Raw genomic sequence first — 57,671 nt, forward strand, 5'->3', positions numbered from 1 at the left:
CATCACTGAAGAAGGTCGGGCTGCGCACGCACGATGTCGGCGTACAACGGCTTGAAGTTGAGTCGGGCGCCGCCGTGGGCGGCGGCACCACGCGGGACGTGAGCGGGGTTTCACCGTGACGAAGATCGACGATGTGGCCCGGCTGGCCGGCGTCTCCACGGCCACCGTCTCCCGGGCACTGCGCGGGCTGCCGACGGTGTCGGCGGCGACCCGCCGCCGGGTGCTCGCCGCCGCCGAGCAGTTGCAGTACGCCGTGTCGCCGAGCGCCTCACGGCTGGCCGGTGGCCGCACCGGCACCGTGGCGGTGGTGGTCCCCCGGATCACCAGGTGGTTCTTCGGCGTGGTCGTCGAGGCGGCCGAGGACTTCTTCCACCGGGCCGGGTACGACCTGCTGCTGCACAACCTGGGTGGGCGCGAGCAGAACCGGCAGCGCGTACTGCACGCCACCCACCTGCACAAGCGGGTGGACGCGATCATGCTGGTCGCCACCCCGCTGCGGGCCACCGACGTGACCGCGCTGGCGGCGCTGGACCTGCCCGGCGTCACCATCAGCTCCGGCACCACCGTGCCGGGCTGGCCCTGCGTACGCATCGACGACGTGGCGGCGGCGCGGACCGCCACCCGGCACCTGCTGGACCTGGGGCACCGCCGGATCGCCCACATCTCCGGTGATCCCGACGACGAACTCGCCTTCAGCGCCCACCTGGACCGGCGCCGGGGCCATCAGGAGGCGATGCGCGCGGCCGGGTTGCGCCCGGACCCGAGCCTCGACGTGGAATCCAGTTTCGACATCGCCGGCGGCACCCGGGCCACCGAGGAACTGCTGCGGCGGGGCGACCCGCCGACGGCCATCTTCGCCGCCTGCGACGAGATGGCGATGGGTGCGTTGACCGCGCTGCGCGACGCCGGCCTACGGGTCCCCCAGGACGTCAGCGTGATCGGCATCGACGACCACGCCCTCTCCGGTGTGCTGGGGCTGAGCACCATCGCCCAGCCGGCCATGGAGCAGGGCCGGCTGGCCGCGCAGTTGCTGCTCGACCCGCTCTGCGGGCGGGCCACCGACGCCGACATGATCAAACCGGATTCCTCGGTGATCCTGGACACTCGGCTGGTCGTGCGTGATTCGACCGCGCCCGCCCGGGCACACTGAACGGCAGCCAGCACGCCGTCCGGGCCCGCCGGCCCGTACGGCTCGACCATGGGAGTACGCCCTGAACCACGACGCGACGCACCAGACCCCACCGACCGGCTGGTGGACGGAGGCGGTGATCTACCAGATCTACCCCCGCTCGTTCGCCGACTCGGGTGGCGACGGCATCGGCGACCTGCCCGGGATCACCGCCCGCCTCGACCACCTGGCGGAGTTGGGCGTCGACGCGGTCTGGCTCTCCCCCTTCTATCCGTCCCCGCAGGCCGACGCCGGTTACGACGTGGCCGACTACCGGGACGTCGAGCCGTTGTTCGGCACGCTCGCCGACGCCGACGACCTGATCGCGAAGGCACACGCCAACGGGCTGCGGGTGATCGTCGACCTGGTGCCCAATCACACCTCGTCGGCGCATGCCTGGTTCCAGGCCGCCCTGGCCGCCGGTCCGGGCAGTGCCGAGCGGGTGCGGTACATCTTCCGCGAGGGACGGGGACCGGGCGGGGCCGAGCCGCCCAACGACTGGCAGAGCGTCTTCGGTGGCCCGGCCTGGACCCGGGTTCCCGACGGCCAGTGGTACCTGCACCTGTTCGACACCGCCCAGCCCGACCTGAACTGGGACAGTCCCGAGGTACGCGCCGAGTTCCTGGACGTGCTGCGGTTCTGGCTGGACCGCGGCGTGGACGGCTTCCGGGTCGACGTGGCGCACGGCCTGATCAAGCAGGCCGACCTGGCCGACTGGCAGGAGCCGCAGGAGATCCTCTCCGGGCAGGAGGCGGACAAGCCCCGCCCGCCGATGTGGGACCAGGACGGCGTGCACGAGGTCTACCGCGAGTGGCGGCGGCTGCTGGACGGCTACCCCGGTGAGCGGATTCTGGTCGCCGAGGCGTGGGTGGAGCCGGCCGAGCGGCTGGCCCGCTACGTACGCCCCGACGAGATGCACCAGGCGTTCAACTTCGAGTACCTGCTCGCCTCCTGGACCGCCCCAGCCCAGTACGCGGTGATCACGCGGTCGCTGGAGGCCACCGACGCGGTCGGCGCGCCCACCACCTGGGTGCTCTCCAACCACGACGTGGTGCGGCACGCCACCCGGCTCGGGCTGCCGGTCGGCGCGCCCCGACCCAACGGCATCGGCATCGGCGACGAGCAGCCGGACGCCGCCACCGGGCTGCGGCGGGCCCGGGCGGCCACCCTGCTGATGCTGGCCCTGCCCGGCTCGGCCTACCTCTACCAGGGTGAGGAACTCGGCCTGCCGGAGCACACCACCCTGCCCGACGAGGCCCGGCAGGACCCGACCTGGGAACGCAGCGGACACACCCAGCGGGGCCGCGACGGGTGCCGGGTGCCGATCCCGTGGGAGGCCGACGCGCCCTCCTACGGCTTCGGACCGACCGACGCGAGCTGGCTGCCGCAGCCGCCGGTCTGGGCCGAGTACGCGCTGGACCGCCAGCGCGGGGTGCCCGGCTCGACGTACGAGCTGTACCGGGAGGCGCTGCGGCTGCGCCGCGCGTACGGACTCGGTCGGGGCAGCCTGGAATGGCTCACCTCCGGCGACGAGGTGCTGGCCTTCCGCAACGGTGACCTGGTGGTGTCCACCAACTTCGGTACGGGCGCCGTACCGGCACCCGACGGCGAGGTGGTGCACAGCAGCGCACCGCTGAACGACGACGGTTCGGTGCCCACCGACGTGACCGTCTGGGTCCGCGCCGCCTGAGCCGTCCCGGTAGGGCCCCTCGGGGCCCTACCGGTGCTCACTTCAGCTTCTCGGCGCGGGTGTTCAGCAGTTGCCGTACGTCGGCGATGTCCTTCGGCGAGGTGCGGGCGGCGAGCCAGTACATGATCCCGGTGGGGATGAAGAAGAGCTGGAAGGCGGCCAGCCCGACGGCGTAGTTCAGCGGCGGCGGGAAGGCCACCCGTAGCCCGTGGAAGGCCACCCCGACGAGGCCGTTGCCGGCCGCCCGTCCCACCCCGTTCACCAGGTTGCCGAGGCTGTAGACGGTGCCCCGGTTCTCCGGTGGGTTGACGTCGGCGATCAGCGCGAACCAGTTCGGTGAGTTCGCCGAGGTCAACGCCAGGGCCAGCAGGGCGGCGAGCAGGCTCAGCCCGACCGTCGGTTCGCTGACCACGCTGGCCAGCACCGCCCGCACGACCGCGCCGCTGCCGGCACCGTCGGGCACGTCGATGCGCATCGGCACGAAGAACAGCACCAGATAGAACGGGAGCGCGGCGAAGATGCCGATGGCCGCGACCATGGCCCGACCCGAGGGTGTACGCCGTTGCAGCGCGTCGCCGATCAGCCCGCCGACGATGGAGAACACCCCGCCGAGTTGGAACAGGGCGGCGAAGACGCTGCCCACCACGATGGCGGTCGCCGCGGTGTATCCCTGGTCCTCGGCCCGCTCTCGGAAGAGCACCGGTAGCCAGACCAGCGAACCGAAGGCGGCCTGCGCGGTGAGGCCCTGGAGGATCAGCCAACGGTTGGTCCGCCGACCCAGAATGACGGGCAGGTCCGCGCGGCTGATCCGGTAGTCGTAGTCGTCGCCGGTGGCGAGCGCGGCGGCCAGGGCCGGCTCGCTCTGGCCGCGTCGGATGTCGTACGTGAACAGGTAGGCCGCCGTGGCGGCCAACCCGACCACGGTGAGCACCAGGAACGGCCGGCGCCAGTCGGCCGCGCCGAGCAGCCCGCCGACGAGGCCGCCGGCCACGGTGCCGACCCCCTGGGAGAGCCCCCAGAAGCTCATCACCAGGCCCCGACGGCGAGGGGTGATGAGGTCGGTGACGACCGAGTAACCGACCGACCCGACCGCACCGAGGCCCACCGCGGCGAGCAGTTGCGCGGCGAGAAAGGTGGGATAGTTCCCGGCGAGTGCGCTGCCCCCGGTGCCGGCCGCCCAGAGCAACGTACCGATCATGAGCAACGGCTTGCGGTTGCCACGGTCGCCGAAGTAGGCCCAGCCCACCGCCGCAACCGCGCTGACCAGAAAGCTGATCGCGGTGACCAGGCCGAGCAGCCGTTGCGGCACCTCGAAGGAATCGGCGATCGCGCCGTACAGCGGGGGCACCAGACCGATCGCCACGTTGTCCAGCGAGGCGAGCAGCACGAAGACCACGACGCTGTAGAGCCGGCGCGGCGCGCTTCTGCCCCACACCCGCGCGGGTCCGCCTGTGGTCGAGGTCATGCGGGCAGCCAACCAGGGCGGGATAACGAGCTGATCACCGGGTCGCCCTGCGGCACGGGCGAGATCGTGCTCGATCCCGGATCGGGTGGCTCCTCGTCACGCGGATGCCACCCGATCCGGGGTCGGTGATGGTCAGCCCTTGGGCAACCGGTCCAGGTGGCGCTCCCGGGCCTGTGCGTAGCGCTCCCGGATGCCGGGCACCGGCTCGGCTGCGTACTCCTCGACGCCGGACGGTGTCCAGGACGGCGGTTCCACCGTGCCCAGAGCCAACCACGCGGCCTGCCGGGCGGCACCGTCGGCGACGTACTCGCCGGGCGGTGGGACCACCACCGGGCAGCCGAAGACCTGCGCCGCGATGCGACGCACCGCCGCCGAGCGCGCGCCGCCGCCGACCAGGATCACCCGGCGTACGGCCGCACCGTGGGCGGCCAGCGCGTCGAGCCCGTCGGCGAGGGCGCAGAGCATCCCCTCCACGGCTGCCCTGGCCAGGTGCGCCGGGGTCGAGGTGCGCAGGGTCAGCCCGTGCACCGCCCCGGTGGCGTCCGGCAGGTTCGGGGTGCGTTCGCCCTCCAGGTACGGCACCATGACCAACCCGTCCGCGCCGGGCGGCGCGGCCAACGCCAGGTCCGCCAGCTCGTCCAGGTTCACCCGCAGCATCGCGGCGGCGGCGTCCAGCACCCGGGCCGCGTTCAGTGTGCAGACCAGCGGCAGGAACCGGCCGGTCACGTCGGCGAAGCCGGCGACGATACCGCTCGGATCGGCCGCCGGTTTGTCCGCGACGCTGAAAACCGTGCCGGAGGTGCCTATCGACACCACCACGTCGCCGGGACGCGCACCGACACCGAAGCCGGCGGCGGCGTTGTCACCCGCACCCGGCCCGAGCAGCGCTGCGCCGGAGCCCGAACCGGCTCTCGCACCGGAGCCGGCCAGGGCCGCCGACGCAAGGTGCCCGGCGGCCTCGGTCGGGCCGAGCACCGTCGGCACCCGCACCATCCGACCGAGCGCCTGCTCCAACAGATCCGGCCGGTACTCGCCGGTGGCCGGGGACCAGTAGCCGGTGCCGCTGGCGTCGCTGCGGTCGGTGCGCAGCGCGTCCAGCCCGGGGGCCCCGGCCAGCCGCCAGGTCAACCAGTCGTGGGGCAGGCAGACCGCCGCCACCCGAGCGGCGTTCGCCGGCTCGTTCCGGGCCAGCCAGCGCAGCTTGGTGACGGTGAAGCTGGCCACCGGCACGCTGCCCACCGCGTCGGCCCAGAACCGGCGGCCGGTCTGCCCCTCGCCCGCCTCCTGGATCAGCTCGGCCGCCGCCGCGGCGGACCGGGTGTCGTTCCACAGCAGCGCCGGCCGGATGACCTCGCCGGCCTCGTCGAGGCAGACCATGCCGTGCTGCTGGCCCCCGACGGAGACCGCTGCGACGTCGGCCAACCCACCGGCGGCGTCGATCGCCGTCTGGAGGGCCGACCACCAGGCCGAGGGGTCGACCTCGGTGCCGTCCGGGTGCGGTGCCCGGCCCTGCCGGACCAGGGCACCGGTCTCCGCGTCCCGGACGACCACCTTGCACGACTGGGTGGAGGAGTCCACCCCGGCGACGAGCGGCATGCCGGCCGCCTCAGCGTGCGCCGAGCACGTGCTCGACGGCGAGCTGGTTCAACCGGATGAAGCCGAAGCCCTTGGCGGCGGCCGCGTCGACGTCGTAGCTCTCGAACGCGCTGGTGTCGGAGAGCAGCTCTGCGTAGCCCTCGCCGTCGCCCAGGGTCGGTACGCCCAGCTCGCCGACCTTGCTCGCGGCCAGTGCCTCGACCACCTCGGGGTCGGCCCGGAACGCCGCCGCCCGCTCCTTGAGCAGCAGGTAGGTCCGCATGTTCGCGGCGGCGGAGACCCACACCCCGTCCATGTCCTCGGTGCGGGAGGGCTTGTAGTCGAAGTGGCGCGGCCCTTCGTACGCCGGGCCGCCGCCCGGTGCGCCGTGCTCCAGCAGGTCGACCAGGGCGAACGCGTTGAGCAGGTCGCCGTGGCCGAAGACCAGGTCCTGGTCGTACTTGATGCCGCGCTGGCCGTTGAGGTCGATGTGGAACAGCTTGCCCTGCCAGAGCGCCTGGGCGATGCCGTGGACGAAGTTCAGCCCGGCCATCTGCTCGTGGCCGACCTCCGGGTTCACCCCGACCCGCTCCGGGTGGGCGAGGGTGGAGATGAACGCCAGGGCGTGCCCGACGGTGGGCAGCAGGATGTCGCCGCGCGGCTCGTTGGGCTTCGGCTCCAGCGCGAAGCGCAGGTCGTAGCCGCGGTCGATGACGTACTGGCAGAGCAGGTCGACCGCCTCGCGGTAACGCTCCAGCGCAGCCTGGACGTCCTTGGCCACGTCGTACTCGCCGCCCTCGCGGCCGCCCCACATGACGAAGGTCTTCGCGCCCAGCTCAGCGGCGAGGTCGACGTTGCGCAGCACCTTGCGCAGCGCGTACCGCCGGACGTCACGGTCGTTGCTGGTGAAGCCGCCGTCCTTGAAGACCGGCTGCTGGAACAGGTCGGTGGTGACCATCGGCACCACCAGGCCGGTCTCGTCGAGCGCCTTGCGGAACCGGGCGATCTGGGCGTCGCGGGTGGCGGCGTCCGCACCGAACGGCACCAGGTCGTCGTCGTGGAAGGTGACGCCGTACGCGCCCAGCTCGGCGAGTCGGTGCACCGACTCCACCGGGTCCAACGCTTCGCGGGTGGCGTGGCCGAACGGGTCGCGGCCCTGCCAGCCGACCGTCCAGAGCCCGAAGGAGAACTTGTCGGCAGGGGTGGGACGGGGTGCCATGGCAGACCTCCGGTGGTGTCATCCGCTATTTGTTCAGTGGTTGAATTAAATGACTGTGGTGTGGCAGTGTCAAGGGGTGAAGCCACCCGTAGCCCCGGCCGGTGCGGTGCGGCAGGGCAGCCTGCGTGAGCTGAATCTCGCCCTCGTGCTCGGCCGTATCGCCGCCGCCCGCCGCCCGCCGTCGCGGGCCGCGCTGGCCGCTGACACCGGCCTCACCCGGGCCACCGTCTCGGCCGTGGTGGAGGATCTCGTCGCCGGTCGACTCGTCACCGAGGCGGACCCGACACCCCGGGCCGGTGCCGGCCGCCCGGCGCGCGGTCTGATGCTGGCCGGCGACGGCCCGGCCGGGCTGGGGTTGGAGATCAACGTTGACTACCTGGCCGCGTGCGTCGTCGACCTCGCCGGTCAGGTTCGGCACCACACGGTGCACCGGGCCGACCTGCGACCCGTCTCCCCGGCGGACGCGCTCGGTCGGCTCGCCGAGCTGGCCGGCCGGGCGCGCGCCGACGCCGACGCCCAGGGCCTGACCCTGGCCGGCGCGGCCCTGGGGGTGCCCGGCCTGGTCGACGACGCCGGGCGGGTCCGCCTCGCACCGAACCTGGGCTGGCGGGACGTGCCGGTGCCGGAACTGCTGGCCGACCGCCCCCCGCTGACCGAGACCGTCGACGGCGTGCCGCCCCTGGTGGTCGACAACGAAGCCAACCTCGCCGCCCTGGGCGAGCTGCACGCCGGTGCCGCGCCGGGCAGCTTCCTGCACATCTCCGGAGAGGTCGGCATCGGTGCCGGCATCGTCCTGGACGGCGCGCTGTTCCGGGGCACCCGCGGTTGGAGCGGCGAGATCGGGCACATCCCGGTCCGCCCGGACGGGCCACCGTGCCGCTGCGGCGGCCGTGGGTGTCTGGAGCTCTACGCCGGCCAGGAGGCGATTCTCTCCGCCGCCGGCCTGGCCGGAGCCGACCTGCCGGCCGACCGGGCGTCGACCCGGCTGACCCAGCTCGCCACCGCCGAGCACCCCGCGGTCCTGCGCGCCCTGGCCGAGGCCGGTACGGCGATCGGAGTCACCGTGGCGAGCGTGGTCAACCTGCTGGACCTCGACACGGTGGTGCTCGGCGGCGGTTACGCCCCGCTCACCGGCTGGCTCCGGCCACCCGTACTCGCCGAGATCGAACGCCGGGTGCTCACCGCGGCCTGGTCCCCGGTCACCGTCCGGCCGGCCACCCTCGGCGCCACAGCCGCCGCGGTGGGAGCGGCCGGTTCGGTGGTACGCCGGATCATCGCCCGCCCCGGTGGCTGGCTGGCCCGGCTCTGACTCGCTCGACAGGCACGCCTCAGGAACAGCTCGGTACGCTTGCCGGCAGGCAACCAACCGTGACCCCGAGGAGTGCACCACCGGCATGCGTACTGGTCGACAGCGCCAAGCGCCCGGTGCCCGCCGGTGACCAGCACCCGAGAGGGCGCCTTCGCGGATGCGACCGGCGAGTGGGCCGACGAGGGACGGTCGGGTCGCCCCGCCACCGGCGTGCCCCTCCCCACGCCACCCGTGGACGCCGAACTCGCCCGTGAGCTGCTCGACGGGCTCGACGAGGCGGTGCTGACCACGAACGGAGCCGGGCTGGTCGGGCTGGCCAACGCGATGGCCGGGGAGTTGCTGCCGGACGTCGTGGTCGGTACGGACCTGGCCCGCTCCCCGCTCGCGGCGGCGGTCGCCACCGGCGCGGACGAATTCGAGGGTGAACACCTCGGCCGGCGGCTGCGCGGCGTCCGCCGCGCGCTGGGCGGCAACCGCTCCGCCTGGTACGTGCGGGACGTCACCGACGAGCACGCTCGCGCCGAGGAACTGCTGGCCGAGCGGCGGCGTACCCGGTTCCTGGCCCGCTCCGGCCGCGAACTCGGCCTGGCGCTGGAGCGGGACCAGGCCCTGCGCGCCGTGGCCACCCTGCCGGTGCCGTACCTGGCCGATCTGGCCCTGGTGGTGCACCTGCCACCGACTCCGACGGAGTACCGGCCGCACTGGGTGCGGCACGCCGCCGACGACACCGCGCCGGCCAGCGGGGCTGTCGAGTGGGACGTGGTCGCCGCCGTGCCCGGACTCGTCGAGGCCCTCGACGGCGAGCCCACCGATCCGCGACGCTGGCCGGGCACCGGGCGGGAGGGATTCGACCCGTTGCTCCCGGCAGGCTTCGGACCGCCCGCGACCCTGCTGGTCAGCCCGATGCCGGGAGCGGGCCGGACGGCCGGCGCCCTGGTGCTGCTACGCCGATCCGAGCGGGCCGGGTTCGACCGCCGCGACGTCGAGTTGGTCCGGGAATTCGCCGCCCGGGCCGGGGCCGCGCTGACCACCGCGCAGCTGCATGACGAACAGAGCCATCTCGCCCGGGTGCTACAGAACAGCCTGCTGCCGCCGAAACTGCCCACCGTGGCCGGGATGAGCCTGGCCGGCGGTTACCGCGCGGCTGGGGACAGTCTGCGCATCGGTGGCGACTTCTACGACGTCCTGCCGACCGATGGCGGTGCGCTGTTCGCCGTCGGCGACGTCTGCGGCAAGGGCGTCGGTGCGGCCGTGCTCACCGGCCGGGTACGCCAGTCGTTGCAGACCCTGCGTCTGGTCGAGCAGCAACCGCGGGAGCTGCTCCGGTTGCTCGACCAGGCGCTGCTCGACATTCCGGACGCGTCCCGGCGCGGCCAGCTCACCACCCTGCTGCTGGGCGCCCTGCGTCCCGGGCCAGAGGGCGAGCTGCGGGTGCGGATCGCCGGGGGTGGGCATCCGGCACCCCTCGTGATCCGCGCCGACGGGACGGTGACAGCGGTTCGGGTGGGCGGCATGCCGGTCGGTGCGCTGCCCGGTGCCCGGTTCACCGCCACCGACCTGCTGCTGAGCCCCGGTGAGCTGCTGTTCACTCGTACCGACGGGGTCGCCGAGGCCCGGGGCGGCCCGCACGGCACGGAGATCTTCGGCGAACGGCGGCTACGCCGCGCGTTGGCTGCCGGTGCCGGGTTGTCCCCGGCAGCGCTTGTCGACCGGGTGCTACGGGAGGTCGACACGTGGTGTGCCGGACATCGCCACGACGACATCGCGATGCTGGCGATCGGACCGACCGGGGACTGACCCGGTGGCAACCGGCCGAACGGCGCCACCGGGGGCGGCCCGCCGCCGGTGGCCGGTGCGGTCAGGCCGTCCGGAAGACGGAAGCGTCCCCCGCCACCCAGCCACGCGACGCCGCCTCGACGGCGTCCCGACCGTCCGGCAACTGCTCCGCGCGTGGCTCCTCGGCCTGCGGCACCAGCGGTGACACCGGCCGCACGACCCGCGCGCGGGCGGCCTCGTCGAAGGCTCGCAGCCCGCGCAGCAGCGCCTCCCGGGCCTCGGGGGTCATGTCGGCCAGGATCGCCGCCAGGTGCTGCCGACGGTCGTCGCGCAGCTCGGCCAGCAACCGGCGGGCCTCGGCGGTCAGGTGCAGGGAGATCTCCCGCCGGTCGGCACGACCCGGCTCCCGCTCCAGCATCCCGGCGGCCACCAACCTGTCGCAGAGCCGGCTGGCCGACGAGAGCAGCATGTCCAGGCCGGTGGCGAGGCGCCGCAGGTTGATGCCGTCGTGTCGTTCGACGAGCATGACGGCGCGAAGCTGGGCGGTGGAGATACGGTTGGCCGTCCGCTCCCGCGCACCGTCCCACACCGTCAGCAGGGCACCTGCCGCGGTATCCAGCTCGGCAGCCATACTCATCTCGGGTCCCGGTGGACCATGCAGTTCCGCCATGGTGCGCCTGAGCGTACTCCGATTCCGTCGGTGGTTGGGCTTGTGATCAAGGAGAGACCATGACCAAGCCGGTCGACAAGGGCAGCGCGGCCATCACCGCCGCTCCCGTGGACCTCCTCGTGAAGCGTGTCGGGGAGCTGTTCGAGCGGGAGTACGGCATCACCGACACGGAACTGTTTCAGGTCGACTACCGGCTGGCAGCGCTGCTGCCACTCAGCGGTGGGGAGGCGATTACGACGCCCGGACACCCGGCGTGGCGCTGCTTCGACCACCAGAATCCGGTTTACGCCGACGGCGTCGGATACCTACCGGTGAGCATGCGAGGGGAACAGCGCGGGGTGCTCCGGGTGACGCCGGTCACCGACGCACGGCTGGCCGAGCTGGCGGAGGTGGCCACCGCGCTGGCCCACGAGCTGGCCGCCGTCAGCGCCAGCACGGACGTGTACCTGGTGGCCCGGCGCAGCCGCCGGCTCACCCTCGCCGCCGAGATGCAGTGGGAACTGCTGCCGGGACGCAGCCGAGTGCGCCCCTCGTTCAGCCTCGCCGGTCAGCTGGAACCGGCGTACGCGGTGCGCGGCGACAGCTTCGACTGGTCCGACGACGGCGAGCGGGTCTGGCTCGCCACGATCAACGGGATGGGTGAGGGGGTCGTCGCGTCGATGCTCACCACCCTGGCCACCTGCGCCTTGCGCAACGCCCGCCGGGCCGGCATCTCCCTGGCCGACCAGGCCGCCCTGGCCGACCAGGCGATCTACGACCTGCACCGGGGCACGCAGTACCTCGCGACCCTGCTGCTCGAACTGGACCTGCGCACCGGGCGGCTCACCGCCGTGGACGCCGGCTCGCCCCGGCTGGTCCTGCTACGCGACGGCGAGGTAAGCATTCAGCCGCTGGAGGAGCAGTTCCCGCTCGGCATGTTCGAGGGGACCGACTACCGCGAGCAGTTCATCCAGCTCCAGCGCGGCGACCGGCTGTTCATGATCAGCGACGGGGTGATCGAGGCGACCGGGGGCGCCGAGCGGTACGGCCTGACGGCACTCGATCGGATGTTGCGCCGGACCACGCCGATGACACCGCTGGGCGCGGTCCGCTCCCTGCTCGGCGACCTGCGCGCGTTCGTCGCCGGTGACCTCACCGACGACGCCGTCGTGGTCTGCCTGGACTGGTTCGGCCCCCAGCCGTGAGGCATGTCGGCCGGGTCAGTACGCGCCCCGACTGTTGACCACCGCGCCGACGGTCTTCCACAGGATCGTCAGATCGGCGGCCAGCGACCAGTTCTCCACGTAGTAGAGATCGAGCCGGATGCCGTCCTCCCAGCTCAGGTCGGACCGTCCGCTGACCTGCCAGAGCCCGGTCATCCCCGGTTTGACGAGCAGTCGCCGGGCCACGTCTCCGTCGTAGCGGGCGACCTCGGAGGGCAGCGGCGGCCGGGGACCGACCAGGCTCATCTGCCCCAGCAGGACGTTCACCAGTTGCGGCAGCTCGTCCAGCGACCACTTGCGCATCAGCCGGCCGACCCGGGTCACCCGGGGGTCGTCCCGCATCTTGAACATCAGACCGTCGGTCTCGTTGCGGGCGGCCAACTCCGCCAGCAGCACGTCCGCGTTGACCACCATGGTGCGGAACTTGAAGACCCCGAACTCCTGGCCGCCCTGCCCGACCCGGGTCTGCCGGAACAACACCGGGCCCCGGCTGTCCAGCTTCACGGCCAGCGCGATGACCGCCAGCAGGGGTAGCAGCAACGCCAACGCGACAAGCGACATCGACCGGTCCACGAACCCCTTCACCAGTTTGCGGGCGCCGCGGAACTCGGGCGCCTCCACGTGGATCAGCGGCAGGCCGGCGACGGGTCGGGTGTGGATGCGCGGGCCCGCGACGTCGGTGAGCGCCGGGGCCAGCACCAGGTCGATGCCGGTGCCCTCCAGTTGCCAGCCGAGCCGACGCAACCGGGTGGCGGTGAGCTCCCCGCAGGCGGTGACGGCCACCGTGTCCGCGCCGATCGAGGCGGCGGCCTCCGGGATCGCCCGGAAAGAGCCGACCACCGGCACGTCGCCCAGCCGCTGCGCTACCGGGGCGAGCAGGGCGTCCGGGATGCAGGCACCGACCACCTGGTAGCCGGCGTACGGCTCACGGCGCAGGGTGTGCACCAACTCCAGCACGTGGGCGGTGTCACCGACCACGAGCACCCGCCGCGACCAGCCCGCCCCCTGCGACCGGGCGCGGTGCAGGCGCTTACGGGCGGCGAACCGGGCCACCTCCAGCCCGATGGTGCCCACCGCGAAGGTGATGGCCAGGAAGCCTCGGGAGACGCCGACGTCGGCGACGTAGCCGGCGATGGCGGTGGCGCCGGCCAGCCGCAGACTCGCCATGCTCACCCGCCGGTACTCGTCCGCGCCGTAGCCCACGACCCGGTCGTCGTAGCAGCGCAGGGCCTTCAGCGAGACCAGCCAGGCCAGCACGAGCGCCGGGGCGACCAGGACGTACGGCACCGGGCCACGGGGCGCGGCCTCACCGAACCGGACGGCGTAGCCGACCAGCACCGCCACCGCCAGCACTGCGGCGTCCAGCACCACCAGGGTCCGGACGTACGTCCGCTGGTCGGTGCGCACCGGTCGCCCCGGTGGCGGGGGGTTGTGCGGTAGCGATGACGTTCTGACCGGGGTCAACAGCGTCGCCGAGGTCACCGGCCCTCCCACTTCGCTCGCCGACGGCACGGGCCCGGCCGGGTGCGGCCGGGTCTGCCGATGCACGACGACATCCTGCCCCGACAACCATGACTACCAATTGCTTCCGACGTATTGCCGTCAGTTTCCAAAGCGTAGGACAGCGAGAAAGGGGCCTGTGGTATCGGCGAAAACCGGTACCACAGGCCCCTTTTCCGGGTGTCTCAGGTCAGGCGGGTGCCTTCCGCAGCGCGATCGCCCGGAGGAAGATGTCACCGATCTTGGTGGGGTCGGTGGCGACGAACGCACCGCCACCGGCGCTCTGCGCGATGGTGTCCAGCTCCGACTTGCTGACCTCGGTGCCGATACCGATGATGATCACCTGGATCGGCTGGTCCGGGTCCTTGATCCGCTTCAGCTCGGCGAGCAGGGCCTTCTGGGAGATGCCGTCGGCGTCCTCGTTCTTGCCGTCGGTGAAGAGCACGATCGAGTTGACCTTGCCCGGCTCCCAGTTCGCCTGGACGTCCTTGTACGCGGCCAGCAGCGTGTCGTACAGCCCGGTGTCCCCGCTCGACGAGGTGACCTGGTCCAGACCCCGCTCCAGCTCGCTGCGTTGCCGCGACAGCGGCGCGACCGGCACCACCTCCCGGTAGTCCCGCGAGCCCACCAGGTTCGTCGAGAAGACCCAGAGGCCGATCGACCAGGAGTCGTCGAACAGGTTCAGCCCGCGCCGGGCAGCCTCGGTGGTGACCTGCTGGCGGGTGGCCCCGTTGGCGGTCGGGACCTCCTTCTTCATCGAACCGGAGACGTCGATGATGCAGAGCATCCGGCCGGACAGCGTGGCGATGGACCAGCTGGAGACGGCCCGCTCCACCGCGTCCGGTGCCAGCCCACCGGCGGCGACACCGCCCTGCGCCGGCGGCGTGGCGGAGGCGTCCCCGCCGGCCGGGCTCGGTGCGCCCTGCGGCGCGTTGAAGCCGGCACCCCAGTTGCCGTCCGGCCCCCGCAGCGACTGTGCGGCCAGCTTGTCCTTGAACGCCCCCGTGGTGAGCGCCTCGAACAGCACCCCGGCGGCGGACGCCTTGGCCGGCTCGATCCCGGGCAGCACCGCGTACGGGTAGTCCAGCTGCAGCGGTGCCGGCTTCAGGTAGAGCGCCGCCAACGGCACCGGAGGCTTCCGGGCGTTGAACTGGATGACATCCTCTTCGGAGAGCGCCGCCGCACCGAGGGCGCTGGCCAGGGTGGTGGAGTCGGCGGCCGTCGGGAACTTGGCGAGCAGGTCCTGGCGCAGCGCCGAGGCGCCCGAGGCCAGCGCCCGGAGCGCGCCGATGCGCTCCTGCTCGGCCGTCGCACCGCCGGTCGACGCGGCGGCGGTCATCATCGACAACAGCCCGGACAGGCCGGCGGCGTCGCGGGTCGGCTCCACGATGCCGGTCTTCAGCGGGCGGTCACTGTTGAGGCGCGTCAGCAGGTCGGTCCAGCCGAGTTCCTGCTGCGGCCAGCCCAGCCGGGTGGCGATCGGCTCCGGCATGGCGACCACCACCGGGCTGCTCGCGATGGAGGAGCCGTTGCCGGGCTCGAAGGCCGCCGCACCGCCGGTCTTGAGTCGCAGCAGCCAGGTCGAGGAGTCCGGAATCCAGACGTCCGGGCTCACCGCGGTGCCACTGGCCTGGCCCACCCCGGCCAGGATCGCGCCGTGCTTCGCCGCCACCACCGCGGCCACCTCGACCGGGTCGGAGGCGGCGACCGTCACATCGATGCATGTTCCATCGACGGCGGCACCCTTCTCCTCCCACTCGGTGGCCGCCTCGTCGACCGCCGGGGCGAGCTCGCTCGCCACCGCGACGGACAGCTCGATCTTGCCCGAGCAGTCCTGGCCGGCGAGTTGGCGATAGCCCACCCACCCACCAGCGGTGACGACGAGTACGCCGACCGCTGCTGCGGCGGCGGCACCGTGAATACTTGAACGCATGCGATGGCGGCCTGCTGACACGCAGACCATCTTGCGTATCCGACCGTTGGACTGCCATGGCCGTTCGGACGAAAGTTACAGAGGAGAAACAGTTTACCGTGATTTAGTAACTTTGAGTGACGAGTCAGCGGCGCAATGTGGATGTATCTATGTCCCACGCCCACGATCAGGGCAGAACGCAAGTAGGGCTCGCAATCGGCAACGGCTCCCCGATCGCGACCGGCACGCCCGTCGCCGATTCGACGCGGAAGGTGCGCACCATGTCCGCCCGTTCGTCGGCGACGTAGAGGTGTTCCCCGATGAGCGCGAAGTGACGGGGCCACTCGCCGCCGGTCTCCACCTCCGCCACGAGCTCGGGCAGGCCCGCGCCGATGGCGAAGACGGTTACCGTGCCGACGCCCCGGTTGGCGACGTAGAGGAAGCGGCCGTCCGGACCGATTCCGATCTCGGACGGTTGGACGTGTCCGCCCCGGTCGCTGGCCTCGACCCGGCCCCGCTGGTGCAGCGTCCCGTCGGTCAGCTCGTAGGCCAGCACCGAACCGTCCAGTTCCCCTGAGACGTAGCAGCGTCGCCCGTCGGGGTGTCGGGCCAGGTGCCGCGGCCCCACCCCGGCCGCGGTACGCACCCGGGGCGCTCGTGGTACCAGTCGCCCGGTGGCGGCGTCGAGGTCGTACCGGTAGATCGAGTCGGTGCCCAGATCGACCGCCAGCAACGGCGACGCGCCGGTACCCGGCGAGACCATGTGAGCGTGCGCCCGCTCCTGGCGTTCGGGGTCGGCCCCGTGCCCCTGGTGCTCCACCACGTCGGTGCGCTCGCCGGGCACCCCCTCTGCGTCGAGCGGGAACACCGTCACGCTGCCGCCACCGTAGTTGGCCACGAACAGGTGGCCGCCGCCCGGCGCGACCGCCAGGTGACAGGGCTCCGCGCCACCGGTCGGCCACGAACCGATGGACGCCAGGTCACCGTCGGTCTCGACCCGCCAGGCGCTGATCCGACCGTCGGGCAGTTCGTTCACCGCGTACAGCACCGGGCGGGTCGGGTGGCGGGCGAGGAAGGACGGTGACTCGGTGACCGCGACGGTGCCAAGCGACGTCAGCTCACCCGTACCCGGCTCCCGCCGGGCGGCGACGATGCCGGTGCCCCGCCCTCCGCTGGGCGCGGTGTAGCCACCGATGTGAACGATCTCGCCTCGACCTGCCACCGGTTTCCGCCTCCGCTCGCTCGTCCGCCGATTTCCATCAGAAGCCTTCCCCCGACACGGGCGAATTAGACCTCCGGAGCGCGAACCGGTCGATCCGGTCCGCCCCCGCTGCTGCCCCGCGGTCGGCTCAGGCCGTCGGCACCGGCTCGCCCCGCTGCCGCGCGACGTGCTCGACCAGGGAGATCAGCACGGTCTTGCCGGACTGCCGGTCGCGGGCGTCGCAGAGCACCATCGGCACGTCCGGGTCCAGATCCAGGGCCCTGCGTACCGCCTCCAGGCTGAACCGCCGGGAATCGTCGAAGCAGTTCACCCCCACCACGAAGGGGATGCCCCGCTGCTCGAAGTAGTCGATCGAGGGGAAGCAGTCGGCCAACCGCCTGGTGTCGGCGAGCACCACCGCGCCGAGCGCCCCGAAGGCCAGTTCGTCCCAGAGGAACCAGAACCGGTCCTGTCCGGGCGTACCGAAGAGGTACAGCTGGAGGTCGTCGTTGATGGTGATCCGCCCGAAGTCCATCGCCACAGTGGTCGTCGACTTCGTCTCCACGCCGGAGAGGTCGTCGGTGTCGATGCCGGCACCCGTCAGGATCTCCTCGGTCTGCAACGGCCGGACCTCACTCAACGCGCTCACCAGCGTCGTCTTGCCGGCACCGAAGCCGCCGGCGACGAGGATCTTCAGCGCGATGGGCACCCGATGGCCCCGCCGCTCGCCGTCATAACGCACGGAGTCCATCGACCACCGCCTTGAGGATGTCGTTGTCGGGAAGGTACGTGGCGCGCGGCGGCTGGTGCACGGCGACCAGTCCCCGGGACAGCAGATCACCAAGTAGCACCCGGACCACGCCGACGGCCAGGTCCAGGTCCGCGGCAAGCTCCACGACCGGGGTACCGCGGCCGGCCAGCTCCACCAGCAACCGGTGCTCCGGATGCAGCTCCGGGTAGGCCGCGAGGTCCGGGTCCGGCTTCGCCAGCACGTAGGCGACCAGGTCGAATCCGTCCGCGCTCGGACGGACGCGTCCCCCGGTGAGGGTGTAGGGCCGCACCACCGGCCCGGCGTCGTCGTCGAGCCACTCGTGTCGGTGCCCGGGTAAGTCAGTCCGCATCGGTGGCACCCACCGACGCCCGAGCCGGCACACCCAGGTTCTCGCCCACCCGGGTCACCAGCATCGCCATCTCGTACGCCACCAGGCCGATGTCCGCGTCGGCGTCGCTGGCGACCGCCAGGCACGCGCCCTGCCCCGCCGCGGTGACGAAGAGGTACGCGGACTCCATCTCCACCACTGTCTGCCGGACGGGTCCCCCGGTCAGCTGCCGGCTGGCGCCCCGGGCGAGGCTGGACAGGCCGGAGGCCAGCGCGCAGAGGTGCTCGGCGTCGGCGGTGTCCATGTCGGCGGAGGAGCCCAGCAGAAGTCCGTCCGCAGACAGCACCACCGCGTGCCGCGCGGTCGGCACCCGTTCCAGCAGATCGTCGAGCAACCAGTCGAGATCTGCGTTCTGCCTCGTCGATTGCATCAGGCGTCCCTCTCAGTCACGGTCGGGGATTCCACCGGCGCGGTGCCCGGCGGGGAGCCGGGCGGCGCGGTGGTCCGGTCCTGGCCCTCGGGGCCCGGCTCGGTCCGGTCGGGCAGGTCCACTGAGGCCCCGGCCGGGCGGGTCGGACGTACCGCAGGTGGGCCGCCCTGCTGGTTCGGCGCCACCGGGGGCGCTCCGGCCTGGCCGGTCGGATGCTCGGGCGTCAGCCCGTCCTGGTCGGGGTCGCGGGTGGCGGCGCGCCGACCCCGCGCAGTTCCCGCCTGCAACGCCGACATGACCCGACGAGCCTCCTCGGGGCTTCGCGGTGCCGGATCGCGGTGCGGCCGGACCTGGGCCCGCGACGCCACCACCGGTTGTCGCACGGTCGGCCCGTCGATCGCGGTCGTCCGTGCGGTCACCGGCGGCAGTTGGACGGTCGGCTCCTCCAGCGCACGGTCGCCACGAGCCACGCCCGGCTGCGCGGCGGTCGGTCCGGCGCCCGCTGCCCCTGGAGTGGACGAGTCGGTCCCGGATGGCCGCGCCCCGGTGGCGGAGGCTGACTCCGCCCCGGTCGCGGTGCCCGGCGGGCCGACCGGAGCAGCCTCGGTGCCGGACGGGACACCGTTGACGGCCCCCGGGCCCGGCGCGGTCGGCGAGTCCGCTGTGGCTGGCGCGGCGGCTCGTCGGCGGATCCGACGGGGCAGGCCGTCAGCCTCGGCCGGCCCGACCGTCGAGCTGCCCGGAGCCGCGACCGTCGCGTCGGACACCGCTCCACCCGCCGGGCCGCCGGACGACGCGGACGTGCCACGTGAGCCGGTTCGGGTTCGCGGCCGGGGCACTGTGGTCAGCCGGGTCGCCCGGGCCAGCCTCCGCTGCTCCGGCGTGGCACCCCGGTCGTCGCCCGCCAGAGCCTCCGGGCCGGGCAACGGCGACGGTTCCTCCGTGATCAGCTCGGTCGGGATGAGCACCACAGCGGTGAGGCCGGTTCCCTCCGACCGACGCAACCGCACCCGGACGTCGTGCCGAGCGGCCAGTCGCGCCACCACGAACAGGCCGAGCCGGGCGGTCTCGCTGGGATCGAACTCCGGCGACCGGGCCAGCTTGAGGTTCGCCTCGTCGATGGCCGCCTCGCTCATGCCGAGACCCTCGTCGGTGACGGAGAGGGCGTAGCCGTGGGCCACGTGCTCACCGGAGATCTCGACCCGTGAACCGGGCGGTGAGAACGCCGTCGCGTTCTCGATCAGCTCGGCGAGCAGGTGGATGATGTCGCCCACCACCCGGCCGACCGTGCCGGCGGGCTGCACGGTGGTGATGTCGACCCGGTCGTACGACTCGACCTCGGAGATCGCTCCTCGGATCAGGTCCACCATCGCGACCGGGTTACGCCAGCCCCGTCCCGGTGCCGCACCGGCGAGGATGACCAGGTCCTCCGCATGCCGACGCAGCCGGGTCGCGAGGTGGTCGACGCGGAACAGCTCGGCCAGGTGATCGGGGTCCTCCGCGTCGCGTTCCAACCGGTCGAGCAGGGCGAGCTGCCGGTGCACGAGCCCCTGGCTGCGTCGCGCGATGTTCAGGAAGACGTCGTTGAGGCCACGCCGCAGGCTCACCTCGACCATGGCCGAGCGGATGGCGACCTTGTGCACCTCGGTGAACGCCTGCGCTACCTGGCCGATCTCGTCGGCGCCCCGGTCGGCCACCGATGCTTCCCGCGCCAGGTCGACCTGTTCCCCCTTGCGCAGCCGGTCCACCACCTCCGGCAGGCGCCGTTCGGCATCCGCGAGCGTGCCGCGTACCAGGGTCAACCGCCGCGCGAGGGTGCGGCCGACCCGGACCGCCACCACCAGCGAGAGCACGACGGCGACCAGGCCGAGCAGTCCGGCTGCGGCCAGCCGCACCAGGGTGCGTACCGCCATCGGCACGGACCGGTCGGCCAGTCCGTCCGCCTGGGTCAGTTCGAAGTCCCGCAGCGACTGCTGCACCGTGTCGTAGCTCGTCTGCCACTGCTGCGGATCTAGCCTGGGCCGGGCCGACGGGTCGGCGGCGACGAGGTCGTCCTGCATCGCCCGCAGCCGGCCGAACGCCTCCTGCTCGGTCAGCCGCTGGTACGCGGTCCGGTCCGCCTCGGGCAGGTCGGCCACCGCGGCCTCGGCCAGGAACCGCTGGTTGCCGATGCCCTGTACGAGCAGGGTGTGCTCGCCCTCGGCGAACCTCCCGGCAGTCAGCACACCGGCCAGCAGCGCGTCGGTCTGGCCCAGCAGTTCCCGGGAGCGACCGAGGCTGGTCAGCGCCAGCGCCTCCCGGTTGAGGTCGTGGTCCGGCAGGTTGGCCAGGGCGGTGAAGGTGTGGAAGGCGGAGGAGATCATTCCGCTGTAGAGGCCGACGGCGCCAGCGCGGTCGAGGTCCCGACGATCGATGAAGGCGCGGCCGGCCGGCAGCGCGTCCAACTCGCCGAGGAGCCGATCAAGCCGGGCTTCGAGCAGCTCACCGGCCGCGTCCCGCAGCTTCTCCCCACCGGCCCGCCGATGCAGCTCCGCGATCGCCGCGTCGGTGCGGGTCCGTTGTTCCACAAGCGCCGGCAGCACGCAGTTGGCCGCCGGCTGGCCGCACTCGGTACGGGGCGAGGCGAGGTGCACCACGGAGAGCCGGCGCTCCCGTTGCAGCTCGGCCACCACCGTCTCACCAGGCCGGCCGAGGTCATAGAGGAGGGTACGGGCGGAGAGCAGGTCGAGCGCCGGTCCGAAGGTGAGCGTGGTGGCGAAGATCCACAGCGCCAGCAGGGCGGTAACCGGCACGACGACCAACGCGGTCAGCTTCGAGCGGATCGGCCAGTCGCGGGTGTTCAATCGGACCTCGCCCGGAAGGGTGGCTGGAAGGGCTCCGGCACAGCCGGGCAGCGCCGTCACCGGGGCGCACCCCGGTCGTCCCGCCGGGACGCCGGCTCAGGCGCCTTGGGCAGGATACGTAATCCGCGCCTGTCGCACTACCGTCCGTCGAGACTACCGGTACGTTGCCGAACGTTCCGAGGACGAACCGCTTGTCGGGTTTCGCCCTGCCGGCAACGCGATCGGGGCAGGAAAGTGCTCCGGAACGGGATTGGCGATCAGTGCGTGGCGGGAATACCTGCAGGCGAAGGAGGAGCCATGTCGCCCACGCAGATAGTCGTCACCGTCCTCGTCATCCTGGTGGTCGCCGCCATCGCCGCCGCCGTCGTCGTGGCCGGCCGCCGCCGGGCGCTCCGGCAGCGCTTCGGTCCCGAGTACGACCACGTCGTCGCCGAGCAGGACAGCCGCAGCGCCGCCGAGCGCGAGCTGCGGGACCGGGAACGCCGGCACGCCGAGCTCGAACTGGTCCCGCTCACCCCCGAATCCCGTGCCCGGTACGCCGAGGCATGGGAGGAGCTTCAGGTACGTTTCGTCGACTCCCCCGCCGAGACCGTCGGTCAGGCCGACGAACTGGTCAGCCGGCTGATCGCCGAACGCGGTTACCCGACCGGTGAGTTCGACGACCAGATCGCCCATCTCTCCGTCGAGCACGCGCGCACGCTGGGTCACTACCGCGACGCGCACGAGATCCATCTCCGCAACTCCCGGGGCGAGGCCAGCACCGAGGATCTCCGCCAGGCCGTCGTCCACTACCGCGCCCTCTTCAGCGACCTGCTCGGCGAGGAGCCGCCGGTCGCCACCGGGACGCCGGAACAGCGCCAGCCCGACGCCGCCCATGACGCCACCAACCGCTGAGGAGACCACCATGCGGCAGGAAGAGCAGCAGCTCAACAACGACCACCCGGAGACCGTACGCTCCGCCCCGGTGGCGGTGCCGGACACTGACGACGACCGGGAGACCGGCGAGGACGTCGACACCTTCGACGAGCCGACGGACCGTGACCGGGCGGAGGCCGACCGGGGCCGTCCCTGGGACGGCCGACCGGGCTCCGACAGCGAGCGGGCCGAGTTCAACGAGCCGGGTCCGGTGCCGACCGCCTTCGGTGCGACCACCGTCGGTGGCGCGGTCGCCGCGTCCGCGCTGGCCAGTCCGCGCCCCGAGGACGAGCGCGACCCGCGCGAGGAGGACACCGCCCGACCCGGCGACGGCGCGGTCGACGGCGAACGGGAGGGGCTGCGGGCGGACCCGACGGCCGAGTTCGACCGGACCGGCGACGAGTTCGCCGATGACGTCGACGACCGCGACGTCGAGGCGTCGGCCGACACCGATACGACGGCGGGCGACCGGGTGGCCGACGACCGGGTGGCCGACGACCGCGTCGACGTGGACCCGGCAACGGACGACACCGTGATGGCGACTGCGACGACGGACGACGACACCCGGACGACGACGAAGGACGACACGGCGGCAGCGGGTGGGGCCGGCTACGGCAGCGCCACCCCCGCGATGGTCGACCCCGACACCCAGACCTCGCCTGCGGACACGGCCACCTCCGGGTCGGCGGTGCCGGCCGGAGCGGCGACCCTGTTCGACGACGCGACGGCGCAGGGCTTCCGGGACCGCTGGCGCGACGTCCAGCTGCGTTTCGTGGACGACCCCCGGGCCGCGGCCGGCGAGGCGCAGTCGCTGGTGGAGGAGGCCATGCAGGCGCTGTCCGCCGCACTGGCCGAGCACCGCAACAAGCTCGGCGGCTGGCAGGAGGCCGGCTCGGCCGACACCGAGCAGCTGCGGGTGGCCGTGCGCGAGTACCGGGACTTCCTCGACCGCGTGCTCGGACGCTGACTCGCGGCAGCTCAGCACAGCGACACCAGCCGAAGGCGGGTGCCCCGGGTCCGGGGCACCCGCCTTCGGTGTACCTCCCGCGAGGCATGGCCGCCGCCGGGGCGGGTACGCCCAACAGGGCCGGAGAGCGCCGCGGACAGGAGGGCAGCAGCGATGACGGATCGTGATCGGGAACGACCGCTGGAGGAGCGCCCCGAGGCGGCCGCGGCGGTCGACGACGACAGCACGGTTCCTCAACTGATCACTGGAGGCGGCGCTGACCGGGACAATCCGGCGTTCGCCGAACCGGGTGACCAGACCGGAAACGCGCCGACCGAGAACATCATCGCCGACCCGTACGCCGCAGGGACCGGCGCGACGGGAACCGGGACCGGCGCCGCCGGGGACAACATCCGTACGGGCGCCGAGCAGCCCTGGGAGCCGGAGGATCTGGTGATGGCCCGGGGGCAGGACCTCACCGCCGAGAACATCGAGCGGGCCCGACGCGAACTTGACGAGATCGGTCGCGCCGCGATCGAGAAGACGGTGCCCTGATCCGCCCGCGCCACGGTGCGCCCCCGCTGACGCGGCGGTAGCCGGTTGCGGCGTACCGCGCCGACGCGGGTGACGGCAACCGTGGCGCAGGCGGCACGAGGGGCCCCTGGTCCGACCGGTGCGGTCGGACCAGGGGCCCGGGTGACCTGCCGCCGCAGCGCCTCACCTACTGTCGGCGGCGGGTATGCCTGTGTCCGTCAGGACAGCGGCGGGTAGGCGTTGCGCATCAGCTCGGCGAACTGCGCCGAGAACCAGGCACCCGAGATCGGGGCGTCCGGCAGGGCACCGCTCATGCTGTTGCCGTTGCGGTCGTTACCGGTGTACGTCGGGTCGCACATCCGGTCGAAGCCCTTGCCGTCGTTGTTCGGGATCTCGCGGCTGGAGCCGTCCGACTCGCCCGGGGGCTTGGCCCAGACGTACGCGTCGATGCCGGTCGCCGGCGCGGCCTTCGGCCGCTCGCCCATACCAGCACCGGACTGGTTGCACCAGTTGCCCTTGTGGATACGCCGGTCGACCCGGCCACCGTCCACGTAGGCGTTCACACTGGTCGTCGGTCCCGCAGCGGTGGGCCGGTTGGGGCCGCCCCAGCCGTTACGGGAGGTGTCGATCAGCATGCCGATGCCGCTCGGGAAGCCCTGCCGAACCAGTTCCTGGCGGAACGCCTGAGCGAAGCTCTGCTCGTCGTTGTACTGGTTCCAGTCGATCCAGTCGGACTGCCGCACCGTCTGCCCGTTCACCGAGTCGGTGACCTTCGCGTACGGCTCGATCAGCGCCGAGTAGTTCGCCGTGTTGGTGATGAAGCCGTGCACGTGGTTGACGGTGCTGCCGGAGGCCGTGGCGGCCTCCTTCAGGATCTGGGCGGTCGGGGTGAAGTTGCTGTCCCAACCGAGCCAGCCGTGGTGCCCGGCGTCGACGTAGTTGTAGACGTTCGAGAACGCGCCCAGCTTGGCCAGGGCGTAGCCGACACCCTGCACGTACGCACCGTTGGCCTTGACCGTGTCGCACATGACGGTGCCACCCGGGTTGCCGGAGGTGTTGGTCACCAGGTTCGGCAGCGAGTCGACCTCGATGATGTTGATGATCCTGATGTTGCGGTACTTCGCGTCACCCTGGATCGCCGCGATCGGGTCGATGTACTCGGCCTTGTACTTCGGCAGTTCGTCCGCCTTCAGCTCACCGTTGGAGGCGAGCGCCGCGCAGTCGCGGCCGGGCAGGTTGTAGATGACGAACTGGATGTACTGCGCGTTCTGCCGCACCGCCTCGTCCAGGTGGTCCCGGATCCCCATCGGACCGTTGGACTGGCTGTTGTCGGTGCCCTCGATCGCCGCGATCCGGTCGATCCAGACCGCGGTCGAGATGTTCGACACCCGGTTGCCACCGCTTACCGACTCGGCCTTGGCCTTCCACTCCGGGTTCACGTAGCCCCGGGCGTTCAGGTACGGGTTGTCCACCTTGGTGCCGGGCGGCGGCGTGGTGGGCGGCGGGGTCGTCGGCGGCGGCGTGGTCGGCGGGGGCGTGGTGGGGGGCGGGGTCGTCGGCGGCGGGGTCGTCGGCGGCGGCGTGGTCGGCGTGGTGCCGCCGTTGCAGGTCACCCCGTTGACGGTGAACGAGGTGGGCTTGGGGTTGCTGCCGCTCCACGAGCCGTTGAAGCCGATGCTCGTGCTGGCGCCGGTGGCCAGGCTTCCGTTCCACGACTCGTTCTGCGCGGTCACGTTGCGGCCCGACTGGCTCCACCGGGCCGACCAGCCCTGCACGAGGCGCTGGTTGGCGTCGGGGAACGTGAAGCCGAGCGTCCAGTTGCTGAGCGCGTCGCCGACGTTCCTGATTGTGACGTTGGCGGTGAAGCCGCCCTGCCAGTCGTTCGTCGTGTACGCCACGTCGCACTGCGTCGCCGCGTGCGCGGCGGTCACCGGCAGCGTCACCAAACCGCCCGCGACCAGCGCGCTCGCGCCGGCCAGCGCGACGGCCCGGCGTCGGCCGGACAGCCTTCTCCACACATTCATGCCACTGATCTCCTTGGGCGAGACCGGATCCGCGTACGGCCCGGCACGTGGCCCGAGGGGCGTCCTGCGCGGACGACCGCCGGTACCAACGGGATTCTTCGGGAGCGCCCGACCCGGACGGGCGTTGGTGGTGGTGCGACGACCGGGCTCACCGGTCGGCGGCCAGGTGGTCGTCCGGCGAACCGGATGCCCTCGACACCTGCCTACGCGGTGTGGCTCTGCTCACCGCGTGCAGCGATTCTTGCATGGGAGCGCTTCCATGGCAATGGTTCGATATTTTCGAAACCCTACCGGGACAAATGCCCCATCGGTACCGCAACCACGAAGCCAGCGGCCGGATCAGCCCGTCCAGCTCCCGCTCAGGCACGCGGACAGGTCGGCACTCCCCGGGCAAGTAGCCCGTCAGAACCCGGCAGACCGAACTAATGGCAGAACACGAATTTTTCCCTGCATAAGTCATGAAACGGTCTAACGTCGGTTCTGGCTCGGTTGTTGCCGGCCGCAGGACAACAGGGATGGAGTGACACAGGTCATGGCTAAGAAGATGCTGGGGAAGGTCGTTGCGGGTGCTGCCCTCGGCAGCGCCTCCCTGCTGGTGTTCGCGCCGGGGGTCGCGTACGCCGACGGCCAACCGCACACGGACGAAGGCAAGGTCTTCGCCAAGCCGCACGCGGTCAAGGCCGGCGAAGAGGTCAAGCTCGTGCAGATCTGCAACGAGCCGCAGGAGCACCCCTTCGTCTGGTCCAAGGTCACCGGCAAGGTCAAGCTCAAGCCGGCCCAGGACCGCGGCTCGCGTGGGGACCACAAGGGTTGGGGCGAGGAGAACGGCGCCAGCGAACGCGGCACGGACAGCGAGGGCTGGTCCGGCCACGAACGTTCGCAGCCGGCCGAGGCCGAGTCCGGCAGCGGTTGGGGCGGCGGCGCGGCCGACGTCCGCGACGACTGGAAGGGCGAGGAGCACGGCCAGGACGCCGAGGGTGGCCGCGACTCGAAGGACCACCACAAGAAGGACTGGAAGCGCGAGGACGAGAAGGACAAGAAGGACTGGAAGGGCCAGGCCGAGAGCGACTGGGCCGACGAGGAGTCCACGGGCGGCTGGTCGGGTCGGCACGAGAACGGCTCCGACTCCGCCGAGCACGAGTGGTCCGGCGAAAGTGACTGGTCGGACGAGTCGGGCAAGCGCGACTGGTCGAGCGAGAGCGAAGACCGGTCCGGCAAGCGCGACTGGGCGGCCGACGAGGCCGGCGAGCGCGGCAAGGACGGCGGCTGGGAGCACAAGAAGGACTTCGTCTACTACGGCGAAGCCCGCGTCGCCCGGGACGCCAAGCCCGGCAAGTACAAGCTGGAGGGCTCCTGCGGCACGGGCGAGCTGGTCGTCCTGCCGCACGGTGGGGTCGACGGCGGTGACGGTGGCATCGCCACCGGTGCCGACCGTGGCCTGGCCACCGCCGGGGCGAGCCTGGTCGGCGCGGCCGCCCTCGGTGGCCTCGTGCTGATGCGCCGTCGTCGGGCCGATGAGTTCGCGGCCTGACGCGACGACGACACGGGCCGACGGCCGTCGCGGGGGACCGTGGCGCGCCGTCGGCGCCGCCGTCGTCGTCCTGCTCGCCATGATGGGCTCCGGGCTCATCGGCGCCTCGCTGAAGACCACCGACTCCCCGCGCCCACCGCAGCCCGTGGCCGGTACGACCGATCCGACCCCGAACGGTCCGTTCGCCGAGGCCGACCTCAACGGCGGGGATCAGGTACCGACGGGACTCCCCCGGGCCACTCCCACCACCATCACCATCCCCCGCATCGGAGTCCGCGCCAGCATCATGACGCTCGGCACCAACCCCGACGGCACCGTCCAGGTGCCCCCGCTCGACCAGGCGCTGCTCGCCGGCTGGTACGAGCCGGGACCGAGCCCGGGTGAGCCGGGAAACTCGGTGATCGTCGGGCACGTCGACTCGGCCGCGATCGGTCCCGCCGTCTTCTTCTCCCTCGGCGCCCTGCAACCCGGCGACACCGTCACCGTCGACCGGGCCGACGGCCGCGCGGCGACCTTCCGGGTGGACTCGGTGGCCTCGTACCCGAAGGACGCCTTTCCCACCGAGCAGGTGTACGGCCCCAGCAACCGACCAGGGCTGCGGGTGATCACCTGCGGCGGCCAGTTCGACGAGGCGACCGGCGACTACCCCGACAACGTGATCGTCTTCGCCTCCCTCGTGGCCTGACCCCACCAGGCCACGACCCACCATCCCGCCCGCGCCTCGCCGCCCCCACTTCGCCGATCATGCAGTTGTGGCACCGAACGAAAGCCGCGTATCCGCGCGTTCGGACCGCCACAACTGCATGATCGCGACGGGTTGGAGCGGTCAGGTTGCGGCGGAGGTGCGGACCAGGGTGCGGATCTGGCGGAGGAGGACCGAGAGGGCTGCCAGGTCCGCCCGGGACTCGTCGAACTCGCCCATCGCCCGTTCGGCGCGGTGGATCGAGGTCGCGTTCGACTGCTCCCACTGCTGTACCCGCTCCTGCGGCGGCAGGTCGCCCGGCGTGGAGTCGAGCACCTCCGCGGTGAGGGCGGCGAGCGCGGCGTACAGGTCGTAGCGCAGCGCCATCCGGGCGAGCGTCTGCCACCGGTCCTCGCGCGGCAGCAGGGAGATCTTCGACAGCAGCGAATCCACCCGGAACCGGTCGGAGAGCACGAAGTAGACCGAGGCGACCTCGCCGACGTCCCGCCCGGTGGCGGCGCCGGTCTCCACCACGTCCAGCAGGCCGAAGCTGTACATCAGCCGGGTACTGCGCTCAGCCAGCTCGCGCGGCACACCACGCTCCGTCAGGGAGTCGATGTGCGCCACGATCGACTCGCGCTCACTGCCGTAGAAGAGCGTCTCCATCTTGGGCAGCAGCCGGGTGATCCCGTCCCGCAGCCGGCTGATCTCCGCCGGCACGTCGATCGGCGAGCGGCGGTTGGTCACCAGCCACCGGACCGCCCGGTCGAGCAACCGACGGGTGTCGAGATAGACGCTTGTCTGCAACTCCGGGTCGATCCGGTTGTCCAGCGCCTCGACCTCGTCCCACAGCTGACGCAGTCCGAAGACCTCACGGACCACCACGTACGCCCGGATCACGTCCGCCGCCGTCGCGGCGGTCTCCTCGACCACCCGGAAGACGAACGAGATCCCGCCCCGGTTGATCGCCTCGTTGACCAGCACCGTGGTCACGATGTCGCGGCGCAACCGGTGCCGGTTCATCCGATCGGCGAACCGCTCCCGCATCGGCGTCGGGAAGTAGTTGACGAGCACCTCGCCGGTCCACTCCTCGTCCGGCAGGCCGTCGGTGAGGATCTCCTTCTCCAGGGCGATCTTCACGTACGCCAGCACCACCGCGAACTCCGGCGCGGTCAGCCCGGACTCGGTACGGACCGCCAGTTCCTCGTCCGGCGGCAGCGCCTCAAGCGACCGGTTCAGGACGCCCGCACGCTCCAGCTCGGTGATCATCCGGCGGTGCACCGGAAGCAGCGAGGTCGCCTGGGCCTGCGAGTTGTTGATCGCCCGGGCCTGGTCGTAGTTGTCCCGCAGCACCAGCTCCGCGACCTCGTCGGTCATCCGGGCGAGCAACTCGTCCCGCTCGGGCAGACTCAGCTCCCCGTCGGCGACCGCGGTGTTCAGCAGGATCTTGATGTTCACCTCGTGGTCGGAGCAGTCCACCCCGGCCGCGTTGTCGATGAAGTCGGTGTACATCCGGCCGCCCGCCTGGGCGTACTCGATCCGGCCGTGCTGGGTGAAGCCCAGGTTGCCGCCTTCGCCGACCACCCGGCAGCGCAGGTTGCGACCATCCACCCGGATCGCGTCGTTCGACTTGTCGCCCACCTGGGCGTTGGTCTCGCTGGACGCCTTGACGTAGGTGCCGATGCCGCCGTTCCAGAACAGGTCGACAGGCGCGGTGAGGATCGCCTTCATCAGCTCCTGCGGGCTCAGCTGCTCGACGTCGTCGTCGAGCCCCAGCACGGCACGAACCTGCGGTGAGACCGGCACCGACTTCGCCGTACGCGGATAGACGCCGCCACCGGCGGAGATCAACTCTGGGTTGTAATCCTCCCAGGTGGAGCGGGACAGCTCGAACAGCCGTTTCCGTTCGGCGTACGAGGTGGCGGGGTCCGGGTCCGGGTCCAGGAAGATGTGCCGATGGTCGAAGGCGGCCACCAGTCTGATGTGCTCCGAGAGCAGCATGCCGTTACCGAACACGTCGCCGGACATGTCGCCGACCCCGGCCACTGTGAAGTCCTGGCTCTGGGTGTCGTGCCCCATCTCGCGGAAGTGCCGCTTGACCGACTCCCACGCACCCCGGGCGGTGATGCCCATCTTCTTGTGGTCGTAGCCGGCCGAGCCGCCGGAGGCGAAGGCGTCGCCCAGCCAGAAGTCGTGCGCCGTCGAGATCTCGTTCGCGGTGTCGGAGAAGGTCGCCGTGCCCTTGTCCGCCGCCACCACCATGTACGGGTCGTCGCCGTCGTGCCGGACCACGTCCTCCGGTGGCACGATCTCACCGGCCACGATGTTGTCGGTGACGTCCAGCAGCGCCGAAACGAACTCCTTGTAGCAGGTCACCGCCTCGTCGCGGTCGCCCGGCTTCTGCTTGAGCACGAAGCCGCCCTTCGCGCCCACCGGCACGATCACGGCGTTCTTCACCATCTGCGCCTTGACCAGGCCGAGCACCTCGGTCCGGAAGTCCTCCCGCCGGTCGGACCAGCGCAGCCCGCCCCGGGCCACCGGCCCGAACCGCAGGTGCACACCCTCGAAGCGGGGCGAGTACACGAAGATCTCGAACTTGGGCCGGGGTGCGGGCAGCTCGGGTATCGCCTGCGGGTCGAGCTTGAACGCGACGTACGGCTTGGGCCGCCCACCCACCGGCTTCTGGTAGAAGCTGGTCCGCAGAGTGGCCTGGATCAGGTTCAGGTACGAACGCAGGATCCGATCCTGATCGAGGCTGGCCACGTCGTCGAGCGCGGCGCGGATCTCGGCCACCAGCTCGGCGCCGCGCCGTTCGCGCTGCTCGGCATCGACCGGGCCCGACTCGAACCGCGCCTCGAAGAGCTGCACCAGCAGCGTGGCCAGGTGCGGGTACGCGATGAAGGTGGACTCCATGTAGTCCTGCGAGAACACCGTGCCGGTCTGGCGCAGGTACTTCGCGTACGCGCGCAGCACCACCACCTGACGCCAGGTCAGCCCGGCGCGCAGCACCAGCTCGTTGAAGCGGTCCACCTCGGCTTCGCCCCGCCACGCCGCCGCGAAGGCGTTCTCCACGTGCGGGCGTACCTCGGCCAGCTCCTGGTGACCCTCCGGTAGTCGCAGCCCGAAGTCGTACAGCCAGATCCGGCCGTCGACCCGTTCCACCTCGTACGGGTGCTCGTCGACGACCTTCACGCCGAGCGAGTGCAGCACCGGCAGCACCGCCGAGAGCATCATCGGTTCGCCGTAGCGGTACACCTTGAACCGCACGTCCATCGACTCGTCGACGTCCGGACCCCGGCTGCCGGCCCGCGGTGCCAACTGCTTACGGAACAGGTGCATCTCCAGCTGGCCGGGCTCCTCCAGCAGCTCCAGCTTGGCCAGGTCCTTCATCGCCTCGTACGGCGTGTGCCCGTCCTTGTAGCCCTCCGGGAACGCGTCGGCGTACCTGCCGAACAGGTGCTTGGCCTGCTCGTCGCCGAGCTTGCGTTCCAGCACCAGCCGGTAGTCGTCGTCCCACAACCGGGTGGCGTCGGCCAGCTCCTCGGCCAACAGATCGGCGTCGATGTCGCCGGGCGGGCTCGTCGGGTCGGTACGCACGATGAAGTGCACCCGGGCCAGCATCGACTCGGTCACCCGGGTGGTGTAGTCCACCCCGACGCCGTTCAGCTCACGCAGCAGGATGTCCTGCATGCGCAGCCGGTTCTGGGTGGTGAACCGGTCCCGGGGCAGGTAGATCAGGCAGGAGATGAACCGCCCGTACGCGTCCCGGCGCAGGAAGACCCGCAACTGCCGACGACCGGCCATCCGCAGCACCCCGATGACCGCGTGGTACAGGTCGTCGGTCTTGATCTGGAACAGCTCGTCGCGCGGGTACGTCTCCAGGATCTGCATCAGATCCTTGCCGGAGTGGCTGCGCAGGCTCAGCCCGGAGCGGTCCAGCACCTCGGCGACCTTGCGCCGGACCACCGGCAGCTCCTGGACGCTGGTCCGGTACGCGGCGGTGGAGAACAGGCCCAGGAAGCGCCGCTCGCCCACCACCTCGCCGTTCTCGTCGAAGATCTTGAAGCCGATGTAGTCGAGGTACGCCGAGCGGTGCACGGTGGCCCGCGAGTTCGCCTTGGTGATGATCAGCAGGCGTTTCTCGGTGACCTTCTCGTGCGCCTCCGGCGTCATCGAGGACAACGCGCGCGCCTCCGGCGAGTCCTGGCGCAGGATGCCCAGCCCGGTGCCGAGCACCGCTTCCAACGCCGGCCCGCCCTCGGCCGAGTTCGGCACCAGCCGGTACTCCCGGTACCCGAGGAAGGTGAAGTGGTCGTGCGCCAGCCAGCGCAGCAGCTCGACCGAGTCGGTGATGTCCTTCTCCGGCACCGGTGGCCGGTTGTCGCTGGTCCGTGCGGCGGCCAACTCGTCGGCGAAAGCGAGGGCGCGCTGGCGCATCTTCGGCCAGTCCTCGACGGCCTCCCGCACGTCGGTCAGCACCCGCTGGAGTTCCCGGCGCAGCTTGTCCCGTTCCTCCGGGTCGCGAACCGGGTCGATCTCGATCCGCATCCAGCTCTCGACCAGGTCGCCGGAGATCGCGTCGTCCGGTTCCACGTCGGCGGCGACCTCGACCAGCCGTCCCAGCGGCTCCCGGCGTACCACGACCAGCGGGTGCACCAGCAGGTGAACGTCCAGATGGTGGGTGTTGAGCAGGGCGGTCACCGAGTCGACCAGGAACGGCATGTCGTCGGTGACGATCTCGATGACGCTGTGGTGCTGCTCCGCGTCGGGTGAGTGGATCCGCAGCTTCAACTCACCCGGCACCCGCTGCCGGGCCAGTTCCCGGTGCGCGCGGGCGGCGTCGAGCATCTCCTCGGCGGTGAACCCGATCAGCTCCTCGTCCGGCGCGAACCGCCAGAACCGGCTCACCAGGGTCGCCGCGTCATGGTCATCGCCGGCGAGCGAGACAGCCTGGGCGACCAGGCGCTCGGCGTTGGGCACCGGCTCGTCGAGTTCAGCGTCCTCCGCGTCGTCGGCCAGCGCCTCCGGCGGCAGTCCCAGATCGTAGAGGGTGTCGATGCTCGAACCGGTCATCCCGGTCGCGCCTGTGTCGAGCCGGCCGAAACCGTCCCCGTCGGTCGCCGTGTCGAAACTGTCGTCCCGGCCGGTGTCAGCCTGCCGGAGGTCGGGTTCCGGTTTGATCGCCGGACGCCGGTCCATCGGTGCCACTCCCCTCGACCCACAGCGCTGTGGGTCACTCTGCCGCCAAGCCTAGGCGGGCCGACCGATTTCACCGTCGGCGGACCACCGGCCAGACGTCCGGATCTCCGACGTCGTCCTTTCACCCGTTGCGGTACGAGGTTCGACCGGGTTCGGAGTACCCCAACTGATGTTGTTCATCACACCGTCACGAGACCGTCTTTTCCCCTGACCAGGCCCGACCGGGACAGTGGCCGGTGCGTCGGCGTACTAGCGTGCGGAGCAGCCGACCAGGAGGAAGCACCAGATGTACGTTCCGCGCCGACACCGACGTAGCCGGTCGTCACTGACCGTCGCCGCCACCTGCCTGGTCGCAGCGGCCAGCCTGGTCGCCTGTTCCGGTGAGGACGGCCCGCAGCGCACCGTCGACGCCTTCCTGGACGGCTGGCGCAAGGGCGACCTGAACGCGGTCGGTTTCGTCGACCCGACCGGTGCGAAGATTCCCGCCGGCAACGTCGTCCAGGAGATCCGGGAGCTTTCCGGCGAACTTGTCGACGCTCCGCTCACGCTTACCCGCCAGGGCGATCCCGAGGTCGTCCGGGACACCGCCACCGCCACCGTCCGCACGGAGTGGACGCTGCCGGGCGGGACGACCTGGGCGTACGACCGGCCGGTGCGACTCACCCAGGGCCGCGACGACCAGTGGCAGGTGATCTGGGAGCCGCAGATCGTCCAGGAACAGCTCACCCGGGGCGACCGACTGGGGGTGCGGCGGGAACGGGCGCCCCGGGCCACCGTGCTCGACGGCGCCGGCGAGCCGATCGTGGCGCCGCGCGACGTGGTCCGGGTCGGGTTGCAACCCAACGAGGTGACAGACGTCAAGGCCATGATCCGCGAGTTGGATGCCGCATTCCGCGCCGTCCGGCCGGCGATCAACCCGCCGGTCGACCTGTCAGATCTGCCCAAACGACTCAAGGAGGCCAAACCAGACGCATTTGTCGAGGTGGTCACCCTACGCGACGAGGCGTACCGGCAGATCAAGCCACGCATCTACCCCTTGTCGGGGACGAAGTTCCCGACCGACAAGCTTGACCTCGCACCCACCCGCGAGTTCGCCCGGGCGGTGCTCGGCAGCGTCGATCCCGCGTACGCCGAGGACCTCGCCAAGCACCCCGACCGCTACTCTCCCGGCGACCTCGTCGGCCACGGTGGGTTGCAGGGCCGCTGGGACGAGCGGCTGCGCGGCGTACCTGGGCTGACAGTCGTCATCAACCGTCCCGGGCCGGACGGCACCGTCGAGCCGACCGGCACCGAGGTGTTCCGCAGCGAGCCCCAGCCCGGTCAGCCGGTTCGTACCACCCTCGACGTGGCCACCCAGAACGCCGCCGACCGGGCGCTGCGCGGGGAACGCCGACGGTCCGCGCTGGTGGCCGTACGGATCAGCGACGGTGCCGTGCTCGCCGCCGCCAACGGCCCCGGTGCGGCCGGGGAGAACCTGGCCTTCACCGCGCAGGTGCCACCCGGCTCGACCTTCAAGATGGTGAGCGCGTTCGGGCTGATCGAACGGGGTGCGGTGACTCCCGACACCACCGTCGCCTGCCCGAAGACGTTCACAGTGGACGGGCGCTCCTTCAAGAACTCCAACGACTTCGCCCTCGGCGAGGTGCCGTTCCGCACCGACTTCGCCAAGTCGTGCAACACCGCCTTCGCCGCGCTCGCTCCTCAGTTGGGCGCGGACGGGCTCGCTGCCGCCGGACGCACCCTGGGCCTGGAGGGCGAGTGGGGTGACCTGGGCCTCGACGCCTTCACCGGCAAGGTGTCGACGGGCGGCGGCGCCACCGAACAGGCCGCCGCGGCGATCGGTCAGGGTACGACAGTGGTCAGCCCGCTGGCCATGACGGCCGCGACCGCTGCGGTGGCTCGGGGCACGTTCCTGCCACCGCAGTTGCTCGTGGATCCCGCGCCGGAACGGGCCGCCGAGCCGGGGCCACAGTTGAAGCCCGAGGCGGTCAAGGCCGTCCAGGACATGATGCGCGAAGTGGTTACCAGCGGCTCCGGCACGGCGTTGCGGGATGTGCCAGGTGAGCCGGTGCACGGCAAGACCGGCACCGCCGAGTACGACGACAACCCCGAGAACACCCACGCCTGGTTCGTCGGTTGGCAGGGCGATGTCGCCTTCGCCGTCTTCGTCGAGAAGGGCGGCTCAGGCAGCGGCACCGCGGTACCGATCGCGGAGCGCTTCCTGCGCGCCCTGCCCCGGTGAACCAGAGTTCCCGCACGCCGAATTTCAGTTCTGTCGGATGTACGCCAATTGCTTGTCCACCGAGTTTCGGCTATCCGAAGGTTGCGTCCACAATCGATCGACCAGCGCAACACGTCACCGCCCATGGGCGGGCATCCACCTCACAGGCAACCAAACGACTTTGACGCCCTTCGCCTTCTTCGCCGCAGGGTAGTCAGCACTCGGACCACCCGGTACGGTGCCTGAACGGGCATGAGCAGAACGCCGTGCGTGAGCTGGCCACCGACCAATCGGTGCGTGACATATCCGGCGACGACGGCACGTGCTCCTCCGGCCCGCAGTCGACGATACCGTGTGACCCTCGGCATGGAGATCAATTGACACAATCAGCGGGCAGCCTCTCCGGCTCGGAGATCACAGGTGCTATTGACCGAGCACTCGACTGCCTCCGAGTCAACTTCCGGTCATCCAACAAGGCAGCAGGGTGGTACCACTTCCTGGACGATCCTGCGCCGGGCATCACGGCCTCCGCAGTGGGGCTGTTTACCTTCCGGCTTGCCGGCCAGGAATTCGAGCGAGTCGATGAGATCATCAAGTATCTGATCGACCATCAGGTCGTCGAACCGCCCGAACGGGCTGGTGGTTGGGCGGTTCGGACCACCAACGGCTTTCCGATCATCGAGGCAACGGCCTGGGTCGTACGCGCCCTGAGCCCTCCCGGCACCGGCCGGCTCGCAGCCTCAGAGTCCCTACGGGCGGGCGTGAGCTTCCTCGAACGAAGCCAGAACACCGACTTCGGCTGGGCGTCCTACGCTGGTCAGCCCTCCCGCGTCTTCCACACCACACTGTGCATGCTGGCGCTACAGGAGTGCGGCGGGCCCCCCTCGGTCATCGACAATGCCAAGAAGTGGCTGATCGGAGCCCAGAGCCCGGACGCTCCGGCATGGGGTCCTCTGCCGGGCACCGCACCGACCCTACTGCACACGAGTTTCGCACTGCTCGCCCTCGCCAGACTCGAAGGCGCGCTCAGCGTGAATACCATCAGCAAGACCGCCGACTGGATTCTCGACCGCCTGGTACCCGGCGAACATGCGGAACGGTCATCGACAGTGGAGGAGTTCGACGTCCCGTACCCCGACGGGAGCCGTCAACTCGTGTTCCAGAACGCCCTTCCGCACTTCGCCGGTCCCATCGCCGTGACCGCGCTACTGGCGGCAGGTGTCGATCCTCTACAACCCAAATTGTTCAGCACGGTTTCGGCCATCGTGCAAGACCAGGGAAAGACCGGGGCGTGGGAGCTACCCCGAAGTCCTCTGAGGGAATCCATCTGGGCGATCTGGCCGTTCGTTTCGGCGTTGTCCAAGATGCGCGAGGCGCTGTTCGCCGGCCACACAGGGGAAGCACAGTTGCTGTATCCCGGTTGTGCCCTCATACAAACCCAGACCAGCGCCAAGAAGCTGACCAGTGCCCTGCTCATGCGCAACGTCGTCGTGGGCTGGATGCGCCGCCACCGGCTGGCGTTGGTTCTGTGGCTCATAGGAGTCGGCTACTCGATCGGCGCGGTCATCCTCTATTCCGTCCGCGCCGTGGACCGCACGGAACTCCTGGTGGGTCTGATCCTTCCCGCGCTGCTGCTCATCTTTCAACTGGTGTGGGGCGCTCGGGGTCGGCTACGTGGAGGACAGGGACCGTGACCACAAATGATCCTGAGCCGCCCGACAACTGGAACCCCGCGGAGGGCCGGGACCGACCGAGTGATGAGGCAGGCAGGGGGTCGGTGACAAGGGTGGCAAGATCGCACACCTGCGAGCTGTGCCAGGAGGTAGAGCACAACGCTGCCGCCTCCTCCGCACCGGGCACCCGGCAGCACCGGCTGATCATGCGCGACTCAGGCATGGACGTCATGGCGGGACTCGGTTCGCTGGTTCCGGGCTACGCCCTTGTCGTACCGCACCGCCATGTGCCCAGCAGCGGCGACCTCCTACCGGAGGAGCGATCCCTGTTGCACGGGACGGCACGCTCGGTCGCGGCACTCATCCAACGGGTCTTCGACTGCCGCGTGGTAATGGTCGAGCACGGCTCGTCCGGCAAGGAGGTCGCCCAGCGAGGCGGCGGGTGTATCACACACTGCCACCTCCACCTTTTTCCGTTACCCGTGACGGCCGACCCGCAGAGCCTGGTGCCACCAGGTTCCCGGGTCATTCACGACTTGGAGCCGCTGGCTGCGGCTGCCTCGCGGCAGGAGAACTACTACTTCTGCTCCTGGCTACCCTCGACGCGCTATCTGACCTCGAAGCCCCCGCCGGTCTCGCAGTACGCACGTCGCGCCTGGGCACGTCTGGTGAATTTGTCGGATATGTGGGATTGGGCAGCTTTTCCCTATATTGAAAACTGCCACATCACTATCAGTGAGCTCCGACGGAACGAGGCCCGGGTGAGTCACACTACGGAGATCGATGTCATAAAGGAGACGATCGCCGCGTACGAGGCCAACGCCGTGGGGTACGCGGCCGCCACCGACTCGTTCGCCGCCAACTCCACACTCCCGAGCCAAATCGACGAGTTGCTCGAAGTGACCGAGGGTCCCGTGCTCGATGCTGGCGCGGGAGCCGGACGGGACGCCCATCACATGGCCCGGACCGGCCGCCCGGTGATCGCCCTGGACGCCTCCGCCTCCCTACTCGGGCAAGTGAGGTGGAGCGACGAGTTCCACCGGGTCGTGGCAGACATACGAGCCCTCCCCCTCGCCGACTCCTCCGTCGGCGCCATCTGGTGCTCGGCGGTGCTACTGCATCTCGGTCAACAGGACATACCGAGGGCCCTCGACGAACTCCACCGGGTGTTGCGGCGGGGCGGGCTCATGCAGGTATCGGTCAAGGAGGGCCGGGGGGTGGTTAGCGAGCCACTGGGGCGATCGGGAGCGATACGACACTTCTTCTTGTACGAATTATCTGATCTATGTACGTTCGCGAACAACGCCGGCTTCGACGTCACCCGGGCGTGGACTGAGGAGGAGGACAGTTCGGGCCGGACGCTACAGAGGTGGGCGAAGACGCTACTGAAGAAGACCGACTGAACGTGCTGCCGCATCTTCATCTTCATCTGGAACCCGAGCGACGCAAGCGGGCACAACTTGGCCTGCGCAACGCAGCGCGGCACCGGAACTCAGCAGCGGCCTTCTTCGCTTCCCACGACGTGCGCAACCGAACCCGACTACCCGTTACGCGGGACGACCTCGGTGCGTTTATTCGGGCGATTCACGCCGAGCAGCGACGCGAACAGGTCGACTACGCCGAACTGCGGCTCTCACCCCGCAGGTTCCTGCTGGATGGGCTGCCCCTTGAGGAGTTCCTGCACACCGCGCACGCTGCGATGCAGCCGCTCGAAGGCCCCACCATCAGAGGAATTCTCCTGGTCAACCGCGACAGCGACGAGGAATTCCTGGAGCAGTGCACCGCCCGTCTGGGCGATCTTCCCACCACTTTCGTCGGTGTCGATCTTGCCGGTGACGAAAGTCGACACTCCGACATCACCGCCTTTCGCGGCCTGTTCACCGCCGCCAGGGCACTGGGGCTCGGTGTCACCGTGCACGCTGGCGAGTTCGGCGATCTCGACGGCATCTGGCGCGCACTTGACGAGTTGGGCGCGCAGCGGCTGGGCCACGCACTGGCCGCCGCCCGCAGCCCGGCCCTGCTTGAACGGCTTCGGGACGACGAAGTCCTGATCGAGGTGTCCCTCTCATCCAACCTGGCGCTCGGCGCCGTCACGTCGGTTGCTCTGCACCCCGTGCGCGTCTTCCTTGACGCGGGCATACCCGTCAGCTTCAACACCGACATCCCGATGGAAAGCCGTTCGACACTGCCGGGAGAACTCGCTCTGGCGGCAGAACTGCTCGGCCTGACGACGGAGGAAGTGGTCGCGGTTCAGCGGGAGGCGGCACGCTTCGTCTTCCGAACATCCGCATGCTGAGGTCCCAGCTTCCTTGTCGCGCAGTGGGTCGGCCGCCGGCCCCGTCAGGCGACATCAGTGGGAGAGGACGTCTTCGTCGTCCTCGATCGTGCGAGCTGGCGTCGGCGACTCCGCGAGTTCACCGGGGCTCGGACCAGCTGACCCGACGTGTTCCGGCGCCGTGTCCGTCCGTGAGCGGGCAGTATCCGGTCCGCCATCGATCGGTGCGGCGGATGCCGTCACGGCGTCGCCGTCCGGGCCGGGACCGACGAGATCAGGTGTATCGGATTGGACCGGCGACCTGGAGGACGGCAGCCGCTCAGGCCGGAGCCGGGGTGCCGCCGAGCCGGGGGTCGTCACCGGGCGCAGGCCGGACACCACGGTGTTGACGATCTCCGCGGCGTACGCGCCGTCCGAATCGTAGTCGGGATCGAACACGGTCAGCTCGACACCGAGACAGTGCGGGGTGTCGACCAGACCGGCGAGCAGGATCTCCAGCTCGGCGAAGGCGATGCCACCCGGGTCAGGAGCGTCGACGGCCGGCATCACTGCGGGGTCGAGCACGTCCACGTCGACGTGCACCCAGTAGCCGGCGCAGTCGGCGAGTTGCTCGTGCGCCCACTGGGCGGTACGCGCCGCGCCCTCGGCGCGCAACGCCGGCACCGGTCGGGTGATGATTCCGGCGGCCTGGAGGTCGAGCCGGTACTCGTCCTGCGCACGGATGCCGAGCACCACCACGTCGACGTCCCGGAAGTAGGGCCGTCGTCCCTCGATGGCCGCCAGGTCGGCCTGACCCCGGCCGGTGACGAGGGCGAGATCCTCGCCCGCCGCCGCGCCCACGTACGAGGCGTTGCCGGGGTGCCGGAAGTCGGAATGGCCGTCGACGAAGACCAACCCGATCCGGCCACCGACCGCCTCGCCCAGCCGGTGCATGGCCAGGGCCGAGCCGAGCAGGATCGAGCAGTCACCGCCGAGGACCACGGGGAACTCTCCCCGGTCGATGATCGCACCGATCCGGTCGGCCAGTGCCGCGGAGTAGTCGGCGATCTCCCGCGCGTGGCAGACGCCGTCGCCGGGTCGCCAGTCACCCGCGTCGTAGCGGGGCGGGGTCAGGCAACCCGCGTCCCGGGCCCGCAACCGGGGCAGCAGACCCTGGTCGCGTAGCGCACCGGGTGCCTTCCCGCAGCCCGGCACGGAGGTGGGCGTGGGCGGGCGCAGACCGAGGTTGCTCGGCGCATCGAGGACGGCGATCCGGCGCATCATGGGCTCCCGTCCTCCGGTGTGGGGGGCGGGCCGGCGACACGCCGGCCCGCGCTGGCGTGGCAGGTGCTCAGAACAGGGCGCTGGCCAGGGCTCGGCGAGCCGAGGCGACTGCGGGATCCTCCGGCCCGGCGATGGCGAACAGACCGACCAGGTGCTGACGGACCTTCTCCCGGTCGTCTCCGCCGGTGCGGCGGACCAGCCCGACCAGACGCTGGTACGCCTTGTCGGCCAGGCCGCTGAGCACCTCGATGTCGGCGGCGAGCAGTTGGGCGTCGACGTCGTCGGGGTCGGCCGCCGCGGCGGTGAGCGCGGCCTGCGGGTCGGCGCCGGCCACCCGGCGGGCAAGTCCCACCTGGGCCAGCCCGGCCTCGGCCGCGGCGTCCGTCGGGGTCTCGGCGAGGATCTTCCGGTACGCCTGCTCGGCGGCGTCCAGGTCGCCACTCATCAACGCGTCGTCCGCCTCGTCGAGTCGTGGGTCCTCCGGCTCGGCCACGCTCACCCCGCCGGCCTTGAGCACAGCCTGGATCCACTGGCGCAGCTGCGCCTCGGGCACCACGCCGGAGAAGGCGTCGACGGGCTGCCCGCCGACCACCGCGTACACCATCGGGATGCCCTGGACCCGGAACATCTGCGCGAGCCGCGGGTTGGCGTCCACGTCGACCTTGGCGAGCACCCACGCGCCGCCGCCCTCCACCGCCAGCCGTTCCAGCACCGGGGAGAGCTGCTTGCAGGGCTCACACCACTCGGCCCAGAAGTCGACCACGACGGGCGTGGTCAACGAGCGCTCCAGGACCTCCGACTGGAAGGTCGCCTCGGTCACGTCGACGACTGTGACTCCGCCGACGGAACCGCCGGGTGCCCCGGCGGGCGGGCCGGCCTGTACCGGAGCCGGTGCGGAACTGGGGGCAGGGGTGCGCAGCGCGCTGAGGTCGACCGCGCCGCGGGTAAAGATCGACGAGGTGATCCGTGGGTCGCTCATGGTTATCTAGTCTCGCACGCAGTTCGCCGAACTCGGATCAGCCTCGGCCCGCACAGTTGCCACTGTCACCCCTGCCCAGCCGCCCTGGTGGGGCGAAGGTCAGAAGCGTGCGGGCTCGCGGTAAACGCCCCATTCCGCGCGCAGCGCGTCGCAGATCTCGCCGAGGGTCGCCTCCGCCCGGACGGCGTCGAGCATCGCCGGGATCATGTTCTCTCCGGTGCGGCTCGCCGCCACCATCGTCTCGATCGCGGCGTGCACCCGGGCGTCGTCCCGACCGCGCTTGCGTTCGGCGAGCATCCGGCGCTGCTCCAGCTCCACCTCGTGCGAGATGCGCAGGATCTCCAGTTCCTTGGCGACCGTGCCGGTGTGGCAGTTGACGCCGACGATCTTCTTCTCGCCCTTCTCCAGCGCCTGCTGGTACGTGAAGGCGGCCTCGGCGATCTGTCCGGTGAACCAGCCGTCCTCGATGCCACGCAGGATGCCGGAGGTCATCGGCCCGATCGCGTGCGGGCCCTCGCCGCCGAGCGCCTGGATCCGGGCGAAGATCTCCTCTGCCTCGGCCTCGATCCGGTCGGTGAGCGCCTCGACGTACCACGAGCCGCCCAGCGGGTCGGCCACGTTCGTCACCCCGATCTCCTCCATCAGGACCTGCTGCGTCCGCAGGGCGATCTCGGCGGACTCGTCGGTGGGCAGGGCGAGGGTCTCGTCCAGAGCGTTCGTGTGCAGCGAGTTGGTGCCACCGAGCACCGCGGCGAGCGCCTCGACGGCGGTGCGTACCACGTTGTTGACCGGCTGCTGGGCGGTCAGCGACACGCCTGCGGTCTGCGTGTGGAACCGCAGCCAGAGCGCCTTCTCACTGGTGGCGCCGTAGACGTCACGCAGCCAGCGCGCCCAGATCCGGCGGGCGGCACGGAACTTGGCGATCTCCTCGAAGAAGTCGACGTGCGAGTCGAAGAAGAAGCTCAGCCCGGGTGCGAAGACATTGACGTCGAGTCCCCGCGACAGGCCCAGCTCGACGTAGCCGAAGCCGTCGGCCAGGGTGTACGCCAGTTCCTGCGCGGCAGTGGAGCCGGCCTCGCGGATGTGGTACCCGGAGACCGACAGCGGCTTGTAGCGCGGGATCTCAGCCGCGCAGTACTCCATCAGGTCGCCGATCAGGCGCAGGTGCGGCTCCGGGTCGAACAGCCACTCCTTCTGCGCGATGTACTCCTTGAAGATGTCGGTCTGCAAGGTCCCGTCGAGGCTCGACAGGTCGGCGCCCTGCCGCTCGGCGGCGACCAGGTACATGCAGAACACCGGCACCGCCGGGCCGGAGATGGTCATGCTCGTGGTGACCCCGGCCAGGTCGATGCCGTCGAAGAGCACCTCCATGTCGGCGGCGCTGTCCACGGCCACCCCGCAGTGACCCACCTCGCCGAGCGACTGCGGGTCGTCGGAGTCGCGCCCCATCAGGGTGGGCATGTCGAAGGCGACCGAGAGCCCGCCACCACCGGCACCCAGGATCATCTTGTAGCGCTCGTTGGTCTGCCGGGCGTTGCCGAACCCGGCGAACTGGCGGATGGTCCAGGTCCGCCCCCGGTAGCCGGTCGGGTAGAGGCCCCGCGTGTAGGGGAACTCCCCGGGCCAGCCGATCCGCTCGAAGCCGGGGTACGCGGCACCGTCCGGCGGACCGTAGACGGGCTCGACGGGCATCCCGGAGAGCGTGGTGAAGTCGGCGTCCCGCTTGCGCGCGGAGTCGTAGCGGGCCTGCCAGCGGGCCCGCCCGGCCGCGATGTCGTCGGCGTTCATCCCCGGGCTCCTCCTCGAGTCCTCGACTGCACGTCGAGTGTAGAGCCCTTACCTGAACGATCGATAAGGCAGTTCGTACCGACCGGTAACCTGAGCTGCGCGAACTCAGCCGACGGGACCGTCGATGGCCACGTCGTCCACCCGGATGTTGATCTCGTCGACCCGCAGTCCGTACGCCTCGACCGCCCGGGTCACCTCGACCCGTACCGCCGTGGTCACCTCGGGTACCGGATGCCCCGCGTCGGTCACGATGACCAGGTTGATCACGGCCCCGCCGTTCGTCACGTGCGCCGAGCACCCCCGCCGCGCGTCGCCGACCTGGTCGAGCCCCACCCGGTCCAGCACGGCGTTGAAGAACCGGGCGATGTCGCCACCCAGCTCGACCACGCCGGGCACGGCCTTCGCCGCGGCCACCGCGATCTTCTCCACCACCTCGTCCGAGATGTGCGTACGCCCGCCCGCGACAGCGTCCGGCGTCATCGCCAACTCCTGCGTCATCTCGTGGTCCATGTATCCCCCAGCGGCCGTCGCAGCGCCCGCGCAACCGCGCGGCGGTGCGAGCCTAACCGTCCCCGGCGGTCCGCAGTGGACGCGGTCAGCCGGAGAGCTGAGCGAGCAGAGCCTCGGCGGCGGCGTACGGATCGGTCGCACCGGCCGCCACCTCGGCGGCGAGCGCCGGCAGCTGCGTACCGTCGCGCAGCGAGCCGATCCGGGCGCGGAGCACGCCGAGCGCGATCGCCTCGACCTCGGCGGCGGCCCGCGCCTCACGCCGACGCCGCAGCTCGTCGTGCTCGATCAGCCAGGCGCGGTGCTTGTCGATCGCGGCGGCGATGTCGTCGATGCCCTCGCCACGGGAGGCGGTCGCCCGCACCACCTGCGGACGCCACTGACCCGGCCCACGCTCGCCGAGGGCGATCATGCCCTGGATGTCCCGGACGGTGGCGTCGGCACCGTCCCGGTCGGCCTTGTTGACCACGAAGACGTCGGCGATCTCCAGGATGCCGGCCTTCACCGCCTGGATCGCGTCACCCATGCCCGGCGCGAGCAGCACCAGCGTGGTGTCGGCCAACGAGGCCACCTCGACCTCCGCCTGCCCGACCCCGACGGTCTCCACGAGCACCACGTCGCAGCCGGCGCCCTCCAGCACCCGCACCGCCTGCGGGGTGGCCGCCGACAGCCCACCGAGATGCCCCCGGCTGGACATCGAGCGGATGTAGACGCCCGGGTCGGTGGCATGGTCCTGCATCCGCACCCGGTCACCGAGGATCGCACCGCCGGTGAACGGGCTGGACGGGTCGATGGCCAGTACGCCGACCCGGTGGCCATGGCTGCGCAGGGCACGGACCAGCTCGTTGGTGGTGGTGGACTTGCCCACCCCCGGCGAGCCGGTCAGGCCGACCACCTGGGCCCGCCCGGCGTACGGGGCGAGTGCCGCGGCGATGGCCGGGAGGGTCTCGTCGCCCGACTCGACAAGAGTGATCAGCCGGGCGACGGCGCGCGGGTCACCGTCGCGGGCCCGTTCGACAAGCATCGGAACGTCCCGGCTGCGGCGCACCGAACCGGTGGCCGCCGCCGGGACGCGGGTGTTCGACTCGCTCACAGATCAGTTTCGGTGGGGTCGGGAACGTGGATGATCAGCGCGTCGCCCTGGCCACCGCCGCCGCAGAGCGCCGCCGCACCGGTGCCCCCGCCACGCCGCTTGAGCTCCATCGCGAGGGTGAGCACCAGCCGGGCGCCGGACATGCCGATCGGGTGGCCGAGCGCGATCGCACCGCCGTTGACGTTGACCTTGTCAGGGCTGATCCCGAGGTCACGGGTCGACTGGATCCCGACCTGGGCGAACGCCTCGTTGATCTCGATCAGGTCGAGGTCGGAGACGGTCAGCCCGCCCTTGCGCAGGGCGTGCTGGATGGCGTTGGAGGGCTGCGAGTGCAGGGAGTTGTCCGGCCCGGCCACGTTGCCGTGCGCGCCGATCTCGGCCAGCCAGGTCAGGCCGAGTTCCTTGGCCTTCGCCTTGCTCATCACGACCACGGCCGCCGCGCCGTCGGAGATCGGCGAGGAACTGCCGGCGGTGATGGTGCCTTCGGAGGTGAACGCCGGGCGGAGCTTGGCCAGGGACTCCGCGGTGGTGTCCGGTCGGATGCCCTCGTCCTCGCTGATCACCAGCGGGTCGCCCTTGCGCTGCGGGATGACCACCGGGGTGATCTCCTCGGCGAAGTGGCCGTTCTTCTGCGCGGCGGCGGCGCGCTGGTGGCTGTTGGCCGCGAACTCGTCCTGCTCCTGCCGGGTGATGCTCCGGGTGCTGCCGTGCCGCTCGGTGGACTCCCCCATCGAGCAGCAGTCCCAGGCGTCGGTCAGCCCGTCGAGCGCCATGTGGTCCTTGATCACCACATCGCCGTACTTGTAGCCGCCGCGCTGGCCGAGCAGCAGATGCGGGGCGTTCGTCATCGACTCCATCCCGCCGGCCACCACGATGTCGAACTCACCGGCCCGGATCAGCTGGTCGGCCAGGGCGATCGCGTCGAGCCCGGAGAGGCAGACCTTGTTGATGGTCAGGGCCGGTACGGACATCGGGATGCCCGCCTCGACGGCCGCCTGCCGGGCGGGGATCTGCCCGGTGCCGGCCTGGAGCACCTGACCCATGATCACGTACTGCACCTGGTCGGCTGCGACTCCCGCCCGTTCGAGCGCGGCGGCGATCGCGATGCCGCCGAGTTTCGTCGCCGGTAGGTCCTTGAGGTTGCCCAGCAGGCGCCCCATCGGGGTCCGCGCGCCGCTGACGATCACCGAAGCCATACCTGCCTCCGAGGGGGTGCCGACCTGTACGCCTTAACGATTGTTCGGCCAGACTAACGTCATGCCTGAGAACTCCCCCGTCGAGCCCGCTGCCGACTATGTCACAGACATCGGGCTGCGCCGCATCGACCATGTCGGGATCGCGGTGGCCGACCTCGACGCCGCCATCGACTTCTACCAGCGCACGTTCGGGATGCGCTGCGTACACACGGAGACCAACGCCGAGCAGGGCGTACGTGAGGCGATGCTGGCGGTCGGACCCGACACCGAGGGCGGTTGCGTGCAACTGCTCGCGCCACTGACCCCGGAGTCGACGATCGCGAAGTTCCTGGACCGCAACGGCCCGGGCGTTCAGCAGGTGGCGTACACGGTGGCCGACATCGACGCGGCCTGTGCGGCGCTGCGCGAGCGTGGCGTGCGGCTGCTCTACGCGACCCCGAAGCGCGGCACCGCCGACTCACGGATCAACTTCGTGCACCCCAAGGACGCCGGCGGCGTGCTGATCGAGCTGGTGCAACCGGCCGCGTCCCACTGACCCGGCCGCCGAGCACGGCGGACCGACCCGATGGCCGAGCACGGAGGTGCGCGCTTGCCGGAGCGAGCATGCACCTCCGCGCAGCGGCCGATGCACTTTTTCACAGGAGGCTTCCGACCCTAGCTACCGTTCAGTAACCTCCGGCCTCACAGGTAGCCCGAAGGCGCGGGATGTGTTGGCGGCCGACATGGTGATCGCCGCCGACCAGCGTCGACGATGGCACCCCCAGGCCCGCCGCTGGCGCGGCGAGAACCGGAGGTCACCGTGCAGAACATCCTCGAAGCCATCATGGCGGCGGACGGGTCGGCCGACCCGGCGCGTGAGTTGGCCGGCGTCGCCGGACTGCCGGTACCGGAGAGCTACCGGGGTGTGGTGGTCCGGGCCGAAGAGACCCGCATGTTCGACGGCATGGCCACCCGGGACAAGGACCCCCGCAAGGCGCTGCACCTGCAGGAGGTGCCGACGCCCGAACTCGGCCCGGGCGAGGCACTGGTCGCGGTGATGGCCAGCGCCATCAACTACAACACCGTCTGGACCAGCATCTTCGAGCCGCTTTCCACCTTCAGATTTCTGGAGCGGTACGGCCGCACCTCCGAGCTGGCTCGCCGGCACGACCTGCCGTACCACGTGGTCGGCTCGGACGCGGCGGGAGTGGTGCTCCGGGTCGGTGCCGGGGTGAGCCGCTGGCGCCCGGGCGACGAGGTGGTGGCCCACTGCCTGTCGGTCGAGCTGGAGGACGCGGCCGGTCACGACGACACGATGCTCGACCCGCAGCAGCGGATCTGGGGGTTCGAGACCAACTTCGGCGGCCTGGCCGAGCTGGCCGTGGTCAAGGCCAACCAGCTGATGCCCAAGCCGGCGCACCTGAGCTGGGAGGAGGCGGCCAGTCCCGGGCTTGTCAACTCGACCGCGTACCGGCAGTTGGTGTCGCACCACGGCGCGAACATGAAGCAGGGTGACGTGGTGCTGATCTGGGGCGCCTCGGGCGGCCTGGGCGGCTACGCCACCCAGATGGCCCTCAACGGTGGCGCCATCCCGGTCTGCGTCGTCTCCTCGCCGGAGAAGGCGGAGTTGTGTCGGCGGATGGGTGCCGAGCTGGTCATCGACCGCTCCGCCGAGGGCTTCCGGTTCTGGTCGGACGAGCAGACCCAGGATCCGGACGAGTGGCGCCGCTTCGGCGAGCGGATCCGCGAACTCACCGGCGGCGAGGACCCCGACATCGTCTTCGAGCACCCGGGCCGGGAGACCTTCGGCGCCAGCGTCTACGTCGCCAAGCGCGGTGGCACCATCGTCACCTGCGCCTCCACCAGCGGCTTCCTGCACCAGTACGACAACCGCTACCTCTGGATGCACCTCAAGCGCATCGTGGGCAGCCATTTCGCCAACTACCGCGAGGCGTGGGAGGCCAACCGGCTGGTGGCGCTGGGCAAGATCCACCCCACGGTGTCCCGGACGTACGCCCTGGAGCAGACCGGCCAGGCCGCGTACGAGGTGCACCGCAACGCCCACCAGGGCAAGGTCGGCGTCCGCTGTCTGGCCCCTGAGGACGGACTCGGCGTACGCGACCCCGAGCTGCGCGCCCGCCACGCCGAGGCGATCAACCGGTTCCGCGGGCGCTGACCTGACGGCCGAGGTGTCGATGGCCATTCGGTGATCGCCGATTGGCTTTCCACACAGGCGACCCGACGCCCATTCGTGCGATCGGGCGACGCGGGAAACAAAGGGCCGTGCGCCACCCCGCCACGGCCCTTTTCCACGTCACGCTCCGTGCCATCCAGCTCGCCCCGGAGCTGGCAAGATCGCATGTTGCCCCGGCGGTCGGCCCCGGCCCTGAGTTGACCATGTAATACGGGCGGCAAAGGGTGCCACGCTCTTGCGAAGCACCCCGGGGAGTCTGCCAGTATGTCCCAATGCCCCAGCAGCAGTCCTCCCCTCTCGCGTTCTTCGATAACGCGAACTCGCAGCCAGATTTCACGGTTGGCCTGCGCGGATACAACACCGGTCAGGTCGACGACTTCATCGGCCGGCTGAACGCCGCACTCAGCCAGGCCAACAAGGACCGCGCCGACGCCGAGCAGGCGCTCAACGACGCGCAGCGCCGGCTCCGGCAGTCCGAGCAGCGACTCACTGCCCTTGAGCAGAAGCTCACCGACACCAGCAAGCAGCTGGAGGAGAACAGCCGGCCCACGCTGTCCGGCCTCGGCACCCGGGTCGAGCAGATCCTCCGGCTCGCCGAGGAGCAGGCCAACGACCACCGCAACGAGGCCAAGCGCGAGTCGGAGGGGATTCTCTCCGCCGCCCGCCTCGAGGCGCGGGAGATCACCGACAAGGCGCGCGCCGAGGCGGCGGCCATGAAGGCGACCGCCGAGCGGGAGGCGGGCAACGTCCGCACCGCCGCCGAGCGCGAGGCCGCCGAGGTACGGGTCCAGGCCCGGCGCGAGGCCGACACGCTGCGCGCCGACGCGGATCGGGAGACCAAGCAGCTGCGTACGGTGACCGCGCACGAGGTCGCCGAGCTGAAGTCCACAGTGGAGCGCGAGGTGGCCACCCTGCGGGCCACCGCCGAGCGCGAGATCACCCAGCAGCGGGCCAAGGCCGCCCGCGAGGCCGAGGAGAAGCGCGCCGAGGCGACGAAGCTGCTCACCGACGCCCGCGACAAGCGCGACAAGGACCTCCAGGCCCTGGAGCTGCAGCTCGCGGAGCGGCGCGAGAAGGCCGAGCGCGAGGAGTCGGAGCGGCACGCCGCCCAGGTCGCACAGACCCAGAAGCTGGTGAACGAGGCCGAGCAGCGGGCCCGCGCCGCGCAGGACCGGGCCAAGGAGATCGAGCAGCGCGCCGAGGCCCGCCGGGTCGAGTCGGAGCGCACCGCCACCGAGACGGTGGAGAAGGCCAAGGCGCTGTCCGAGCGGACGCTGAGCGAGGCCCGCGCCGAGTCGCAGCGCCTGCTCAACGAGGCCCGTACCGAGGCCGAGCTGACCACCCAGGCGGCGCGCCGCGAGGTCGAGGACCTCACCCGTCAGAAGGACGCCGTCACCTCGCAGCTCGGGCAGATGCTCTCCGGCCTGGCCGGCATCGTTCCGGGCGTGCCCAACAACAACGCCGCCGCCGCCGCGGCCGACAAGCCGGCCGCCAAGAAGGCGGACGGGGCCGACGACAAGGTGGCCGCGGAAACCTCCAGCTGACCAGGTCCACCGGGGCATGATCCACGGCGCGGGGTGACATCGGGTGACCGGTGACACCCCGCGCCGCCCTGCGTCAGCGAAACCCTCCCCCGGGCCGTGAAGTAGCTCCCAACAGGGGCGTCCGTATCGCCCCAGGAGGGCCCGATGCGTGTGAGGATGGGAGCATGTCGCACGGCGAGGAACTGTTCGCGCTCGGCGGGGACGTGACCACGGAGCCCAGCTTCGAGTCCGCCCTGCGGGGGTACGAGAAACGACAGGTCGACCGATACGTCGCTCGTGCGGAGCACGAGATCGCCGCGCTCGCGGCCGAACGGGAACAGGCGTACACCCAGATCCACAAGCTGGCCGGTCAGGTCGAGGTGCTGCAACGCGACCTCGCCCAGGTACGCAAGCAGGTAGGGGTCGTCGACCGGGCCGCCTTCCGGCACCTCGGGCCGCGGGTGGAGCAAATCCTCACGCTGGCGGAGGAGCAGGCCGAGGACATCCTCTCCGCCGCCAACGAGGAGATCGAGGCCCGTCGAGCCGCCGCCGAGCACATCATCGAGGAGGCCCGCGTCGCGGCGGCCACCGCGCTCAAGGACTTCGAGATCGCTCTGGCCGCCCGCCGGGCGGAGGAGGAGCGGCAGGCCGCCGCCCGCCGGGCGGAGTCGGAAGCCGCCGCGAAGTCCGCGAAGGAGGAGGCCGCCCGGCTGCGCAAGTCCGCCCAGGAAGCGCTGGCCAAGGCCGAGCAGGAGGCGACCCAGCTACGGGACGCGGCCAGGGAGATCCACAGCCGGGCCCAGCAGGAGGCGACAAAGCTGCGCGACGCGGCCCGGGAGGCGCTCGCCACCGCCCAGCAGGAGGCGACCCAGCTTCGCGACGCCGCCAAAGAGGTGCACGCAAAGGCCCAGCAGGAGGCGCGTCGGCTGGTCGACCAGGCCACCGAGGCCGGCCGGGCCACCCATGCCAAGGCCCAGCAGGAGGCCAAGCAGATCATCGACGACGCCGCCGAGGCCGGCCGGGCCGCCCGCAACAAGGCCCGCCAGGAGGCCGAGCGGCTGAGCACCCAGGCGACCGAGGCGGCGAAGCGCACCCGCGCCGAAACCGAGGCGTACGCGCAGCGGATGCGCGGCGAGACCGAGGCGTACGTGCAGCACGCCCGGGCGCAGGCACAGCAGGAGCTGGGTGCCTGGCGGGCCGGGGTGGAGCAGGAGGTCAACAGCCGACGCGAGGCGGCCGACCGGGAACTGACCGAGCGCAAGGCGACCGCCGAACGCGAGTTCACCGCCCGCCGCGATCAGCTGGAGAAGCAGTACAAGACCCGAAGCGCCGAGCTGGACGAGCGGATCCGCGCCCGCACCGCCGAGCTGGAGTCCGGTTTCGAGAACCGCCGGTCCCAGTTGGAGTCGGAGTACACCGCGCGGAAGAACGAGATCGAGCAGGGCGCCGACCAGATCCGCCAGGCCGCCGAGCAGGAGGCCGCCACGGTGCGTGGGCGGGCCGAGGAGCAGGCCGGTGAGCTGCTGCGCCAGGCCGAGATCGAGTCGGCCGCGAAGCGGCGCGAAGCCGACGAGTACGTCACCGCCGTCCGGCGCGAGGCCGACGAGTACGCGGCCAGCACCCACCGCGACGCCGACCAGTACGCCGACACGACCCGACGCGAGGCGGACGAGCACGTCACCGCCGTGCGGCGTGAGGCGGACGAGCACGTCGCCGCGTCCCGCCGCCAGTTCGAGGAGTACGCGGCCACCACCCAGCAGCACCTGGCCACCACCCAGCAGCATCTCGCCGCCACGCAGCAGGAGGCCGCGGCCGGCCGGCAGCAGCTCGCCCAGGTGATGCTGGAGATCGCCAAGGCCCAACAGCAGCTCGCCGACCTGCGCCAGGAGACGTGGAAGTCCCGGCAGGAGTCCGACGAGCTGGAGCGCAAGCTGCTCGGCCTGCGGCTACAGGCCGCAACGGCTCCCGACGGCGCAGCCGCACCCGCAGCTGCGGTCGCCGGCCCGTCCACGAACGGGACACGCCCCACCGGCGTCTCAGCGAACGGCGCTCAACCCGCCGGAGACAAACTGGCAGTCGCCCCGTCCAGCAGCGGCGACAGCGACGGCCCGGCCGGAGACAAGTTGACGGTCGCCCCGTCCGGCAGCGGTGCCAGCGACGGCCCGGCCGGTGACCGTCCGAGCGGTGACGATGCCGGGCCGGCGACGAAGCCGGTGGCGGAACCGGTCACCACTGTCGAGGACCCCTCGCCGACCCGGCCGGCGGCCGAACCGACGAGCGTCGACGGCGGCACCGCGAGCGAGGGCCTGGACGGCGAGCCGACGGTGGCGGCGGTTCCCGGCGAGGGCGGCCGAGGCGCCACCCCCACGAAGATCACCAGTACCGGCGAGAACGGCAAGCGCCCGACCAAACCGACAACGGACGAGCGCAGCGCCAAGCCCAGCAAGGTCACCTCCGACTGACGCCCCAACCCCAGCGGCGAGCCGCCACGGGGCGGGTCCGAGATGACGTTGGCGAGGACGCTGGTTGGGGATCGGCTGGTCCCCGACCTGTCGAGCTGAGAGCGTCGGCGCATCGAAACCGCCCACCGACGGCATTGAGCACGCTGGCCCTTGCCCACCAAGAGCCGCCAGCGCCGAGCCGCCAGCGCCAGCGCCAGCGCCAGCGCCAGCGCCAGCGCCAGCGCCAGCGCCAGCGCCGATCATGCAGTTGTGGTCGTTGATTTGTCCGCTACAGCCCAGTTTTTCGCGACCACAACTGCATGATCGGCGGGCCGGAGGGGGCGGTGGCGGGTCTGGTCCAGGCGAGGAAGCGGGAGAAGAGGGCCGGTGGCGTGGGGGCGTCGTGGGGGTTCAGGTGGTACAGGTCGCGCATGGCCTCGCACATCAGGCCCGCGAGGTAGATCGGCAGACCGGTCCGGTTGTGTTCGTACTCCACCCGAAGCAGCAGCCGCGCCTCCCCGCAGGGCCAGGGTTGCCCGTCGGTACGGCAGCACCAGGTTGGCCGCAACGGGGTGTGTGACGGCCGAGCTGGTCCGGCCGCGCGCTCTTTGAACACATCAAGCTCCGGCGAGGAAGGCTCTGGGTACATCTGTTGTCGCCAGAGCAGCAACAGATGTACCCAGAGCGGGCTGGGTGGGGCCGCCCGCGGGGGATGCGGGCGGCCCCGCCTGAACTCGCCCGCGCCCTCCGGGCCACGAACGAATCCGGCATGGCTGACAGTTTGGTGACGGGACCACTACTGTCGGAAGGCATCGAGGCTGGTGGTGGCCCTGGTGCGGGGGCGGGATGCCGCCGAGGTATGCCGAGCGATTCTCGGCGGGTGATTGTGGAGGCAGTGTGGAGCAGACGACGGCGGATCTGATCCGGTCACAGCTACGCCGGCTGCGGGTCGCCGCCGGGCACAGCCAGGAGGAGTTCGGCAAACTTGTGCACTACTCGGCGTCCATGGTCTCCGCCGTCGAGACCGGCTCCCGGCCGTACGATCGTCAGCTCCTGGCCCGGGCCGACGAGGTGCTGACCTCCGGCGGGTTGCTGGCGTCGCTGCTGCGGATCGCCGAGCGGGAGGGGCAGCCGTCCTGGTTCCTGCCCTGGCTGGACGCCGAACGCCAGGCACGGCAGCTCCGGGTCTTCCAGCCCACGCTGGTGCCAGCGCTGCTCCAGACCGAGGGCTACGCCCGCGCGGTGATCCGCTGCGACGACCTGCTCAGCGACGAGGAGGTGGAGCAGCGGGTGGCCGCCCGGCTGGACCGGCAGGCCATCCTCGACCGGCCCGACCCGCCGCAGCTCATCGCGGTTGTCGACGAGGCGATCCTGCACCGACGGGACCAGCGTTTTCAGGCGCTCATGGCACACCAGATCGAGCACCTGATCGCCTGCGCCGAGCGACCGACAGTCAGTGTCCACGTCGTACCGCTGAGTGTCGGGCTGCACGTCGGCCTCTACGGGTCGTTCTCGTTGGCCCGGAACGTGGACGGTGGCTGGGTGGCGAGCCAGGAGACCCAACTGACCGCCTCACCGACCGACAACGAGGCGAATCTGGCTACCCTGTTGGCGCGCTGGGAGACGGTGCGCAACGAGGCACTGTCCCGCCAGCAGTCGATCGAACTCCTCAACGAAATGGTGAAGTCATGGCCCTGACCGGCGCGACCTGGCGCACCTCCACCCGCAGCGGAAGCACCGACTGCGTGGAGGTGGCCGACAACCTGCCCGGCGTGGTGGCCGTCCGGGACAGCAAGGACCGGCGGGGCCCGGTGCTCGCGTTCACCCCGTCGACCTGGCGGTCCTTCGTCGACAAGCTCAAGCGGGCATGATCAGCTGCACCGGCCCGCACTGAACCACCCACGCGCTCAGCTCGACAGCGTGCCCGCACCACCACTCGGGTCGGCGCAGGCGGCTCGCCGCCAGCACACCCGCACCACGAACTCGGGTCGGCGCAGGCGGCTCGCCGGCTGGGGCAGCACGATCCGGCGGCACCGCCGGAACACCGACGGGGAGACCGGATGGCACAGCACGAGCCCGACGAGGCCGAGCCGAGGCCGGCCGCGCCCGACCAGCATGAGCCGGAACAGCCCAGAACAGGTCGAGGTGATACGGCTCAGGCCCGGGAGGCGACGCCGCCTGGCGCGGGGGCGGCAGGCTCCGACGGGGGTACGAAGAACACGGTGCCCGCCGGGGAGACCGCAACGGCCGGTGGGACGCAGCGTCCGGAGGGGACGGAGGGCAGTCGCTTCGGCACCCCCGGGCGTCCGCTGAGGCGCAACAGCTTCCTTGTCGGATTCACCGGGGCACTCGGCGTGCTGCTCGCGTACGCGGTCTATCTGGGGATACGCAACGCCGCAGGGATCCTGGTCCTGGTGGTGATCGCGCTCTTCCTCGCAGTGGGCCTGCACCCGGTGGTGGTCCGCCTGCGGTCCTGGGGTTTTCCGCGCGGGTTGGCCGTGGCGGCCGTCGTGCTGATCGTGGTGGCGCTGCTCGCCGCCGGGGTGCTGGCGCTGGTACCGCCGATCGTGACCCAGTCCGGGCAGTTCATCGAGCAGTTGCCGAGCTACCTGGAGTCGCTACGCCGCAACGAGACGGTGAACGACCTGGTCGAGCAGTTCGACCTGATGCGCCGCGCCCAGGAGGCGGCCAGCGCGGACGTGGTGGGCCGGGCGTTGGGCGGGGTGCTCGGCGGCGCCCAGCTGGTCTTCGGCACCGTCTTCCGGGTGCTGACCGTGCTGGTGCTGACCATCTACTTCCTGGTCTACTTCGATCGGCTCCGCGACCTCACCTACGCGTTGGTGCCGCGCTCCCGTCGCCAGCGGGTGCAACTCATCGGTGACGAGATCCTGACGAAGGTCGGGGCGTACATGGTCGGCGCACTCGCCATCGCGGTGCTGGCCGGCGCGAGCACCTTCGTGTTCGCGTTGATCGTCGGCCTGCCGTACCCGTTCGCGCTGGCGGTGGTCGTCGCGGTGACCGACCTCATCCCGCAGATCGGCGCCACCCTGGGTGCCGTGATCGTCAGCCTGGTCGGCTTCGCCACCGACCCTTCGGTCGGCATCGCCTGCGTGGTCTTCTTCGTGATCTACCAGCAGATCGAGAACTACCTCATCTACCCCAAGATCATGCGGCGTTCGGTGCAGGTCAACGAGGTCGCCGCGCTTGTCGCCGCGCTGCTCGGGGTGTCGCTGGTGGGGGTGATCGGCGCACTGATCGCCATCCCGACGGTGGCCGCCATCCAGCTCATCCTCCGCGAGGTGGTTCTCCCCCGCCAGGATGCCCGCTGACCTGCCGACCCGAGGCAGGCCAGCGACCGGCGGACCCCGGTCGGCCCGGCGCTGAGACGGATCTCAGTCGGCCTGGCGCTGCGGTGGGCCCGAAACCGGGGTGTCGGCGAACGCGGCGACCGTCCGGTCGGCGTACGCGCTGGCGTCGCCGGTCTCCATCGGGCCGTCCCAGGTGGTCGGCAGCGGCACCGGCACCGCGGGGTTGACTCGCCGGACCACCTCGTCCAGCACGGTCTCGGCGTCGCCGACCCAGAGGTGCTTGGCACCGGGTACGCCGACGACCTCGGCCTGGGGCACCGCCGCGAACTGTTCCCGGGCCTGCTCCGGGCGCAGGTAGTCGTCGAACTCCGGCACCAGCGCGGTGAGCGGCTTGCCCGACTCGGCCCACTGGGCGAGGTCTGACCGCCCGGAGTAGCGCAGCGGCGGGGAGAGCAGGATCGCGCCGGTCACCGCCGGGTCGCAGCCGTACCGCAGCGCCAGGTCGGTGCCGAACGACCAGCCCAGCAGCCAGACGTTCGGCAGCTCGTGGAACTCGGCGTACTCGATGGCGGCGGCGACGTCGAAGCGCTCGCCGACGGCGGAGTCGAAGCTGCCCTCGCTGGTGCCGCGCACGCTGCTGGTACCCCGGGTGTTGAACCTGAGCACGGCCAGGTCAGCCAGGGCGGGCAGTCGCCAGGCGGCCTTGCGGAACACGTGGCTGTCCATCATCCCGCCGTGGGTGGGCAGCGGGTGCAGGCAGACCAGGGTCGCGGCCGGTTCCCGGTCGACGGGGCGGGCCAGCTCGCCGACCAACCGCAGGTCATCCGCGGTGTGCAGCTCGATGTCCTCCCGGTGCCCCGGCAGAATCGAGGAGGCACGGATCGGTGTGCTCATGCTTCCAGTCTCCCGTTCCGACGGCCGCGCTGGATCACCGGGGTCCGTCGGTCGCGGGCACGCCAGCAGCCGGTGTGCCAGTGCCGCCGGTCGGTCAGGTCGCCCCGGCCGTCCGCCGGCCAGGCCACCACGTGCGCCACGCCGGGCCGGATCTCCTGGTCGCAGCCGGGGCAGCGGTACGTCTTGGTGGACGCGCCGCCGCTGATGCCGCGTACCTGCCACTCGCCGTCCCGCCACTGTTGGACCGCGGCGACGCCGTGCCGGGCGCGCTCGGCGTCGAGGCGCACCGCGTCGTCACGGCGGGGACGGTTACGACGGGGACTCACGTCGTCAAGCGTACGGGCGGACAGCCGTGAGCCGGTCAGCGGCGGGTGTGGTCGCGGAAGCCGCGGCCGGTCTTGCGGCCCAGGTAGCCCGCGGTGACCAGGTGCTCCAGCAGCGGCGCCGGGGCGAAACCGGGCTCGCGCAGCTCCAGGTACAGCTCCCGCTGGATGGCCAGCGCCACGTCCAGGCCCACCACGTCGAGCAGCTCGAACGGACCCATCGGGTAGCCGCAGCCCAGCTTCATCGCGTGGTCGATGTCGTCAGTGGTGGAGTAGCTGGCCTCCAGCATCCGCACCGCGTCGTTGAGATACGGGAACAACAGCGCGTTGACGATGAAACCGGACCGGTCACCGCAGACCACACCGGTCTTGCCCAGCGTGGCACTGACGGCCTGAGCGGTGGCGATGGTCTCGGCGGAGGTCCGGATCGTCCGGACGATCTCGACCAGCGGCATCGCCGGGGCGGGGTTGAAGAAGTGCAGACCCACCACGTCGGCCGGGCGCTGGGTGGCCATCGCCACCTCGATCACCGGCAGCGAGGAGGTGGTGGTCGCCAGCACCACGCCCGGCTTGCAGATCTCGTCCAGGCTGGCGAAGAGGGCCTTCTTGACGCTGAGTTCCTCGACCACCGCCTCGACCACCAGATCGACGTCGGCCAGGTGATCCAGCGTCGCCGACCAGTTGATCCGGCCGAGTGCGGCGTCCCGGTCCGCTTCGCTGAGCCTGCCGCGGACCACGCCCTTGTTGAGCGAGGTCTGCACCGCCTCGAAGACCTTGGCCGACTGCTCCGCGCCGCGGGTCACCGAGACGACCTCGTAGCCGGCCTTGGCGAAGACCTCGATGATCCCGGTGGCCATCGTCCCGGAACCGACGATGCCAACCTTGGATACGGCCGTGTCGGTGAGCGCCGGCTCCGTCGTTGTCGGCGTCTGCTCGTCCGGTACGACCTTCGGTGAGCCAGGTCGCTCGTAGGTGTAGAAACCCCGGCCGGACTTCCGCCCGAGCAGCCCTGCGGTGACCATCTGCTTGAGCAACGGCACCGGGGCGTGCCGGCGGTCCCGGCCACCACGCCGGTACATGGTGTCCAGGATCTCGTACGCGGTGTCCAGGCCGATCAGGTCCA

General features: G+C 71.1%; 44 protein-coding genes (1 of these 44 running past the window's edge). 21 read left to right on the plus strand and 23 right to left on the minus strand.

The genetic code is table 11. The annotated features are described in order from the left end of the window. Positions 1 to 115 precede the first annotated feature (115 nt). Positions 116 to 1,150, plus strand: coding sequence for a LacI family DNA-binding transcriptional regulator (locus tag AB0I71_RS28835; RefSeq protein ID WP_357589901.1), 1,035 nt, complete (start codon positions 116 to 118; stop codon positions 1,148 to 1,150). Positions 1,151 to 1,211: 61 nt separating this feature from the next. Then, positions 1,212 to 2,858, plus strand: a complete 1,647-nt coding sequence (locus tag AB0I71_RS28840; RefSeq protein WP_357589987.1) for a glycoside hydrolase family 13 protein — start codon at positions 1,212 to 1,214, stop codon at positions 2,856 to 2,858. Positions 2,859 to 2,895: 37 nt separating this feature from the next. Here AB0I71_RS28840 and AB0I71_RS28845 read toward each other — a convergent pair whose 3' ends face one another. The 3 genes from AB0I71_RS28845 to xylA all read right to left on the minus strand — a co-directional run bounded on the left by AB0I71_RS28845 (position 2,896) and on the right by xylA (position 7,117). Further along, a complete protein-coding gene (locus AB0I71_RS28845; protein WP_357589903.1) occupies positions 2,896 to 4,323 on the minus strand; it encodes an MFS transporter in 1,428 nt (475 codons plus the stop codon). 132 nt (positions 4,324 to 4,455) lie between these two features. After that, on the minus strand, positions 4,456 to 5,919 hold the full coding sequence (gene xylB / locus AB0I71_RS28850; RefSeq protein WP_357589905.1) for a xylulokinase: 1,464 nt from the start codon (positions 5,917 to 5,919) through the stop codon (positions 4,456 to 4,458). Between the two features lie 10 nt (positions 5,920 to 5,929). Further along, a complete protein-coding gene (gene xylA / locus AB0I71_RS28855) occupies positions 5,930 to 7,117 on the minus strand; it encodes a xylose isomerase (protein WP_357589907.1) in 1,188 nt (395 codons plus the stop codon). 76 nt (positions 7,118 to 7,193) lie between these two features. On the opposite strand from xylA, the gene AB0I71_RS28860 reads away from it, so the two are divergent. After that, positions 7,194 to 8,426: an ROK family protein gene (locus tag AB0I71_RS28860; protein WP_357589909.1), complete on the plus strand. Its 1,233-nt coding sequence runs from the start codon at positions 7,194 to 7,196 to the stop codon at positions 8,424 to 8,426. Between the two features lie 126 nt (positions 8,427 to 8,552). Then, a complete protein-coding gene (locus AB0I71_RS28865; RefSeq protein ID WP_357589911.1) occupies positions 8,553 to 10,223 on the plus strand; it encodes a SpoIIE family protein phosphatase in 1,671 nt (556 codons plus the stop codon). Between the two features lie 61 nt (positions 10,224 to 10,284). On the opposite strand, the gene AB0I71_RS28870 is transcribed toward AB0I71_RS28865, so the two are convergent. Then, entirely contained in the window at positions 10,285 to 10,839 is a 555-nt protein-coding gene (locus AB0I71_RS28870; RefSeq protein ID WP_357589913.1) for a MarR family transcriptional regulator, read from the minus strand. 92 nt (positions 10,840 to 10,931) lie between these two features. Between AB0I71_RS28870 and AB0I71_RS28875 the strand changes: the two genes are divergently transcribed. Next, complete coding sequence (locus tag AB0I71_RS28875; RefSeq protein ID WP_357589915.1) at positions 10,932 to 12,056, plus strand: PP2C family protein-serine/threonine phosphatase; 1,125 nt, start codon at positions 10,932 to 10,934, stop codon at positions 12,054 to 12,056. Positions 12,057 to 12,071: 15 nt separating this feature from the next. On the opposite strand, the gene AB0I71_RS28880 is transcribed toward AB0I71_RS28875, so the two are convergent. The 7 genes from AB0I71_RS28880 to AB0I71_RS28910 form a co-directional block, all read right to left on the minus strand. Continuing rightward, positions 12,072 to 13,556: a sugar transferase gene (locus AB0I71_RS28880; RefSeq protein ID WP_357589917.1), complete on the minus strand. Its 1,485-nt coding sequence runs from the start codon at positions 13,554 to 13,556 to the stop codon at positions 12,072 to 12,074. A 208-nt stretch (positions 13,557 to 13,764) separates the two neighbouring features. After that, positions 13,765 to 15,528 carry a substrate-binding domain-containing protein gene (locus AB0I71_RS28885; protein ID WP_357589919.1) on the minus strand — a complete coding sequence of 588 codons (1,764 nt, stop codon included), beginning with the start codon at positions 15,526 to 15,528 and terminating at the stop codon, positions 13,765 to 13,767. Positions 15,529 to 15,673: 145 nt separating this feature from the next. Next, on the minus strand, positions 15,674 to 16,708 hold the full coding sequence (locus tag AB0I71_RS28890; protein ID WP_357589921.1) for a lactonase family protein: 1,035 nt from the start codon (positions 16,706 to 16,708) through the stop codon (positions 15,674 to 15,676). Between the two features lie 127 nt (positions 16,709 to 16,835). Then, positions 16,836 to 17,438 (minus strand): ATP/GTP-binding protein, encoded by a 603-nt coding sequence (locus tag AB0I71_RS28895; RefSeq protein ID WP_357589923.1) that lies wholly within the window; start codon positions 17,436 to 17,438, stop codon positions 16,836 to 16,838. Beyond that, positions 17,419 to 17,808 (minus strand): DUF742 domain-containing protein, encoded by a 390-nt coding sequence (locus AB0I71_RS28900; RefSeq protein WP_357589925.1) that lies wholly within the window; start codon positions 17,806 to 17,808, stop codon positions 17,419 to 17,421. The genes AB0I71_RS28895 and AB0I71_RS28900 overlap by 20 nt, the downstream gene beginning before the upstream one ends. Next, positions 17,798 to 18,217 (minus strand): roadblock/LC7 domain-containing protein, encoded by a 420-nt coding sequence (locus tag AB0I71_RS28905; protein ID WP_357589927.1) that lies wholly within the window; start codon positions 18,215 to 18,217, stop codon positions 17,798 to 17,800. The genes AB0I71_RS28900 and AB0I71_RS28905 overlap by 11 nt, the downstream gene beginning before the upstream one ends. Then, positions 18,217 to 21,060 (minus strand): nitrate- and nitrite sensing domain-containing protein, encoded by a 2,844-nt coding sequence (locus tag AB0I71_RS28910; RefSeq protein ID WP_357589989.1) that lies wholly within the window; start codon positions 21,058 to 21,060, stop codon positions 18,217 to 18,219. The genes AB0I71_RS28905 and AB0I71_RS28910 overlap by 1 nt, the downstream gene beginning before the upstream one ends. Before the next feature lie 297 nt (positions 21,061 to 21,357). Here AB0I71_RS28910 and AB0I71_RS28915 point away from each other — a divergent pair, with 297 nt between their 5' ends. The 3 genes from AB0I71_RS28915 to AB0I71_RS28925 all read left to right on the plus strand — a co-directional run bounded on the left by AB0I71_RS28915 (position 21,358) and on the right by AB0I71_RS28925 (position 23,476). Continuing rightward, a complete protein-coding gene (locus AB0I71_RS28915) occupies positions 21,358 to 21,954 on the plus strand; it encodes a hypothetical protein (protein ID WP_357589931.1) in 597 nt (198 codons plus the stop codon). Positions 21,955 to 21,964: 10 nt separating this feature from the next. After that, complete coding sequence (locus tag AB0I71_RS28920; RefSeq protein WP_357589933.1) at positions 21,965 to 22,942, plus strand: hypothetical protein; 978 nt, start codon at positions 21,965 to 21,967, stop codon at positions 22,940 to 22,942. Between the two features lie 153 nt (positions 22,943 to 23,095). After that, the gene (locus AB0I71_RS28925; protein ID WP_357589935.1) at positions 23,096 to 23,476 is read left to right on the plus strand and encodes a hypothetical protein; all 381 of its coding nucleotides are present in this window, start codon (positions 23,096 to 23,098) and stop codon (positions 23,474 to 23,476) included. A 197-nt stretch (positions 23,477 to 23,673) separates the two neighbouring features. On the opposite strand, the gene AB0I71_RS28930 is transcribed toward AB0I71_RS28925, so the two are convergent. Continuing rightward, complete coding sequence (locus tag AB0I71_RS28930; protein ID WP_357589937.1) at positions 23,674 to 25,479, minus strand: glycoside hydrolase family 6 protein; 1,806 nt, start codon at positions 25,477 to 25,479, stop codon at positions 23,674 to 23,676. Between the two features lie 532 nt (positions 25,480 to 26,011). On the opposite strand from AB0I71_RS28930, the gene AB0I71_RS28935 reads away from it, so the two are divergent. Next, positions 26,012 to 27,010 carry a hypothetical protein gene (locus AB0I71_RS28935; protein WP_357589939.1) on the plus strand — a complete coding sequence of 333 codons (999 nt, stop codon included), beginning with the start codon at positions 26,012 to 26,014 and terminating at the stop codon, positions 27,008 to 27,010. Continuing rightward, positions 26,994 to 27,695, plus strand: a complete 702-nt coding sequence (locus tag AB0I71_RS28940) for a class F sortase (RefSeq protein ID WP_357589941.1) — start codon at positions 26,994 to 26,996, stop codon at positions 27,693 to 27,695. Before AB0I71_RS28935 ends, AB0I71_RS28940 begins: the two co-directional genes overlap by 17 nt. A gap of 141 nt (positions 27,696 to 27,836) precedes the next feature. Here AB0I71_RS28940 and AB0I71_RS28945 read toward each other — a convergent pair whose 3' ends face one another. Continuing rightward, positions 27,837 to 32,891, minus strand: coding sequence for an NAD-glutamate dehydrogenase (locus AB0I71_RS28945; protein ID WP_357589943.1), 5,055 nt, complete (start codon positions 32,889 to 32,891; stop codon positions 27,837 to 27,839). A gap of 286 nt (positions 32,892 to 33,177) precedes the next feature. Between AB0I71_RS28945 and AB0I71_RS28950 the strand changes: the two genes are divergently transcribed. The 4 genes from AB0I71_RS28950 to AB0I71_RS28965 all read left to right on the plus strand — a co-directional run bounded on the left by AB0I71_RS28950 (position 33,178) and on the right by AB0I71_RS28965 (position 39,081). Beyond that, a complete protein-coding gene (locus AB0I71_RS28950) occupies positions 33,178 to 35,133 on the plus strand; it encodes a penicillin-binding transpeptidase domain-containing protein (RefSeq protein WP_357589945.1) in 1,956 nt (651 codons plus the stop codon). Between the two features lie 245 nt (positions 35,134 to 35,378). Continuing rightward, on the plus strand, positions 35,379 to 36,806 hold the full coding sequence (locus AB0I71_RS28955) for a prenyltransferase/squalene oxidase repeat-containing protein (RefSeq protein ID WP_357589947.1): 1,428 nt from the start codon (positions 35,379 to 35,381) through the stop codon (positions 36,804 to 36,806). Continuing rightward, positions 36,803 to 38,188 (plus strand): methyltransferase domain-containing protein, encoded by a 1,386-nt coding sequence (locus AB0I71_RS28960; protein ID WP_357589949.1) that lies wholly within the window; start codon positions 36,803 to 36,805, stop codon positions 38,186 to 38,188. Before AB0I71_RS28955 ends, AB0I71_RS28960 begins: the two co-directional genes overlap by 4 nt. Further along, positions 38,155 to 39,081: a hypothetical protein gene (locus AB0I71_RS28965; protein WP_357589951.1), complete on the plus strand. Its 927-nt coding sequence runs from the start codon at positions 38,155 to 38,157 to the stop codon at positions 39,079 to 39,081. The genes AB0I71_RS28960 and AB0I71_RS28965 overlap by 34 nt, the downstream gene beginning before the upstream one ends. A 54-nt stretch (positions 39,082 to 39,135) precedes the next feature. Here the strand turns inward: AB0I71_RS28965 and AB0I71_RS28970 are convergent, their stop codons facing one another. The 6 genes from AB0I71_RS28970 to AB0I71_RS28995 all read right to left on the minus strand — a co-directional run bounded on the left by AB0I71_RS28970 (position 39,136) and on the right by AB0I71_RS28995 (position 45,886). Beyond that, a complete protein-coding gene (locus AB0I71_RS28970) occupies positions 39,136 to 40,323 on the minus strand; it encodes an arginase family protein (protein WP_357589953.1) in 1,188 nt (395 codons plus the stop codon). Positions 40,324 to 40,390: 67 nt separating this feature from the next. Beyond that, a complete protein-coding gene (locus AB0I71_RS28975; protein ID WP_357589955.1) occupies positions 40,391 to 41,302 on the minus strand; it encodes a tetratricopeptide repeat protein in 912 nt (303 codons plus the stop codon). Positions 41,303 to 41,401: 99 nt separating this feature from the next. Beyond that, a complete protein-coding gene (locus tag AB0I71_RS28980; protein WP_357589957.1) occupies positions 41,402 to 43,090 on the minus strand; it encodes a methylmalonyl-CoA mutase family protein in 1,689 nt (562 codons plus the stop codon). A gap of 105 nt (positions 43,091 to 43,195) precedes the next feature. Then, positions 43,196 to 43,600, minus strand: a complete 405-nt coding sequence (locus AB0I71_RS28985) for an Asp23/Gls24 family envelope stress response protein (protein ID WP_210830110.1) — start codon at positions 43,598 to 43,600, stop codon at positions 43,196 to 43,198. Positions 43,601 to 43,685: 85 nt separating this feature from the next. Further along, positions 43,686 to 44,690, minus strand: coding sequence for a methylmalonyl Co-A mutase-associated GTPase MeaB (gene meaB / locus AB0I71_RS28990; protein WP_357589959.1), 1,005 nt, complete (start codon positions 44,688 to 44,690; stop codon positions 43,686 to 43,688). Continuing rightward, a complete protein-coding gene (locus AB0I71_RS28995) occupies positions 44,687 to 45,886 on the minus strand; it encodes an acetyl-CoA C-acetyltransferase (protein ID WP_357589961.1) in 1,200 nt (399 codons plus the stop codon). The genes meaB and AB0I71_RS28995 overlap by 4 nt, the downstream gene beginning before the upstream one ends. A gap of 61 nt (positions 45,887 to 45,947) precedes the next feature. Between AB0I71_RS28995 and mce the strand changes: the two genes are divergently transcribed. From mce to AB0I71_RS29015, 4 genes are all read left to right on the plus strand, one after another. Then, on the plus strand, positions 45,948 to 46,421 hold the full coding sequence (gene mce, locus AB0I71_RS29000) for a methylmalonyl-CoA epimerase (protein ID WP_357589963.1): 474 nt from the start codon (positions 45,948 to 45,950) through the stop codon (positions 46,419 to 46,421). A gap of 264 nt (positions 46,422 to 46,685) precedes the next feature. Beyond that, positions 46,686 to 48,041: a crotonyl-CoA carboxylase/reductase gene (gene ccrA / locus AB0I71_RS29005; protein WP_357589991.1), complete on the plus strand. Its 1,356-nt coding sequence runs from the start codon at positions 46,686 to 46,688 to the stop codon at positions 48,039 to 48,041. A 290-nt stretch (positions 48,042 to 48,331) separates the two neighbouring features. Continuing rightward, positions 48,332 to 49,603 (plus strand): DivIVA domain-containing protein, encoded by a 1,272-nt coding sequence (locus AB0I71_RS29010; protein ID WP_357589965.1) that lies wholly within the window; start codon positions 48,332 to 48,334, stop codon positions 49,601 to 49,603. A gap of 164 nt (positions 49,604 to 49,767) precedes the next feature. Then, complete coding sequence (locus tag AB0I71_RS29015) at positions 49,768 to 52,044, plus strand: hypothetical protein (protein WP_357589967.1); 2,277 nt, start codon at positions 49,768 to 49,770, stop codon at positions 52,042 to 52,044. Between the two features lie 268 nt (positions 52,045 to 52,312). Here the strand turns inward: AB0I71_RS29015 and AB0I71_RS29020 are convergent, their stop codons facing one another. Continuing rightward, a complete protein-coding gene (locus AB0I71_RS29020) occupies positions 52,313 to 52,672 on the minus strand; it encodes a hypothetical protein (protein WP_357589969.1) in 360 nt (119 codons plus the stop codon). A 248-nt stretch (positions 52,673 to 52,920) separates the two neighbouring features. On the opposite strand from AB0I71_RS29020, the gene AB0I71_RS29025 reads away from it, so the two are divergent. The 3 genes from AB0I71_RS29025 to AB0I71_RS29035 all read left to right on the plus strand — a co-directional run bounded on the left by AB0I71_RS29025 (position 52,921) and on the right by AB0I71_RS29035 (position 55,352). After that, a complete protein-coding gene (locus AB0I71_RS29025) occupies positions 52,921 to 53,721 on the plus strand; it encodes a helix-turn-helix transcriptional regulator (protein WP_357589971.1) in 801 nt (266 codons plus the stop codon). Further along, a complete protein-coding gene (locus AB0I71_RS29030; RefSeq protein ID WP_357589973.1) occupies positions 53,712 to 53,894 on the plus strand; it encodes a DUF397 domain-containing protein in 183 nt (60 codons plus the stop codon). The genes AB0I71_RS29025 and AB0I71_RS29030 overlap by 10 nt, the downstream gene beginning before the upstream one ends. A gap of 189 nt (positions 53,895 to 54,083) precedes the next feature. Beyond that, the gene (locus tag AB0I71_RS29035; protein WP_357589975.1) at positions 54,084 to 55,352 is read left to right on the plus strand and encodes an AI-2E family transporter; all 1,269 of its coding nucleotides are present in this window, start codon (positions 54,084 to 54,086) and stop codon (positions 55,350 to 55,352) included. 63 nt (positions 55,353 to 55,415) lie between these two features. Here AB0I71_RS29035 and AB0I71_RS29040 read toward each other — a convergent pair whose 3' ends face one another. From AB0I71_RS29040 to AB0I71_RS29050, 3 genes are all read right to left on the minus strand, one after another. After that, the gene (locus tag AB0I71_RS29040) at positions 55,416 to 56,225 is read right to left on the minus strand and encodes an alpha/beta hydrolase (protein WP_357589977.1); all 810 of its coding nucleotides are present in this window, start codon (positions 56,223 to 56,225) and stop codon (positions 55,416 to 55,418) included. Beyond that, positions 56,222 to 56,512: a hypothetical protein gene (locus AB0I71_RS29045; RefSeq protein ID WP_357589993.1), complete on the minus strand. Its 291-nt coding sequence runs from the start codon at positions 56,510 to 56,512 to the stop codon at positions 56,222 to 56,224. The genes AB0I71_RS29040 and AB0I71_RS29045 overlap by 4 nt, the downstream gene beginning before the upstream one ends. A gap of 74 nt (positions 56,513 to 56,586) precedes the next feature. Continuing rightward, positions 56,587 to 57,671: the 3' portion of a 3-hydroxybutyryl-CoA dehydrogenase gene (locus AB0I71_RS29050; protein WP_357589979.1), read on the minus strand. Its footprint extends 700 nt past the window's final position; only the last 1,085 of its 1,785 coding nucleotides appear in the window; the start codon falls outside the window, past its right edge; the stop codon is at positions 56,587 to 56,589.

Source organism: Micromonospora sp. NPDC049891, from assembly GCF_040660295.1.
Lineage (GTDB): Bacteria > Actinomycetota > Actinomycetes > Mycobacteriales > Micromonosporaceae > Micromonospora.

Bases quoted from the DNA above. Each gene is read 5' to 3' on its own strand.
- AB0I71_RS28905 (WP_357589927.1), bottom strand. From the start codon at position 18,217: ATGCAATCGACGAGGCAGAACGCAGATCTCGACTGGTTGCTCGACGAT.
- AB0I71_RS28875 (WP_357589915.1), top strand. From the start codon at position 10,932: ATGACCAAGCCGGTCGACAAGGGCAGCGCGGCCATCACCGCCGCTCCC.
- AB0I71_RS28900 (WP_357589925.1), bottom strand. From the start codon at position 17,808: ATGCGGACTGACTTACCCGGGCACCGACACGAGTGGCTCGACGACGAC.
- AB0I71_RS29035 (WP_357589975.1), top strand. From the start codon at position 54,084: ATGGCACAGCACGAGCCCGACGAGGCCGAGCCGAGGCCGGCCGCGCCC.
- AB0I71_RS28895 (WP_357589923.1), bottom strand. From the start codon at position 17,438: ATGGACTCCGTGCGTTATGACGGCGAGCGGCGGGGCCATCGGGTGCCC.
- AB0I71_RS28915 (WP_357589931.1), top strand. From the start codon at position 21,358: ATGTCGCCCACGCAGATAGTCGTCACCGTCCTCGTCATCCTGGTGGTC.
- AB0I71_RS28985 (WP_210830110.1), bottom strand. From the start codon at position 43,600: ATGGACCACGAGATGACGCAGGAGTTGGCGATGACGCCGGACGCTGTC.
- AB0I71_RS28925 (WP_357589935.1), top strand. From the start codon at position 23,096: ATGACGGATCGTGATCGGGAACGACCGCTGGAGGAGCGCCCCGAGGCG.
- AB0I71_RS28945 (WP_357589943.1), bottom strand. From the start codon at position 32,891: ATGGACCGGCGTCCGGCGATCAAACCGGAACCCGACCTCCGGCAGGCT.
- AB0I71_RS28940 (WP_357589941.1), top strand. From the start codon at position 26,994: ATGAGTTCGCGGCCTGACGCGACGACGACACGGGCCGACGGCCGTCGC.
- AB0I71_RS28845 (WP_357589903.1), bottom strand. From the start codon at position 4,323: ATGACCTCGACCACAGGCGGACCCGCGCGGGTGTGGGGCAGAAGCGCG.
- AB0I71_RS28980 (WP_357589957.1), bottom strand. From the start codon at position 43,090: ATGAACGCCGACGACATCGCGGCCGGGCGGGCCCGCTGGCAGGCCCGC.
- xylA (WP_357589907.1), bottom strand. From the start codon at position 7,117: ATGGCACCCCGTCCCACCCCTGCCGACAAGTTCTCCTTCGGGCTCTGG.
- AB0I71_RS28870 (WP_357589913.1), bottom strand. From the start codon at position 10,839: ATGAGTATGGCTGCCGAGCTGGATACCGCGGCAGGTGCCCTGCTGACG.
- AB0I71_RS28950 (WP_357589945.1), top strand. From the start codon at position 33,178: ATGTACGTTCCGCGCCGACACCGACGTAGCCGGTCGTCACTGACCGTC.
- mce (WP_357589963.1), top strand. From the start codon at position 45,948: ATGCCTGAGAACTCCCCCGTCGAGCCCGCTGCCGACTATGTCACAGAC.
- AB0I71_RS28920 (WP_357589933.1), top strand. From the start codon at position 21,965: ATGCGGCAGGAAGAGCAGCAGCTCAACAACGACCACCCGGAGACCGTA.
- xylB (WP_357589905.1), bottom strand. From the start codon at position 5,919: ATGCCGCTCGTCGCCGGGGTGGACTCCTCCACCCAGTCGTGCAAGGTG.
- AB0I71_RS28970 (WP_357589953.1), bottom strand. From the start codon at position 40,323: ATGATGCGCCGGATCGCCGTCCTCGATGCGCCGAGCAACCTCGGTCTG.
- AB0I71_RS28995 (WP_357589961.1), bottom strand. From the start codon at position 45,886: ATGGCTTCGGTGATCGTCAGCGGCGCGCGGACCCCGATGGGGCGCCTG.
- AB0I71_RS29030 (WP_357589973.1), top strand. From the start codon at position 53,712: ATGGCCCTGACCGGCGCGACCTGGCGCACCTCCACCCGCAGCGGAAGC.
- AB0I71_RS29040 (WP_357589977.1), bottom strand. From the start codon at position 56,225: ATGAGCACACCGATCCGTGCCTCCTCGATTCTGCCGGGGCACCGGGAG.
- AB0I71_RS28935 (WP_357589939.1), top strand. From the start codon at position 26,012: ATGGCTAAGAAGATGCTGGGGAAGGTCGTTGCGGGTGCTGCCCTCGGC.
- AB0I71_RS29015 (WP_357589967.1), top strand. From the start codon at position 49,768: ATGTCGCACGGCGAGGAACTGTTCGCGCTCGGCGGGGACGTGACCACG.
- AB0I71_RS29010 (WP_357589965.1), top strand. From the start codon at position 48,332: ATGCCCCAGCAGCAGTCCTCCCCTCTCGCGTTCTTCGATAACGCGAAC.
- AB0I71_RS28930 (WP_357589937.1), bottom strand. From the start codon at position 25,479: ATGAATGTGTGGAGAAGGCTGTCCGGCCGACGCCGGGCCGTCGCGCTG.
- AB0I71_RS28975 (WP_357589955.1), bottom strand. From the start codon at position 41,302: ATGAGCGACCCACGGATCACCTCGTCGATCTTTACCCGCGGCGCGGTC.
- AB0I71_RS29020 (WP_357589969.1), bottom strand. From the start codon at position 52,672: ATGTACCCAGAGCCTTCCTCGCCGGAGCTTGATGTGTTCAAAGAGCGC.